General features: G+C 60.5%; 54 protein-coding genes and 1 pseudogene (2 of these 55 running past the window's edge). 20 read left to right on the top strand and 35 right to left on the bottom strand.

The window, feature by feature from the left end:
• The 5 genes from BMZ36_RS01745 to BMZ36_RS01725 form a co-directional block, all read right to left on the bottom strand.
• Positions 1-40, bottom strand: partial view of a nuclear transport factor 2 family protein gene (locus BMZ36_RS01745; protein WP_091190354.1) — the 5' end (the start) only. The gene continues 404 nt to the left of window position 1, outside the view; the window shows 40 of its 444 coding nt (coding positions 1-40); the start codon lies at positions 38-40; its stop codon lies beyond the left edge, outside the window.
• A 616-nt stretch (positions 41-656) separates the two neighbouring features.
• The gene (locus tag BMZ36_RS01740; RefSeq protein ID WP_091190800.1) at positions 657-1,409 is read right to left on the bottom strand and encodes an amino acid ABC transporter ATP-binding protein; all 753 of its coding nucleotides are present in this window, start codon (positions 1,407-1,409) and stop codon (positions 657-659) included.
• Between the two features lie 7 nt (positions 1,410-1,416).
• Positions 1,417-2,067: an amino acid ABC transporter permease gene (locus BMZ36_RS01735; RefSeq protein WP_091190350.1), complete on the bottom strand. Its 651-nt coding sequence runs from the start codon at positions 2,065-2,067 to the stop codon at positions 1,417-1,419.
• 83 nt (positions 2,068-2,150) lie between these two features.
• Positions 2,151-2,966, bottom strand: a complete 816-nt coding sequence (locus BMZ36_RS01730) for an amino acid ABC transporter substrate-binding protein (protein WP_091190346.1) — start codon at positions 2,964-2,966, stop codon at positions 2,151-2,153.
• Positions 2,967-3,078: 112 nt separating this feature from the next.
• Complete coding sequence (locus BMZ36_RS01725; RefSeq protein WP_091190343.1) at positions 3,079-3,726, bottom strand: hypothetical protein; 648 nt, start codon at positions 3,724-3,726, stop codon at positions 3,079-3,081.
• 213 nt (positions 3,727-3,939) lie between these two features.
• Between BMZ36_RS01725 and tehA the strand changes: the two genes are divergently transcribed.
• A complete protein-coding gene (gene tehA / locus BMZ36_RS01720; protein ID WP_091190340.1) occupies positions 3,940-4,890 on the top strand; it encodes a dicarboxylate transporter/tellurite-resistance protein TehA in 951 nt (316 codons plus the stop codon).
• Positions 4,891-4,961: 71 nt separating this feature from the next.
• Positions 4,962-7,058: a hypothetical protein gene (locus BMZ36_RS01715; RefSeq protein WP_143085947.1), complete on the top strand. Its 2,097-nt coding sequence runs from the start codon at positions 4,962-4,964 to the stop codon at positions 7,056-7,058.
• An 87-nt stretch (positions 7,059-7,145) separates the two neighbouring features.
• Here BMZ36_RS01715 and BMZ36_RS01710 read toward each other — a convergent pair whose 3' ends face one another.
• Positions 7,146-8,006 carry a TIGR02285 family protein gene (locus tag BMZ36_RS01710; RefSeq protein WP_177187735.1) on the bottom strand — a complete coding sequence of 287 codons (861 nt, stop codon included), beginning with the start codon at positions 8,004-8,006 and terminating at the stop codon, positions 7,146-7,148.
• Positions 8,007-8,121: 115 nt separating this feature from the next.
• Complete coding sequence (locus tag BMZ36_RS01705; protein WP_091190327.1) at positions 8,122-8,985, bottom strand: TIGR02285 family protein; 864 nt, start codon at positions 8,983-8,985, stop codon at positions 8,122-8,124.
• A gap of 246 nt (positions 8,986-9,231) precedes the next feature.
• Here BMZ36_RS01705 and bcaP point away from each other — a divergent pair, with 246 nt between their 5' ends.
• Positions 9,232-10,629: a branched-chain amino acid transporter BcaP gene (bcaP, locus tag BMZ36_RS01700; protein WP_091190323.1), complete on the top strand. Its 1,398-nt coding sequence runs from the start codon at positions 9,232-9,234 to the stop codon at positions 10,627-10,629.
• Between the two features lie 90 nt (positions 10,630-10,719).
• On the opposite strand, the gene BMZ36_RS01695 is transcribed toward bcaP, so the two are convergent.
• Entirely contained in the window at positions 10,720-10,908 is a 189-nt protein-coding gene (locus BMZ36_RS01695) for a hypothetical protein (RefSeq protein WP_091190318.1), read from the bottom strand.
• Positions 10,909-11,080: 172 nt separating this feature from the next.
• Here BMZ36_RS01695 and BMZ36_RS01690 point away from each other — a divergent pair, with 172 nt between their 5' ends.
• Positions 11,081-11,611, top strand: coding sequence for an REP-associated tyrosine transposase (locus BMZ36_RS01690; protein ID WP_091190315.1), 531 nt, complete (start codon positions 11,081-11,083; stop codon positions 11,609-11,611).
• Between the two features lie 161 nt (positions 11,612-11,772).
• Here the strand turns inward: BMZ36_RS01690 and BMZ36_RS14470 are convergent, their stop codons facing one another.
• The 6 genes from BMZ36_RS14470 to BMZ36_RS01660 form a co-directional block, all read right to left on the bottom strand.
• Positions 11,773-11,913 (bottom strand): hypothetical protein, encoded by a 141-nt coding sequence (locus BMZ36_RS14470; RefSeq protein ID WP_177187733.1) that lies wholly within the window; start codon positions 11,911-11,913, stop codon positions 11,773-11,775.
• A gap of 138 nt (positions 11,914-12,051) precedes the next feature.
• A complete protein-coding gene (locus tag BMZ36_RS01680; protein WP_143085946.1) occupies positions 12,052-12,762 on the bottom strand; it encodes a hypothetical protein in 711 nt (236 codons plus the stop codon).
• A gap of 178 nt (positions 12,763-12,940) precedes the next feature.
• Positions 12,941-13,540, bottom strand: coding sequence for a Fic/DOC family protein (locus BMZ36_RS01675; protein WP_091190305.1), 600 nt, complete (start codon positions 13,538-13,540; stop codon positions 12,941-12,943).
• Between the two features lies 1 nt (position 13,541).
• On the bottom strand, positions 13,542-13,724 hold the full coding sequence (locus BMZ36_RS01670) for a YhfG family protein (protein ID WP_091190301.1): 183 nt from the start codon (positions 13,722-13,724) through the stop codon (positions 13,542-13,544).
• Between the two features lie 27 nt (positions 13,725-13,751).
• Complete coding sequence (gene metH / locus BMZ36_RS01665) at positions 13,752-17,453, bottom strand: methionine synthase (RefSeq protein WP_091190295.1); 3,702 nt, start codon at positions 17,451-17,453, stop codon at positions 13,752-13,754.
• Positions 17,454-17,793: 340 nt separating this feature from the next.
• A complete protein-coding gene (locus BMZ36_RS01660; protein WP_091190292.1) occupies positions 17,794-18,213 on the bottom strand; it encodes a CoA-binding protein in 420 nt (139 codons plus the stop codon).
• 65 nt (positions 18,214-18,278) lie between these two features.
• On the opposite strand from BMZ36_RS01660, the gene BMZ36_RS01655 reads away from it, so the two are divergent.
• Genes BMZ36_RS01655 through BMZ36_RS01645 form a run of 3 tightly spaced genes read left to right on the top strand, consistent with a single transcriptional unit; the run spans position 18,279 to position 20,288 of the window.
• Entirely contained in the window at positions 18,279-18,872 is a 594-nt protein-coding gene (locus BMZ36_RS01655; RefSeq protein ID WP_091190797.1) for a Maf family protein, read from the top strand.
• 36 nt (positions 18,873-18,908) lie between these two features.
• A complete protein-coding gene (locus BMZ36_RS01650; protein ID WP_091190288.1) occupies positions 18,909-19,334 on the top strand; it encodes a hypothetical protein in 426 nt (141 codons plus the stop codon).
• A gap of 54 nt (positions 19,335-19,388) precedes the next feature.
• Positions 19,389-20,288: an alpha/beta fold hydrolase gene (locus BMZ36_RS01645; protein WP_091190284.1), complete on the top strand. Its 900-nt coding sequence runs from the start codon at positions 19,389-19,391 to the stop codon at positions 20,286-20,288.
• A 184-nt stretch (positions 20,289-20,472) separates the two neighbouring features.
• On the opposite strand, the gene BMZ36_RS01640 is transcribed toward BMZ36_RS01645, so the two are convergent.
• Positions 20,473-21,648 (bottom strand): Lcl C-terminal domain-containing protein, encoded by a 1,176-nt coding sequence (locus BMZ36_RS01640; protein WP_091190280.1) that lies wholly within the window; start codon positions 21,646-21,648, stop codon positions 20,473-20,475.
• Positions 21,649-21,883: 235 nt separating this feature from the next.
• On the bottom strand, positions 21,884-22,699 hold the full coding sequence (prmC, locus tag BMZ36_RS01635; protein ID WP_218142603.1) for a peptide chain release factor N(5)-glutamine methyltransferase: 816 nt from the start codon (positions 22,697-22,699) through the stop codon (positions 21,884-21,886).
• Positions 22,700-22,772: 73 nt separating this feature from the next.
• Between prmC and corA the strand changes: the two genes are divergently transcribed.
• A complete protein-coding gene (gene corA / locus BMZ36_RS01630; protein ID WP_373277395.1) occupies positions 22,773-24,236 on the top strand; it encodes a magnesium/cobalt transporter CorA in 1,464 nt (487 codons plus the stop codon).
• A 17-nt stretch (positions 24,237-24,253) separates the two neighbouring features.
• Here corA and BMZ36_RS01625 read toward each other — a convergent pair whose 3' ends face one another.
• Both BMZ36_RS01625 and BMZ36_RS01620 read right to left on the bottom strand, forming a co-directional pair.
• A complete protein-coding gene (locus BMZ36_RS01625) occupies positions 24,254-25,009 on the bottom strand; it encodes a substrate-binding periplasmic protein (protein WP_143085945.1) in 756 nt (251 codons plus the stop codon).
• Positions 25,010-26,326 carry a deoxyguanosinetriphosphate triphosphohydrolase gene (locus BMZ36_RS01620; RefSeq protein WP_091190270.1) on the bottom strand — a complete coding sequence of 439 codons (1,317 nt, stop codon included), beginning with the start codon at positions 26,324-26,326 and terminating at the stop codon, positions 25,010-25,012.
• 140 nt (positions 26,327-26,466) lie between these two features.
• Between BMZ36_RS01620 and BMZ36_RS01615 the strand changes: the two genes are divergently transcribed.
• The 4 genes from BMZ36_RS01615 to lnt all read left to right on the top strand — a co-directional run bounded on the left by BMZ36_RS01615 (position 26,467) and on the right by lnt (position 30,541).
• The gene (locus tag BMZ36_RS01615) at positions 26,467-27,444 is read left to right on the top strand and encodes a PhoH family protein (protein WP_091190266.1); all 978 of its coding nucleotides are present in this window, start codon (positions 26,467-26,469) and stop codon (positions 27,442-27,444) included.
• Entirely contained in the window at positions 27,441-27,914 is a 474-nt protein-coding gene (gene ybeY, locus BMZ36_RS01610; protein ID WP_091190262.1) for an rRNA maturation RNase YbeY, read from the top strand. The genes BMZ36_RS01615 and ybeY overlap by 4 nt, the downstream gene beginning before the upstream one ends.
• 8 nt (positions 27,915-27,922) lie before the next feature.
• Complete coding sequence (locus BMZ36_RS01605; protein WP_091190257.1) at positions 27,923-28,780, top strand: CorC family transporter; 858 nt, start codon at positions 27,923-27,925, stop codon at positions 28,778-28,780.
• Positions 28,781-29,077: 297 nt separating this feature from the next.
• The gene (gene lnt, locus BMZ36_RS01600) at positions 29,078-30,541 is read left to right on the top strand and encodes an apolipoprotein N-acyltransferase (RefSeq protein ID WP_177187730.1); all 1,464 of its coding nucleotides are present in this window, start codon (positions 29,078-29,080) and stop codon (positions 30,539-30,541) included.
• A gap of 5 nt (positions 30,542-30,546) precedes the next feature.
• Here the strand turns inward: lnt and BMZ36_RS01595 are convergent, their stop codons facing one another.
• Genes BMZ36_RS01595 through BMZ36_RS01585 form a run of 3 tightly spaced genes read right to left on the bottom strand, consistent with a single transcriptional unit; the run spans position 30,547 to position 31,882 of the window.
• Entirely contained in the window at positions 30,547-30,951 is a 405-nt protein-coding gene (locus BMZ36_RS01595) for a DUF3106 domain-containing protein (protein WP_091190249.1), read from the bottom strand.
• Complete coding sequence (locus BMZ36_RS01590; protein ID WP_091190246.1) at positions 30,936-31,292, bottom strand: DUF3619 family protein; 357 nt, start codon at positions 31,290-31,292, stop codon at positions 30,936-30,938. Before BMZ36_RS01590 ends, BMZ36_RS01595 begins: the two co-directional genes overlap by 16 nt.
• A complete protein-coding gene (locus tag BMZ36_RS01585; protein ID WP_245747742.1) occupies positions 31,289-31,882 on the bottom strand; it encodes an RNA polymerase sigma factor in 594 nt (197 codons plus the stop codon). Before BMZ36_RS01585 ends, BMZ36_RS01590 begins: the two co-directional genes overlap by 4 nt.
• Positions 31,883-32,245: 363 nt before the next feature.
• Between BMZ36_RS01585 and ilvB the strand changes: the two genes are divergently transcribed.
• The 7 genes and pseudogenes from ilvB to BMZ36_RS01550 all read left to right on the top strand — a co-directional run bounded on the left by ilvB (position 32,246) and on the right by BMZ36_RS01550 (position 41,434).
• Complete coding sequence (gene ilvB / locus BMZ36_RS01580) at positions 32,246-34,009, top strand: biosynthetic-type acetolactate synthase large subunit (protein WP_091190242.1); 1,764 nt, start codon at positions 32,246-32,248, stop codon at positions 34,007-34,009.
• A gap of 16 nt (positions 34,010-34,025) precedes the next feature.
• Positions 34,026-34,517, top strand: coding sequence for an acetolactate synthase small subunit (gene ilvN, locus BMZ36_RS01575; RefSeq protein ID WP_091190238.1), 492 nt, complete (start codon positions 34,026-34,028; stop codon positions 34,515-34,517).
• A 74-nt stretch (positions 34,518-34,591) separates the two neighbouring features.
• The gene (gene ilvC / locus BMZ36_RS01570) at positions 34,592-35,608 is read left to right on the top strand and encodes a ketol-acid reductoisomerase (protein WP_091190234.1); all 1,017 of its coding nucleotides are present in this window, start codon (positions 34,592-34,594) and stop codon (positions 35,606-35,608) included.
• A gap of 96 nt (positions 35,609-35,704) precedes the next feature.
• Positions 35,705-36,346, top strand: a pseudogene (locus BMZ36_RS01565) (phosphatidylserine decarboxylase); the annotation flags it as partial.
• Positions 36,347-36,390: 44 nt separating this feature from the next.
• On the top strand, positions 36,391-37,155 hold the full coding sequence (gene pssA, locus BMZ36_RS01560) for a CDP-diacylglycerol--serine O-phosphatidyltransferase (protein WP_091190227.1): 765 nt from the start codon (positions 36,391-36,393) through the stop codon (positions 37,153-37,155).
• A gap of 128 nt (positions 37,156-37,283) precedes the next feature.
• Entirely contained in the window at positions 37,284-39,068 is a 1,785-nt protein-coding gene (locus BMZ36_RS01555; protein WP_091190223.1) for a 2-isopropylmalate synthase, read from the top strand.
• Positions 39,069-39,196: 128 nt separating this feature from the next.
• Positions 39,197-41,434 (top strand): CHASE domain-containing protein, encoded by a 2,238-nt coding sequence (locus BMZ36_RS01550; protein ID WP_177187729.1) that lies wholly within the window; start codon positions 39,197-39,199, stop codon positions 41,432-41,434.
• A 7-nt stretch (positions 41,435-41,441) separates the two neighbouring features.
• Here BMZ36_RS01550 and cysK read toward each other — a convergent pair whose 3' ends face one another.
• On the bottom strand, positions 41,442-42,374 hold the full coding sequence (cysK, locus tag BMZ36_RS01545) for a cysteine synthase A (RefSeq protein WP_091190216.1): 933 nt from the start codon (positions 42,372-42,374) through the stop codon (positions 41,442-41,444).
• An 89-nt stretch (positions 42,375-42,463) separates the two neighbouring features.
• Here cysK and BMZ36_RS01540 point away from each other — a divergent pair, with 89 nt between their 5' ends.
• Complete coding sequence (locus tag BMZ36_RS01540; RefSeq protein WP_091190213.1) at positions 42,464-43,693, top strand: multifunctional CCA addition/repair protein; 1,230 nt, start codon at positions 42,464-42,466, stop codon at positions 43,691-43,693.
• A gap of 145 nt (positions 43,694-43,838) precedes the next feature.
• Here BMZ36_RS01540 and BMZ36_RS01535 read toward each other — a convergent pair whose 3' ends face one another.
• The 13 genes from BMZ36_RS01535 to mraY all read right to left on the bottom strand — a co-directional run.
• Entirely contained in the window at positions 43,839-45,452 is a 1,614-nt protein-coding gene (locus tag BMZ36_RS01535) for a methyl-accepting chemotaxis protein (protein WP_177187728.1), read from the bottom strand.
• Between the two features lie 135 nt (positions 45,453-45,587).
• Positions 45,588-46,310, bottom strand: coding sequence for a 16S rRNA (uracil(1498)-N(3))-methyltransferase (locus BMZ36_RS01530; RefSeq protein ID WP_091190205.1), 723 nt, complete (start codon positions 46,308-46,310; stop codon positions 45,588-45,590).
• Positions 46,310-46,495: a hypothetical protein gene (locus BMZ36_RS01525; protein WP_091190201.1), complete on the bottom strand. Its 186-nt coding sequence runs from the start codon at positions 46,493-46,495 to the stop codon at positions 46,310-46,312. The genes BMZ36_RS01530 and BMZ36_RS01525 overlap by 1 nt, the downstream gene beginning before the upstream one ends.
• Positions 46,495-47,409 (bottom strand): UDP-3-O-acyl-N-acetylglucosamine deacetylase, encoded by a 915-nt coding sequence (gene lpxC / locus BMZ36_RS01520; protein WP_091190197.1) that lies wholly within the window; start codon positions 47,407-47,409, stop codon positions 46,495-46,497. Before lpxC ends, BMZ36_RS01525 begins: the two co-directional genes overlap by 1 nt.
• Positions 47,410-47,705: 296 nt before the next feature.
• The gene (gene ftsZ, locus BMZ36_RS01515; RefSeq protein ID WP_091190194.1) at positions 47,706-48,884 is read right to left on the bottom strand and encodes a cell division protein FtsZ; all 1,179 of its coding nucleotides are present in this window, start codon (positions 48,882-48,884) and stop codon (positions 47,706-47,708) included.
• A 51-nt stretch (positions 48,885-48,935) separates the two neighbouring features.
• Complete coding sequence (gene ftsA, locus BMZ36_RS01510) at positions 48,936-50,168, bottom strand: cell division protein FtsA (protein WP_091190189.1); 1,233 nt, start codon at positions 50,166-50,168, stop codon at positions 48,936-48,938.
• Between the two features lie 76 nt (positions 50,169-50,244).
• On the bottom strand, positions 50,245-50,973 hold the full coding sequence (locus BMZ36_RS01505) for a cell division protein FtsQ/DivIB (RefSeq protein WP_245747741.1): 729 nt from the start codon (positions 50,971-50,973) through the stop codon (positions 50,245-50,247).
• 167 nt (positions 50,974-51,140) lie between these two features.
• Positions 51,141-52,061, bottom strand: coding sequence for a D-alanine--D-alanine ligase (locus tag BMZ36_RS01500; protein WP_091190182.1), 921 nt, complete (start codon positions 52,059-52,061; stop codon positions 51,141-51,143).
• Positions 52,058-53,443, bottom strand: coding sequence for a UDP-N-acetylmuramate--L-alanine ligase (gene murC / locus BMZ36_RS01495; protein ID WP_091190178.1), 1,386 nt, complete (start codon positions 53,441-53,443; stop codon positions 52,058-52,060). Before murC ends, BMZ36_RS01500 begins: the two co-directional genes overlap by 4 nt.
• Positions 53,440-54,510, bottom strand: coding sequence for an undecaprenyldiphospho-muramoylpentapeptide beta-N-acetylglucosaminyltransferase (gene murG / locus BMZ36_RS01490; protein WP_091190171.1), 1,071 nt, complete (start codon positions 54,508-54,510; stop codon positions 53,440-53,442). Before murG ends, murC begins: the two co-directional genes overlap by 4 nt.
• Positions 54,507-55,694 (bottom strand): putative lipid II flippase FtsW, encoded by a 1,188-nt coding sequence (gene ftsW / locus BMZ36_RS01485; protein WP_091190167.1) that lies wholly within the window; start codon positions 55,692-55,694, stop codon positions 54,507-54,509. Before ftsW ends, murG begins: the two co-directional genes overlap by 4 nt.
• Complete coding sequence (gene murD / locus BMZ36_RS01480; RefSeq protein ID WP_091190163.1) at positions 55,691-57,097, bottom strand: UDP-N-acetylmuramoyl-L-alanine--D-glutamate ligase; 1,407 nt, start codon at positions 57,095-57,097, stop codon at positions 55,691-55,693. Before murD ends, ftsW begins: the two co-directional genes overlap by 4 nt.
• A 9-nt stretch (positions 57,098-57,106) precedes the next feature.
• Positions 57,107-57,159, bottom strand: partial view of a phospho-N-acetylmuramoyl-pentapeptide-transferase gene (gene mraY / locus BMZ36_RS01475; RefSeq protein WP_444542563.1) — the 3' end only. Its footprint extends 1,027 nt past the window's final position; only the last 53 of its 1,080 coding nucleotides appear in the window; its start codon lies beyond the right edge, outside the window — the gene reads right to left on this strand; its stop codon occupies positions 57,107-57,109.

The following is a 57,159-nucleotide window of genomic DNA, read 5'->3' as shown; positions in this document are numbered from 1 at the left end:
GCGAGCACAGCGAGACCAGAAAAACGAGTTTCTTCAGCATGGCATTTCCTTTTCATTCGATGGAGAGAGGGGCCGTACCTGTTTGGAGCGCGGACATGGACAACATACTGCGCCTGCGCCCTCCGGGCGCACGGGCGCATGACTACATTCCTTGCGGATTCAGAGAGGAAAATTGTGGCCGATCCCATATTGAGAGGGATCCGGGTTTTTGCTAAAGGGCGTGGAGTGCATACAGCAAAGCCCCGCAAATGCGTAATGCCGTTCACTTAAGGATTTTCATGCGCCTGCGGCGCAGGGTTTACAACCGGTTCCGCCCGGCAGACGGGAAAGGGATTTGTCTCGCCAAATCCCCTTCACCCCTGGGCGAGCCCGCTCCGGCGCCCCTGCGGGGCTCCCTGCGATGCTCGCAAAGTGCTGCATGCAGCGCTGATCAAGAAAAATGCCGCTCACTTGGCGTAAGTGAACGGCATTACCGCAAATGCGAGGCTTTGGCGGTTTGGAAGTGTGCCGGTTAGAACCTGTTCACGATCAGTCGTGAGAAGCCGTCAGCGGGGTGAAGAGCAGCGCAAAAACCGGAGTGTACAAGGAGTACATGAGGATTTTGAGCAGCGCATGAGCTCCGATCACGGCTTCGCAGCAAGATCGTGAACAAGTTCTTAGAGCATGTTTTCCAGGAAGGCCCGTGTCCGCGGATGCTCGGGGGCGGCGAAGAATTCCTGCGCCGGGCGTTCCTCAACAATGTTGCCGCCATCCATGAAGATGACGCGGCTGGCGACTTCGCGGGCGAAGGCCATTTCGTGCGTCACGACCACCATGGTCATGTGCTCCTCGGCCAGTTCGCGCATGGTGCGCAGCACTTCGCCGGTCAGCTCGGGGTCGAGCGCCGAGGTCGGTTCGTCGAACAGCAGGATGTCCGGCGCCATGGCAAGCGCGCGGGCGATGGCAACACGCTGCTTTTGCCCGCCGGACAGGCGCGAGGGGAAAACATCGCGCTTGTCGAACAACCCCACCTTCTTCAGCAGCGCTTCGGCAGTGGGAACGATCTCGTCACGGCTCATGCCCTTGACCGTCATCGGCGCTTCGATGATGTTCTGCAGTACGGTCAGGTGCGGGAACAGGTTGAAGTGCTGGAAAACCATGCCCATCTTGCCGCAGATGCGGCGGATGTCGGCATCGGGCGCATAGTGGCAATGGCCGCCGGCGTCGGTCGAAACCAGGGTTTCGCCTTCGATCTCGATGGTGCCACGGTGGATGGTTTCGAGGTGGATCAGGCAACGCAGGAAAGTGCTCTTTCCGGAACCGGACGGGCCGATCACGGCGATGACCTCGCCCTTGTTCACGTCGAGCGAAACGCCCTTGAGCACTTCGACCGGGCCGAAATGTTTGTGCAGATCGACTGCACGGATCATCGCTTGTTCAGTCATAGACGGCGTATTTCTTTTCCAGCCGCTGGAAGCCGTAGGTCAGCACCAGCGTCATGATCAGGTAGAAAGCGGCGGCCACGACGAAGGGCGTGGTCGAAAAATCGCGCTGGACGATGCCGCGCGCGGCGCGCAAGAGATCGTTCATCGCCAGCACGTAGATCAGCGACGTATCCTTGACCAGCGTGATCGTTTCGTTGCTCATCGGCGGCAGGATACGCTTGATCACCTGCGGCAGCACGATGCGGCGCATGGTCTGCGGATAGGTGAAGCCCAGTACGCGCGCGCCCTCGTACTGACCGCGGTCGATCGAGAGGATGCCGGCGCGAAAGATTTCAGCAAAATAGGCGGCATAGTTCAGTACGAACGCCATGATCGCCGCCGGAAAATCGGGCAGGCGGATACCGATCACGGGAACGAACGGCAGCGCGAAGTAGATGAACAGCATCTGCAGCATCAGCGGCGTGCCGCGCATCAGCCAGATGTAGCCGTTGACCAGCCCGCTGACGAAGCCGAAACGGGAGATGCGCAAAAGCGCCAGCGCCAGCCCGAGCGGGATGGACAGCACCAGCGTGATCGCAAAAACCTGCAGCGTAACTCCGGTCCCCTCCAGCAGGGGGGGCAGGATGTCGAGCACGTAATTCATGGGGAGCCCGGAAGACAAGAGTCCGGCAAGGCAGACGGGACTGCCTTGCCGGACGGGTATGTTGATCGAATGGAGGGAAAAACTTACTTCTTGACGATGTCCTTGCCGAACCACTTGGTGGAGATGGTCGCGGTCGTGCCGTCGGCCTTCATCGCATCCAGCGTCTTGTTCAGCTTGTTCATCAATTCGGCATCTTCCTTGCGAGTGCCGACACCATATTCTTCAGTGCCAAAGTTTTCGGCCAGGATGCGGTACTCGCCCGGCTTCTTGCCGGTGTAGTAGCGGCCGACGATTTCATCGACAACCAGCGCATCGAGGCGGCCGGCGGAAAGATCCATCAGCGCGGTCACGTTGTCGCCGAATTTCTTGATTTCCTTGATCGACTTGGCTGCAGCGGCATCCTTCTTGATCGCGTCAACGGCACTGCTGCCGTCCTGCACGCCCACAATCTTGCCCTTCAGCCCGGCTTTGTCCTTGATCGCGGATTTTTCAGTCACGACGATGATCTGGTGGTTTTCCAGATACGGCTTGGAGAAGAGGATGTTGGCCTTGCGCTCTTCGGTAATGGTCAGGCCGTTCCACAGTGCATCGATGCGGTTGCCCTTGAGTTCGGATTCCTTGGCGCTCCAGTCGATCGGCTTGAATTTCACTTCCAGGCCAAGACGCTTGCCGGCCTCCTTGGCCAGATCGATATCGAAGCCCACCAGTTGACCTTTCTCGTCGCGGAAGCCCATCGGCGGAAAGTTGTCGTCCAGGCCAATGGTGATGGTCTTGGCGGCGGCCGGGGCAGAAGCAGGAGCGGAAGCCTTGGCTGCCGGCGGAGCTTCCTTCTTGCCGCAACCGGAAATGAAAGAAGCGGCAATCATGCCTGCGATCAGAAACGAAACGGGAGTCTTCATGATTTTCCAGTCAAGAAAGTAAGGGGAACTGACGCAACTGCCCGCCCAAAAGACGCAGGCTCCAGCATTCTGCCAGAGCCTGGTGTGGAGGTCACATTAGGAATATCGCGACCTATGTGTATTTTTGTTGCACCTTGGCCGCCTTGCTATCGGCATCAGCGCTCTTTGCCAGGCTGACCGTGTCACCCTGCGGGATGCCTTCCTTTTCCCAGCGGTCGAATTCGGCCATGATGGTATCGTAGGTCTGCTGGCTGATTTCCGGCAGCTCGCCGCCCAGCACTTCCTTCGCCTGACTGAAGCCCAGTTCCACTGCATCGCGAATTTTCTGCAATTGGGCCGGGTCGTCATTCATCTGGAACTTGGCAAAGCTCAAAATCCGCTCCGCCACCTTGCGCACGCCCCACTCGCCATCCTCGCTGATCGCGGCCTTGGCATCGTCGATGGTTTTCTGGTCGACCGTGAGCTTCTGCTCGCCGCTCGCCACCTTGGCCATCGTCAAGCCTTGCTGCTCGATCAGGGGACGAATGAGATCCAGCATCTCCTGTACCTTGCGGTCCGAATCCTCAAGCATGGTCGCCAGGCTTTCCGGCATCGCGCGCGGCTTGCTGTAGGTCAGTCCCTCGGTTTTTTGTCCGCCGATGGACACCTTTTCCTGCGCGGTTTGTTGCTGCTTGCCCTCGGGCTTTGCAGATTGGCTGCGCGCCGGAGTTTGCGCCGTAACGGGGGTGCTTTGGCTGGCACTAGAGACATTCATGGACATGATGATCTCCTTTTCAATGGATAGCCAAATTCATGTTTTTATTTCAGCATAAGCTTTTGAACTTGCGGGAAAAACATGCACTTTCAGGCGCTGGATGGCCATGCGTTGCGGAGTTTCTGCCTTGCCGTTTCGGCAACATTCCCATCGGCAGTTTCGCGCCGGTTTTTTGTGCTGTAATTGCGCACTTCTCCCAGCGCAAACAAGAAAAAGACCATGACTCGCGCACCGCTTCCCGCCTCCTTCTTCGGCATGGTCCTTGGCCTTTCCGGTTTGGGTCAGGCTTGGCGCATCGCCGCCAGGCTCTGGGGCATGCCGGCCATGGTCGGCGAAGTCGTGCTATTGGGCGCGGTGCTGGTCTGGGCTGCACTGTTGCTCGGTTATCTGTTGCAAGCCGTTCGCCATCCCGCCGTTGCACGCAATGAATTCCGGCATCCGGTACAGGGCGGCACGCCTGCGTTGCTGGGCGTTTCCACCCTGCTGATCGTGCTGGCGGTGTTGCCATATTCGCGCGCGGCGGCCTGGGCGCTGGCTGCCGCGGGTATTGGCTGGCATCTGGCGTTTTCGCTCTGGCATACCGGCGCGCTCTGGCAAGGAGGGCGCGATGCACTGGATACGGCACCGACACTGTACTTGCCCACGGTCGCCGGCAATTTCACCAGCGCCGCGGCGCTCGGTGGCCTGGGGCATCCCGACTGGGGCTGGCTGTTTCTCGGTGCCGGCATGTTTTCCTGGTTGGCGCTGGAATCCCTGATCATCCAGCGCCTGTGGCAACCCAAGGCCATGCCGGCACCGCAACGCCCGTTGCTCGGCATCCAGTTCGCCCCGCCGGTGGTTTGCGCCATGGCCTGGCTGATGCTGGCGCCGGGCAGCGCTGACCACTGGCTGTTGATGTTGTGGGGATACGGATTGTTCCAGCTATTGCTCGGCATACGTCTGGGCGCATGGCTGGGCGAGCAACCGTTCGCCCCCTCCTACTGGGCCTATACCTTCGGCATTGCCTCGGCTACAGTCTGTTCCCTGAAGCTGGCACTGGCCGGCGTGCCGGTTGCGCAGGTACTGGCGATCCCGGTTTTTATCGGCGCGAACGGCTTCATCGGCTATCTGGCGCTGCGTACGGCGCACCTGTTTTTCACGCGCCGGTTATTGCCGAAAACTGCAGTTTGATGGTGCGCCGGGCGCACCGCTCGCCGCAATCGGAGGCAAGGCATGCTTCAAACAACTTTCCGGGATGGGCCATGAACAAACCGGTTTTTCTGATCGCAGCTTTGCTCCTGTCTGTATGGGCCGGATTGAGTCATGCCGGGAAAGAGGATGCCGCCCCCGGCGCATGGCGCATTGAAACCGCGCATGAACGCATGGCGACCAGCGCGCCCGCCATCGAAGCGCAGGAGCGCATCGTGGTCTGGGGCGAAGGCAGAAAAACCTCCCCCGCCCGTGCGGTGCATATCCGGGTCGATGCACCTTATGCGCAGGTGCTGCCGCTGGTCCGGCAGACGCTGGCCCGCTACGGTTCATTCGAGCTGGATGAAACCCCCGGCAATCTGAAATATTTTTCGTCGGATGCCTGGCCCGAGGTATTGCTTTCCTGGCGCCCGGATTTGCGGGCGGCGCTAGCCAGGCGGTTCCAGTTCCCGCATCTGGAACTGGCCGGACAGGAGGGCGCGTTGACTCCGGATGAAGTCGCCGCACGCAAGGCCGCGGCGCTCGCCAGCACGTTTTCCGTGCCGCAGAACCGTGCCGAGCTGAGTGAATTCCATGTGAAGCATGCCGCGTTGTCTGCGGTGCTGGAGCGCGGCGCGGAATCCTCCCGACAAGGCTTGAGCCGGTTGCAAGTCAACGTTTTCGACGCCAGCACATTTTTTGGCATGCCGGTCACGGCGATCAGCATCGCCCGCCACGACACCTATCCCAACCCCGACTACACGCTGGGCCGGATTCTGAAAGAAACGGTCAAGTTCAATGTGCTGGGCGGATCGCATACCTATCCGGTATCCCGATCAAGCCTGGTGCCTGCCGATCTGTTCGAATCCATGCTGGCCGCGCTGGAACCGCTCGGGCCGGACGCCCGGCTCCAGATTGCGGATACCCCGCTGCGCTGGAAGAAAATACCGCCGCCTGCCGAAGAAATAAAACCGCGCTTCATCAAGCCGGATGGCGCTGCGCCCGTACTGACAGCCGAAGCAATTCCCCTGCCCATGCTGGCAAAAACCCACTATGCCCGCGACTTGCTGCCCCTGCCGGATGGAGACGTATTGCTCGCACTGGAAACATACAAGCCGGCCGGGCTGGTGGTGCAATTGTGGCGCCTGCACGAAGCAAACGGCCAATGGCAGACCGCGCTGGTCTGGGAGGGGTGGCGCGGCCTGGCGAAACTCGCGTTGAGCGCCGATGGCCGTTCAGTCTGGTTTACTGCCACGCAGGCAGACAAAGCCCCGCTGCGCTGGCATGTCTACGATGTCCAAGCCCGGAGCCTGGCCTCGCATGCCATCGATGCCGATACCCTGAACGACTCCTACCGGGAAGGCGCATTGCGGCGCGACTGGTCTCTGGATGCCCGCCAGCGGCCGGTGTTCGCCAGATCGGACTATGGCGGCAAAGGGCTATTGGGGCGGCACCTGTTTCAGGTCTGGCGCCCGGTATCGGAGCCGCCGCAAACCGGGGAAGCATGGGAGTTCAAACCGGCGCTTTCCAGTCCGCGCCAGGCCATGATGGAAAGCCTGATCCAGCTCGTTTCCTGGCGAGGGTCGAACCATATCTGGACCGAAGATCCGTACGGGCTGGCCGAGCTCGATTCCGGAACGGGCCGGGTATTGCGCGCCATCCCCCTGCCGCGCCGCTTCCTTGGAGAGAGTACTACCGGCATTGCCAACTGGGTACCCAAGCCGCTGACTTCCCCGCAACGGGGGTGGATCGCCGTAGGCTTCGTGCTGACTCCGGAGCTGAGTTCAAGCGCCGCCCGCCCCTGCCGCGAACGCAGTGTCGGCATGCATGTCGTCAATTTACGCCGTGGCGATGTCCCGTTTTCTGCGCTGCTGGGTTGTGCAAGCTCGCTGCGTGCCGCAGCTCACTCGGCCAATGGCCGCTATCTGGCGCTGGGAGCCAAGCACCCGCCGCCGGATCTCACGCCGCTGGCTGCGCTGTGGGATATGGATCGGGCAACGTCCGTGACACTTGCCGCGCCCGGCAATGCCGAGCTGTCTCGCATGGCCTTCTCCTGGAATGGCGCATCGCTTTGGGCGCTGTCCAGAAGAGCGCTCCTGCGCTGGCGCTTGCCGCCCTCCCTGCGCGATGGTGCGCAAGCGGGCAGCTTTCCGGAGCAATCGTATTACTGATGCGGAGAAGGTGTGCGCATTGACGCCCACGGCAGTGGGAACGGCCGTACGCGGCAGAACATGTTCAAGAAACCGGTTTCGCCATGCCTACTTGCCGTGCCCCTTGCGCAACTGAAGGTAATACCCGCGCAAATCGGGCGGCAGCCATTCCAGATAGGCTTTTTCGAAGACCTTCGCGACCTGGCCGCTGCGGACCAGCTTGTTGATGTGCGCGATGGCGGCCTCGCCCTGCGGGCTGCGCGAACAGCCGACACGGGAATAAACCAGTTGAGTCGCCCCCTCAATCGGTACGAACCAGTATTCATTGATACTCAGGTTCATCCGCTGGGCAGTCCAATAGAGCTCCACCGCATAACCGAAGGTGGCATCGGCCTGGCCGCGCGGGCCAAGTTGCATCAGGCCGCTGGCAAAAATATCGGCCGAAGAATAGGGAATGACGGTGCCCGCTTCCTTCCCCGGCTGCAGCGCTGCATCGATGACCGGGCCATAGCTGCGCTTGGCGGCAACCGCCACCTTGAATCTCTGCGAGCGAATGAATTCAGACAAACGCAATTCGCCGTTCTTGTTGAGGAAGGGGGCAAAGTCGGCTTTGCGATCTGCCCGCGTGACCAAGCCGACGGGCAGCAATTCGGCCACCGGCTCGGAAAACAAAACGTACGGTTCGCGCTCCGGGGTTTTCAATAACGAGCTGTTGCAGACCTTTCCCAGATCGCGCATATCCTCGAACAGGCGAACGATGTTCGAAGTGGCGAGCTTGTGGTTGAACTCGGACATCTCGCGCATCAGATAGGCATCGCGCACGTCGCCATAGCCGCGGCCTTTGTGCGGGCCGCTCAGGATAAAGGCTGGGGGATAGTCGAAGCGATACCAGAGCAAATCTCGCTGAGACTCTTCTGCAAAAACAGCACTCGTGATCAGTGCAAGCAACAACCAGATTGCGCGCCGCATCGCCATTGCTCCGGGGGAGGATTTTTCAAGCATAGCAAGTATTCAAGGCATGCAAGCGGCGGCAGGCGAACGGCCATGAGCAACTGTCACCGCGGGCAGGAAGACAGCGCTTTAGCTACTTGCCATGCCCGCTCCTGCGCTGTTGCAGGTAGTAGCCGCGCAAATCGGGCGGCAGCCATTCGAGGTAGGCTTTCTCGAAAACCTTTGCAACCTGGCCGCTGCGAACCAGTTTGTTGATGTGCGCAATGGCTGCCTCGCCCTGCGGGCTGCGTGAACAGCCGACATAGGAATAGATGAGCTGGGTAGCGCCTTCGACAGGAATGAACCAGTATTCGGCCACATCCAGATTCAGGCGCCTGGCGGTCCAGTTGAGCTCGATGGGATATCCCAGCGTGGCATCGGCCAAACCGCGCTGATCCAGTTGCATCAGTCCGCTCGCAAAAACATCGCCTTTGTAATAGGGGCGCACCACCCCGGTTTCCTTTCCGGGTTTCAGAGCCGAATCGATCGTCGAGCCGTAGCTGCGATTGGCCGCAATCGCCACCTTGAATTTCTGCGAGCGAATGAATTCCGGCAGACGCAATTCACCGCGCTTGTTCAGGAAAGGCGCAAATTCGGCCTTGCGGCTTGCCCGGGCGACCACCCCGACAGGCAGCAACTCCGCAACCGGCTCCGAAAACAAGACAAACGATTCGCGCTCCGGGGTTTTCAATAAGGCACTGTTGCAGATATTTTCGCGGACACGCATTTCTTCGAACAGCCGCGCGATATTCGAGGTGACGAGCTTGTGCTGGTATTCAGTCAGCTCTCGCATCAGGAAGGCATCGCGCACTTCGGCATAGCCCTGGCCTTTGTGCGGACCGCTCAGGATAACGGCGGGCGGATAGTCGAAACGATACCAGAGCAGTTCCGGCTGCGATTCCGCGGCAAAAACCGCACTCGTGAGCATGCCAAGCAAAAGCCAGAGAGCATGTCGCATCGTCCTTGCTCCGGATGAGGGGAATTTTTTAAGTATAGCAAGGGCGTAACAACCCGGCTTTCCCTACTGAAACAATCACCTTCCCCGCCGATATCGCAGGCTTGAAACACGGATGCCCCCCCTGCATCCGCCCCGATGTCGGGGTTATCCCAACTTAATCCGAATGGGTGGCAGTGGAATAATGCGCGGCTTCTGCCGTTTCAAAGTCATCGACCTTTGGCGGCAACCACCCTACAGAGGACCACCGTGAGCATTTTTCGAACCAAAGATATCGACGCCATGATCGGCGCGCATGCCGCCGGCGAGGGGCTCAAGAAAGTGCTGGGCGCCATGGATCTGGTGCTGCTTGGCATCGGCGCCATCATCGGCACCGGGATTTTTGTCCTGACCGGAACCGGCGCATTGACCGCCGGCCCCTCGCTGGTCCTGTCTTTCCTGCTGGCGGGCCTGGCCTGCGGTTTTGCCGCGCTGTGCTATGCCGAGTTCGCCTCGACCATTCCCGTGTCCGGCTCGATCTACACCTACGCCTACAGCACGCTGGGCGAACTCGTGGCCTGGATCATCGGCTGGGACTTGATTCTGGAATACGGGCTGGCCACTTCGGCGGTATCGGTCGGCTGGTCCGGCTATTGCCAATCGCTGCTGGCCGGTTTTGGCATCAAATTGCCCCAGATACTGACTGCCGCGCCCGGCGCAATCCCCGGCGTAACGACCATCGCCAACCTGCCCGCCGCCCTGATCATGCTGGCGATCACCTTCATCCTCTCGCGCGGCATGCGTGAATCCGCCAAGCTCAACAACGTGATGGTGGCCATCAAACTCTCGGTCGTGATCCTGTTCATCGCCGTCGGGGTCTGGCATGTCAAACCGGAAAACTGGCAACCGTTCATGCCGTTTGGCACTTCCGGCATGATGAATGCCGCCGCCATCGTATTCTTTGCCTTTATCGGCTTCGACGCCGTCACCTCTGCCGCCGAAGAGGTCAAGAACCCCAAGCGCGACCTGCCAATCGGCATCATCGGCTCGCTCGCGGCCTGCACGGTGCTCTACGTCATCGTCTCGCTCATCATGACCGGCATCGTCCCGTTCCAGAAATTTGCCGGTGTGGATCATCCGGTTTCGCTGGCGCTGCAATATGCAGGCCAGAACTGGGTCGCCGGCTTCATCGACCTGGGCGCCATCATCGGCATGACAACCGTGATTCTGGTCATGGCCTACGGCCAGAGCCGCATTCTGTTCGCCATGTCACGCGACGGGCTGCTGCCCAAGAAGCTGTCGAGCATCCACCCGCGCTATGACACTCCGTACTTCACGACCTGGACCGTGGGCGTGGTGTTCTCCACCATCGCCGCCCTGGTGCCGCTCAACGTGCTGGCCGAACTCATCAACATCGGCACGCTGGCCGCCTTCACGCTGATCTCGATTGCCGTGCTGATCCTGCGCAAAACCCGCCCCGACCTGCCGCGCGGCTTCCGCTGCCCCGGCGCGCCGGTGGTTCCGGTGCTGTCCGCAGGGATGTGCCTGTTCCTGATGCTATTCCTGCAGGCATTCACTTGGCTCGCCTTCCTGATCTGGATGGCGGCAGGGCTGCTGGTGTATTTCGGTTACGCCCGACGCAATTCGAACCTGCATCCTGGAAACTGAGTTGTATTTCCTCAACAAAAAAGCCCCGTTGCCATACGGGGCTTTTTTACTGGGCATCGTTGGCAACCGCCTGCTCAGGCGCGGCCCGACTCACTCTTCCGGCAATTTCAGGGTCGAAGCCATGATCCCGCGGATATACGTCGCGGCGGCATGAGACCACGAAATGTACTGGCGGATCGCCAGGCTGTCGGCCACCTCGTCCGGAATGATCTCATCGCCCAATTCATCGTTGAGCACCTTGCGCAGCCAGTAGAGTTCTTCTTCGGTAAATTTGTCCATCGCTTTGCCTTGTTCTGCCTGTTTTAGATGAGAGAAAGCATAGCAGCAGGGTGCACTCGAAGCGAAGTAGTAGGGCGCACTCGAAGCGAAGCGCAGTGCGCCGGAAATAGGGTTCGATGACACAACCAACCAACGCATTGCATCACGCAAAAGCGCCAACTATCCTGCAGCCATGCCCGATTACCGTCGCGCCTGGCATCCGGGCGGAACCTACTTCTTTACGGTCAACCTGTTGCAAAGACAGGGCAACGATCTGCTGACCCGGCATATCGACGTATTGCGCCAAGTCGTGGCGTTCGTCCGCCGGCATCATCCGTTTGCCATTCATGCTTGGGTGGTATTGCCGGAGCATCTGCATTGCGTGATTGAACTGCCACCGGGCGACACAGATTTTGCTTTACGCTGGCGGCTGATCAAGCTGCTGTTTTCCAGGCAAATCCCCAAGACCGAGTGGCGCAGCGGCATCCGTCAAAACCGCCGGGAGCGGGGTATCTGGCAACGCCGTTACTGGGAACACCTGATTCGGGATGACGCCGATTTTGCCGCACACATGGATTATGTCCACATCAATCCCGTCAAACACGGTCTGGTGCATGCCGTGGCAGATTGGCCCTATTCGACCTTTCACGGCCTGGTGGCGCAAGGCGTTTACCCGATGAATTGGGCGGGAGGGGCGGAAGAAAGGCTAACGCTGGACGATTGATCGGAACAGGCGCATCTGCCGCAGGTAATACAAAGAGGCAAACGCCGTTCAGCGGTAGGGCGCACTCGAAGCGCAGTGCAGTGCGCCGTGCAGGATAGTTGGCACCTTTGCATGACGCAATGCATCGGTCGGTTGCAGCGTCAAACAAAACATGCGGCGCACTACGCTACGCTTTGAGTGCGCCCTACAGGATGTGCGTCGTACGTGGTGTCGGCGACATCATCCGGAATGATCTCATCGCCCAATTCGTCGTTGAGCACCTTGCGCAGCCAGTAGAGTTCTTCTTCGGTAAATTTGTCCATCGCTTTGCCTTGTTCCGCCTGTTCAGATCGAGGGAGCATAGCATGCGTGAAGCCAACTATAGGGCACACGCGAAGCCAATAGTAGGGCGCACTCGAAGCGAAGCGCAGTGCGCCGTGCGGGATGTGCGCCGTACGCGGTCACCGGGTGCGTAACCAATCCTTCAACAGTGGGATTGCTCCAATAAGCAGGTAGCATCTGCGTTCGTCATTGGTCATCGAAGCCAAGGTATTCGACGATTCGAGAGATATCTGGTGCAAAATCCCGGTGATGTCTGACCAGATCAGGCCTTGATGAAAAGAAAGTCCGTTCGCCATTGAGGTCGCGAGATTTAAGATTGGCAGTCTGGCATCAGCCGCTTCTGCAAGTTGTTCAAAAGGGTTTAGACCGTTCCCGGGATAGCCACTTCCGTCTTGTTCAAGCAACTTATTTTCCAGATCAACAACAAACTCAAGGGTTAACCCAGTTTTGTGGCGCTGTGCGCTATGGACTGATATCGACAAAGGCAATGTTGGTCCGCCAAGCGACCTGTCATGAAAGGCATCAAGTACTACGAACAGAAGGGTATCAAGGTAATGAAGAGTTTCGCTTCTGCGCTTCATTGTTGGCAGTAGCTCGACAAAAATGTAAAAAACGTAAGCTGCAACAATACTGGCCGACACAGATGAGATGATCGATTTTAAGGCGTTATCTGTCAAAAATGCGATCAACCAATCTGGAAGTGTTTTCAGAACGGGCCAACGGATTTCGGCAATAACCAGAAGGGTGAAGGCTATGGTGGCCACGCCAAACAGGGTTTTTTCCTGCGTACTGGCACGAATGTGCAGCCAAAGTTGAGTCAGTATCTTCATGATGAAGGTATTCTCCAGTACGTTTTTTTTGCCGTACCGCGTACGACGCAATGTAGGGCGTCAATGAGCAACGCGAATTGCGCCGGATGTGTAGTGCCCGCTGTACGAAAACCTCTGGATTTCGGCATCCGACAGAATGACGCCAAAAAACAAAACGGCCGCATCACGCGGCCTTCATTTATTCGGTCAGCGGTTCACCGATACACCGCTCAAACAGCGCCGTCATCGGCCCGTAATCGCAATAGACGCCGGCAATATTCGCGGTTAACCATTCGTCTTGGGTAATCGAATCCCAGCCAATGGCGTAACCACAGTTCACGATCATGTGTTCAAACAAAACCCGCTGCGCCCGGCCATTTCCTTCCCGGAAGGGGTGAATCATGTTGAGATCGGCGTAGGCTTTTGCAGTTTCAGCAACCAGATCAGGGCGGGGCAGGCCCACCCAGTAATTCTGCCGGGACAGGCCGGAGAAAATCTTTTCCGCTTCCGGAACGATGCGGGGGACCGTGCAAAAACGGGTCTGCTGCTTGGAAATGTCAATGGTGCGAATCTTGCCGGCCCAAGCGTACAGTTCGCCGAACAATTTTCGGTGCAGCGCCTGCAGATAGACCAAGTCGTACGGCGGCTCGCGGAATTCGATGCTTTGCGCTTCAAGCGCCGATATTTCCCGCTCGGCCTGTTCCAGCAAATCCGGATCGGTTATGCCCAGCCGGTTGCGCAACGTATCCGAGCCCGGATAACAGTATGAGTCTTGTCCCGCACCGTACTTGTCGCGCACTTCATTCCCCGCGTCGATATTTGCTCAGCAGTTCCTTTTTCTTCGCCTCGACTTCGGCTGGCGTGGAAACAACCGGCACCGAACCTGCAAGCCCTTCCAGACGCAAGCTGGCTTGATAATTAACCAGCCGGTTTTGGGCTACAAACGCGCGTTTGCTTTTGAAAGAAACCACGGCGGCCTCCATGAATCCTGTTGGTTCAGTTTATCGCAATCACGCGTTATACCCCAACGCCGGTGCCAGATCGCGCTCGGCCTGCTCAATGCTCACCCCGCGCCGCTTGGCGTAGTCCTCGACCTGATCGCGGCCCACTTTGCCCACGGCGAAATACTGCGCTTGCGGGTGGCTGAAGTAGAAGCCACTGACCGCTGCAGTCGGCAGCATGGCGTAGCTTTCGGTGATTGCCATGCCGATGCTCGGGGCGTCAAGCAGCTTGAAGAGGTCTCCCTTGGCCACATGGTCCGGGCAGGCCGGGTAGCCGGGGGCGGGGCGGATGCCGGTGTATTTTTCGGCGTGCAGGTCTTCGAGCGTCAGGCCCGTGTCGTCGGCGTGGCCCCACAGCTCGCGGCGCACCTTGGCGTGCATGAGTTCGGTGAAGGCTTCGGCCAGCCGGTCGGCGAGCGCTTTGACCATGATCGCGTGGTAGTCGTCGTGCTCGGCCTCGAAGCGGGCGACGTGCTTGTCGATACCCAGCCCCGCCGTGACGGCAAACGCGCCGAGGTAGTCGGTCTTGCCGCTTTCCTTGGGGGCGACAAAGTCGGCCAGGCACCAGTTGGGTTTGCCGGCGGCTTTCTGGTTTTGCTGGCGCAGGTTGTGCCAGGTCATGAGCGTTTCGCCCGTGGCCGGGTCGTAAAGCTCGATGTCTTCGTTGTTCACGCTGTTGGCGGGGAATAGGCCGACCACGCCGCTGGCGGTGAGCCATTGCTCGTCGATGATCTGCTTGAGCATCTTCTGCGCATCGGCAAAGAGTTTTTTCGCTTCTTCGCCCACGACCTTGTCTTCCAGAATCTTCGGGTACTTGCCGAACAGCTCCCACGCGTTGAAGAACGGGCTCCAGTCGATGTAGGCGGCGATTTCGGCGAGCGGGTAGTTCTCGAACTTGAACACGCCAAGTTGCTTCGGCTTGGGCGGGACGTAGCTTGTCCAGTCGATATGGAAGGCATTGCCGCGCGCGGTGGCGAGCGGCAGCAGCGGCGTGCGTTCCTTGCCGTAGTGGATGGTGCGCACGTTCTCGTACTCGGCCTTGATCTTGGCAACGTAATCGGTACTCAGTTCGTCCGACAGCAGGTTGGAGCACACGCCCACGGCGCGGCTGGCGTCGGCGACGTAGACCACGGTGCCGCTCGGGTAGTTGGGCTCGATCTTGACCGCGGTATGCACCTTGCTGGTGGTCGCGCCGCCGATCATCAGCGGGATGTTGAAGCCCTGGCGCTCCATTTCCTTGGCGACGTGCGTCATTTCTTCAAGCGACGGGGTAATCAGGCCAGACAGGCCGATCAGGTCCGCGCCGATTTCCTTCGCTTTGTCGAGGATGGTCTGCGCCGGCACCATCACGCCCAAGTCGGTGACCTGGTAGTTGTTGCAACGCAGGACCACGCCGACGATATTCTTGCCGATGTCATGCACGTCGCCCTTCACGGTCGCCATGATGATCTTGCCCTTGGCGGGCGCATCCGTGAGGCCAAGGCGCTGTTTTTCTTCGTCGATGAAGGGTTCGAGATAGGCCACGGCCTGCTTCATCACGCGCGCGGATTTCACCACCTGCGGCAGGAACATCTTGCCCGCGCCGAACAGGTCGCCGACCACGTTCATGCCGTCCATCAGCGGGCCTTCGATCACCTGGATCGGGCGCTCGAAGGCCTGGCGGGCTTCTTCGGTGTCTTCGGCGATATGCGAGGTGATGCCCTTCACCAGCGCATGTTCGATGCGCTTGGCGACCGGCAGGCTGCGCCAGGCCTGGTCTTCGCCCTTGGCTTGCGCGGCATCGCCCTTGAAGCGTTCGGCAATTTCGATGAGTTTTTCGGTGGCATCGCCGCCGTCTTTCGGCGCGCGGTTGAGCACCACGTCCTCAATGCGCTCGCGCAGCTCCGGATCGACCTCTTCGTAGACTTCCAGCGCGCCGGCGTTGACGATGCCCATCGTCATGCCCTGCTGGATGGCGTGGTAGAGGAAGACGGCGTGGATCGCTTCGCGCACCTTGTTGTTGCCGCGGAACGAGAACGACACGTTCGACACGCCGCCGGAAATCTTGGCATGCGGCAGGTTCTGCTTGATCCAGCCGGTGGCGCGGATGAAGTCGAGGCCGTAGAGCGCGTGCTCGTCGATGCCGGTCGCGACCGCGAACACGTTCGGGTCGAAGATGATGTCCTCGGGCGGGAAGCCGACCTGATCCACCAGAATGCGGTAGCTCTTCTCGCAGATTTCAATCTTGCGGGCGTAGGTATCGGCTTGGCCGGCTTCATCGAAAGCCATCACGATCACAGCCGCGCCGTAACGGCGCAGGAGTTTGGCCTGGGCGATGAAGTTGTCGACGCCTTCCTTCATCGAGATCGAGTTGACGACGCACTTGCCCTGCACGCACTTGAGGCCTGCTTCGATGACCGACCACTTCGACGAGTCGATCATGATCGGCACCTTGCAGATATCCGGCTCGGCGGCGATCAGGTTGAGGAAGGTCTTCATCGCGGCGTGGGCGTCGAGCATGCCCTCGTCCATGTTGATGTCGATGATCTGCGCGCCGTTTTCGACCTGCTGGCGGGCGACGTCGAGCGCGGTGGCGTAATCGCCGGCCAGGATCAGCTTGGCAAAGGCGCGCGAGCCGGTGACGTTGGTGCGCTCGCCGACGTTCACGAACAGATCGCGGTCGCCGATATTGAACGGCTCCAGCCCGGAAAGGCGGCATTTCTTTTCGATTTGCGGCAGCGGGCGCGGCGCGATGGGGGCGACGGCCTGTGCAATCGCGGCGATGTGCTCGGGCGTGGTGCCGCAGCAGCCGCCGACGATGTTGATCAGGCCCGAAGTCGCCCATTCCTTGACCTGCACAGCCATCTCGGCCGGGGTGAGGTCGTATTCGCCGAAGGCGTTGGGCAGGCCGGCGTTGGCGTGAACCGAAACGTATGACGCGGATACGCGCGCCATTTCCTCGACGTACGGGCGCAGCAGGTCCGGGCCGAGTGCGCAGTTGAGGCCGTAGCTGATGGCGTTGGCGTGAGCGAGGCTGTTGTAGAAGGCTTCGGTGGTCTGGCCGGTCAGCGTGCGACCGGATTGGTCGGTGATCGTGCCGGAGATCATCACCGGCAGTTCAATTTTCTTGTCGTCGAAGTATTTCTGGATCGCGAACACTGCCGCCTTGGCGTTCAACGTATCGAAGATGGTTTCGACGAGCAGGATGTCCGCGCCGCCGGTCACAAGGCCGTCAATCGCTTCGGTATAGCTCTCGACCAGTTGGTCGAAATGCACGGCGCGGTAGCCGGGGTCGTTCACGTCCGGGCTGATCGAGCAGGTGCGGTTCAGCGGGCCGAGTACGCCGGCACAGAAGCGCGGCTTCTCCGGCGTTTTGGCGGTCTGCGCCACGCACAGGTCTTTGACCAGCTTGGCGGCGGCGTGGTTGATTTCCCAGACCAGCGACTGCATGCCGTAGTCTTCCATCGAAATGCTGGTCGCGTTGAAGCTGCAGGTTTCGATGAGGTCCGCGCCCGCGTCGAGGTAAGCCTGATGGATGCCGGCGATGATCTGCGGCTGGGTCAGCACCAGCAAGTCGTTGTTGCCCTTGAGGTCGGAGGGCCAGTCAGCAAACCGGTCCCCACGGTAGTCCGCCTCCGAAAGCTTGTGGCGCTGGATCATCGTTCCCATGCCGCCATCCAGAATCAGGATGCGTTGGGCGAGCAGGGCTTTAAGTTCGGCGGTGCGGTTCATGGGAGCAATCGGGGTTTGTTCGGGAAAACCGCAATTCTAGCATGTTGCCCAAGTATGCCCGTGCGCGGACCGACGGGAATTATAGAGTCGGCCATAAACATATACATCCGTTCGTGGCGAGCGGCAGTTCCCCCCTTTGACAAAGGGGGGCTGGGGGGATTTCGCGGCATGGCCATAACCAGCACTGCTGAAACCCCCTTCAATCCCCCTTTTGCAAAGGGGGAAGCAAGGTGCTCCCGCGCCTCGTTTGTTGCCAACGCCTTTCGGCCTGTGGGCGAATATTCTACTCAGGGCGAATGGGCTGGCATGACGGCCAAAATTCAAACATCACTGTGCCGAATCAATATTTCATCAACCGCCGCCACTCCACCTTCAGACACTTGTCCATCACCACAACCATCCCAGCCGCCCGCGCCCGCTCCGCCGCTGCTTCGTTGACGATGCCAAGCTGAATCCAGATCGCCGGCAGTTTCAGCGCAATCGCTTCATCCACCACCGCATCCACGTCTTCGGCCTTGCGGAATACGTCGACGAGATCAATGGCGTCCGGCACGCTCGAAAGATCGGGCCAGGCTTTCTCGTTCAACACCTCCGTCACACCCGGCCGCACCGGAATGATGCGGTAGCCGGCCTGCTGCATGACCCTGGATACCCCGAAGCTGGGGCGGTCCGGGTGCGGAGAAAGGCCGACCACGGCAATGTTTTTCACCCGCAACAACAAGTCGCGGATTTCGGTATCGGATGGATTCTGGAATGACATGGCAGGCGCTCCGTTCAGATGGAATACAATCGCAGCATATGGCACAACCACCCAAAACCAAACCCATGATTGATTTGTACCTAGCCTCCGGCAGCCCGCGCCGACGCGAACTGCTCGCCCAGATTGGCGTCACCTTTGAAAAAATCAGCGCCCCGGTCGATGAGACACCGTTCGCCGACGAACTGGCGCACGACTACGTTTTGCGCCTCGCCCGCGCCAAGGCCGAAGCCGGCTGGCAAGCCATGCAGGAACAAGGGTTGCCAGCGCGCCCGGTGATCGGCGCCGACACCACCGTCGCGCTCGACGACCACCTGCTGGGCAAGCCCGACGACGACGCCCACGCCGCCGCGATGCTGCGGCTGCTCTCCGGCACCACCCACGAAGTCCTCACCGCCGTGGCGCTGCGCCATGAGAACGGCATCGAAACCGCGCTCTCGATCAGCAAGGTGCGCTTTGCCCCGCTGACCGAAGCCCAGATCGCCGCCTATGTGGCGAGCGGTGAACCGCACGACAAGGCCGGCAGTTACGGCATTCAGGGCTTGGGCGGGCTGTTTGTCGAACATCTGGACGGAAGCTTCACCGGCGTCATGGGCCTGCCGCTGCATGAGACCGCCGTGCTGCTGGCCCGGCAGGGGCTGGGGTTTCTGGCCCAAGGCTAATCCAATTGAGTCCCCGCCTCCCGCAAGGAACCCATCATGGCATTTGCACTCAAAGAAAAACATCTGTCGCCAACAGCGGACTGGGAGCATATACGCGCCTTAAGCGAACAGGTCGATGAAAAGTACCCCCCTTCCTCATGGGTCATTGATCGCGAACACGACCTGATCCTGCTGTGTTTCTCGGTGGGGCGCCAAAGCATTCACAGCGATGAAGAAACCACCGGGCGATATGTCTTTTTCATTAAAGGCCGACCGCTGCGTCTGGAAGCCTATCTTCGCGGCTGGATGGAAGAAAGACACTATCAAATCCTGCCATTTCAACTTCCCTCAGATCTGGATATGGAGCCGGAGCAACTGCTTTACCGGATACGGGATGCCTTTGTTATAGAGGGAACAAGATATTCCAACGAATACAAAGCCATTAAACGCGTAGATGTTGAATTCGACGGCCTTCTGCCATAACCGCGCGAAATTTTTCACGATTGACCTATTCCCCCTGCCTTTCAGGTTAAAGCGATGTTCTCCACTCCCACCTTCGACATCCGGCAAAAATCCCGCACCGAAACCATCCCTATCCGCGGGCTGCGTTACAACATCCGCCACTGGGGGCCGGCCAATGCACCAGTGGTGTTTTTCCTGCACGGCTGGATGGATGCCTCGCCAACCTTCCAGTTTCTGGTCGATGCACTGCAGCAGGACTGGCACGTCATCGCCCCGGACTGGCGCGGCTACGGCGAAAGCGAATGGCTCTCCCGCCCCTACTGGTTTCCGGATTACTACGCCGACCTGGAAACGCTGCTCAACCACTTTTCGCCGCACAAGGCCGCGCGCATCGTGGCGCACAGCATGGGCGCCAATATCGCCAGCAACTACGCCGGGGTGCGGCCGGAACGTGTTTCGCAACTCGTGATGCTGGATTTCCTCGGGCTCAAGCCCCCAACGGAAGACGATTCGCCCACCCTGATCGGGCGCTGGATCGACCACATCCACAAAGGCCCGCGGCCGATCACCTACCGCGACCACGAAGCCTTCGCCCATCGACTGATGGAGATCAACCCGCGCCTGACGGAAGCGCGCGCACATTTCCTCTCCCACGCCATGGCGCGCTACCGCGAGGAAGACGGGCGCATCGAGATGACCTGCGACCCCTGGCACCGGATTGCTGCACCGGCCCTGTATCACGTCGAGGATTCGATGGCGAGCTGGCAGCGCATCACCGCGCCGGTGCTCAAGCCCATTGCCCAGTACGGGCTGGTCAAGCAACGCTTCGGCCACGACCCGGACGAATACCGGCGCCGCCTGGGCAGCTTCCGCAACGCGCAGGTCGTGGACATCCCGGATTCCGGGCATAACGTGCAGCATGACCAGCCGGAGTTGGTTGCTGCGGCAATTGAGGAATTTTTGACAAGGGATTGATTGCCCATGCGTAGCGTGTGAAAACGCCGCAAGGCGTTTGCGCACGGGGATGGCGTTTCAAATAACCCGAAAGGTCAGCCCGCGTGCACACAAAGTGCACACCCTACTTGGCTAATGGGTGCCCCCGATTATTGTTCAAGGCTTGCTCCAGTCAAGGCCACGATTCCGCAGCATGGAAGCAAAATTAGTAATCTGTAATTTTACCGCAAGCAGAAAGAGCAGACTTATCTAGAGTGGATTTCGTTCCTCCTCCGGAGCTCATGTAATAGTTACTACTGTAAAAATAAGTCACAACATCTCGGATTCCATTATTGCAAGTAACAGGCCAATTCCTACAACGCCCTCCGAGACAAGAAGTATCGGTAGGGGAGCCAAGCGTGTATCCATAATCAGGTTCAGTCTGTCTCGTCTCGCGCACCTGCCGCGCACTCTGCTCACGCTCCCGCTTCTGCGCTGCCGGTATTTTCAGGCGCGCCTTTGGCACCAGTTTTTCAGGATCATTGTTTTTATAGCGGTCTACAAATGCCGACAAATCACTGCTGCTTGAAGCATTCTTGAAAGCAGCCCGATATGCCTCACGTTCTTCTTGAGTACGCTTGGCTGCCTCTTGCTTTTGCGCTGTGGGTATTTTTTGACGAGCCTTGGGCACTAATTTTTCAGGGTCATTGGTTTTGTAGCGTTCTACAAATGCCGACAAATCACCGCTGCTTGAAGCATTCTTGAAAGCAACCCGATATGCCTCACGCTCTTCTTGAGCACGCTTGGCTGCCTCTTGCTTCTTTTCAGCCAACGCATTGCCTCTCCTGCCGGATTTTCCCAAGGAGCCAAGATACTGCTCTGCACGCACCAACCGCACTGCCCCGGTGTAACTGCGTTTGTTGTAGACGACCAAGCCACGCTCGGCAAAGATATGCCAGGCGGCACTGGGATCGCTCGGGACGGGCGAGGAAGACCAAGTGCGACTCTCTTTCACATAGGGAAATACGGCCGGGTTGATTGCGGGGTCATAACAACCCGAAGGTACATGACCCGTCGGCTTTGTGCCCGAGCGCAAAGTAGTGAGTTCATCAATATTCGGCAAGCGCCAGTCTTTGCCATCGACCGGATAGCGATATACAGCATCATTCCAGCTGATGTTGATGGGATCGCCGCTGCAGGTATTGCCATTCCAAGCCATGCCTTCGACGCAGCGCTTCCAGAGAAGCTGGGTTTGGGTGTCGTAGACTTCGCTGCCATTATTGCGCAGTTCATAACGGCTATCCGGCGTCCAGCTTGCGCCATTGCATTCGGCTAAGGCATGGGTGAGTGGCAACAAGGCCAGCAGGGCAGTAACGCCCCAGTGTTTAAGGAAAAGCTTCACGGCAGCTCCGGTTGTTTTTTCAGGACAGCCGCCAGTTTACCCCCCCCTTTTGACCAAGCAACAAGAAACCCTACGCACACCATTATTATTTGCGCCGGGCTGTAGACAAGCAGCCATAATCGGGGGGCAGTTGCCAGGCTACCGGGGATGCACCTAACACCCCTTGCCTTTGCTTGCGGGGGTAGTGCTATGTTGGCTATCTGCAGCCGACGCCCACACCATTCCGCCCGAAAAATCACCCTTTTCTGCCACCACTCACCCGATCCAGCCCCGCCAGATCGGTCCAGGTCTGCACTTCCGCAAACCCGGCAGCTTCGAGCAAGGCACGGCTGCCCGGCCCCTGATCCCAGCCGTGTTCAAACAGCAGCCAGCCGCCGGGCGTCAGGTGCACGGGAGCTTGGGCGACGATGCGGCGCAGGTGAGCGAGGCCGTCGGCTTCGTCGGTCAGCGCGTGGCGCGGCTCGAAGCGCAGGTCGCCTTGCTGAAGATGAGGGTCGTGCTGCTCGATGTAGGGCGGGTTGGAGACGATCAGCTCGAAGCTTTCACCTGCGAGCGCGCCGAACCAGTCCGATTCGATGAAGCGCACCGCTGCGCCCAAGCGCGTTGCGTTGCCCTGCGCCATGACCAGTGACGGAGCGGAAATATCGACCGCCGTGACCTGCAAATCAGGCCGTTCGAGCTTCAAAGTCACGGGAATGCAGCCGGAGCCGCAGCCCAGGTCGAGCACTTTCGCCCCCTGCGGCGCGCGCGCCAGTGCGAGCTCGACCAGCAACTCGGTTTCGGGGCGAGGGATCAGCACGGCAGGCGAGACTGCGAACGGCCGGCCGTAGAATTCACGCTCGCCGGTCAGGTAGGCCACCGGCTCGCCGGCGCGGCGGCGCTCGGCCAGCGAGTGAAAAACCGCGGCGTGCTCCGGCAAAACTTCGTCCCGGTCGTGGGCGATCAACCAGGCGCGGTTGTGCCCCGTGGCATGGCAAAAGAGGGCCAGCGCATCGCTGCGATCCAGCCCGGATTGGCGTAAAAGCGCGGCATAGGTGAGGGATTGCGGCAATGCGGAAACTCCAGCTTGGGGCAAGGCCCGGACATGTTAAACTCTCGCCGCGAAACCCGGAAGCGAGTCGGCCATGACCCCCAGCGAAAACCAGCCTCAGGAAAGCATCGAGCTGCATCTGGAAGAGGTGCGCCGATTGTTGGACCGCCAGCGCATCGTGGAAGACATGGTGCACAAGCAGGATATGCCCAAGCATGAACTGGTGGAATCGCTGGTGCACCGCCAGAATCTCGCCGAGCTCCAGCAGAAGCTGGCGCAGCTTCCGCTCAACGAACTCAGCCTGATCGTGCAGGCGCTGCCCAAGGAAGAGCAGCTCGACGCGCTGGAGCTGCTCGACGACGAGCGAGCGGGAGCGATGCTCTGCCAGATCAGCGCCGCCGCGCGGGAAATCCTGCTCACCGAAATGAATCCCACCCAACTGGCCAGCGCACTGGCCACGGTGGATCAGGACCGGCTGGTCGCGATGGCTTCGCGCATGCCCCAGCATGCAATGGACGCAATCTACACGGCGCTCGACGACACACGCCGTCAGGAATTGCAGGACGCGCTCGCCCACCAGCACACGCCGATCACCTCGCTGAAAGCCTTCGTGCTCAACGCCGGGCGGCTGGTGCAACTGCAATCGCTCACCCCGGAAGACCTGCTGCGCCCGGATATCGTCTGGGTGGACATGGTCGATCCGACAGACGAGGAGCGCGAGCTGGTGCAGCGCGCCTTCCGCATGGAACTGCCGGAAGACGAAGAACTCCTCGATCTGGAAGAATCCGCGCGCTGCTATGCCGACGAACACGGGCTGCACATCAGCTCGTTCTTCCTGCACAAGGAAGGCGAAGACAGCGCCAACGTCACGGTATCCTTCGTGCTCAACGCCGGGCGGCTGCTGAGCATCCGCCAAGAAGAACTGACCGTTTTCCGGCTGTTCCGCCTGCGCGCCCGCGTGCAGCCCGGTTTCGTGTCCAATGCCCAGGACATCCTGCTTTCGATCTACGATGCGGCGGTGGAATACGATGCCGACATGCTGGAAGAGGTCTACACCGAGCTCGAATCGATCAGCAAGAGCGTGCTGAACCGAGAAGAAGACATGACCGACCAGTTGATGGCCGAAGCGGTGAACCGCCTGGCGATCTACGAAGACATCAACGGCAAGGTGCGCCTCGACCTGATGGACACCCGCCGCGCGCTCTCCTTCCTGCTGCGCAGCCGCGTGCTCGGCGCAGAACAGGAAGCCAACCTGCGCGAGATCCTGCGAGACCTGGAATCACTGAACAACCACACCGGCTTCCTGTTCGACAAGATCAACTTCCTGATGGACGCGGTGATGGGTCTGATTAATCTGGCCCAGAACAAGATCATCAAGATCTTCTCGATTGCCAGCGTGGTCCTGTTGCCGCCGACGCTCGTCGCGAGCATGTACGGCATGAACTTCAAGAATCTGCCCGAACTGGAATGGCAATACGGTTACGCTTGGGCGATTTTCCTGATGATCGTCTCCGCCATCACGCCGTATGTCATCTTCAAGCGCAAGGGCTGGTTGTAATTTTCAGCAATTGCTAGTCAGCGAGGGCGGGGGCTACTGCTTTTCTTACGGATTGTTGCGTCCAAACGCTGAATCAGGGACTGCTCCACCTTGCGACTACACATGATGTAGCGATTTTCACCTGGCGGCATATCGGCAAATGGCACAATCCTGAATCGGCCTGGATGCATGCCCGCTGCAGCAATCAAGCCCTCGGCCTCATGCGGGGCCATCAATATATAATCCACACGCCCCGCGGCCAGTTTTTTCAGCATCTGCTCGCTTTCGCTGGTCGTCACGTCAAATCGGGGCTTAAGCGCTGTAATCTGTGCATCAACCCAGCGCCCATAGGAATAGCCTTTCTTGATTTCCAGTATCAGATCGGCTCGCTTGAATGTTTCCAGCACAGAAGCCCCGGGCTTGATCCGTTCGTCTTCTGCCCGGATCAAGGCATGAAAGGGTTGATCCTGGTAAAGCGGAAGCGTGTAACGGGCATAACTTTCCCGCGCTGGGGTACGAAATACCCCAGCCAGGCAATCGCACCCATTTCCCTCCTCAATCAAACGCAGTTGGCGCAAAAAAGGTGTATTGATCCAAACCAGCCCGATTCCCGCCTCGCGGAACACGGCATTGATACGATCTGCCGTCATTCCGGCCACACCTTGTGGCACCTGCGTCAGATAGGGGGGGCGCGGGGTATAGTGCATGTCGATACTCAGGCAAGTCTCTGCCAACAGAGGCAAGGGAATTGCCCCCAGCAAAAAACTGCAAAAAACCCCGATTGTTTTGCCCACTTATCGCCCCATCCCTCCCACCTGCTGTGCCAAGTAGGTTGCATAGTTGTCTGTCATGCCACCAATGAAGTCTAGTACACGACGATACGTCTGATAAATCGGCCATTCCTTCTTCGGCGCGTTGTATTCCATGAGGTCGAGGATGCGCTGCATGCGGAACGGCATCTGCTGCGAAACCTTCAACTGGTAGGCGGCGTTGCAGAAGGCGTCGAGCAGGATGTCGAGGCAGGTAAACGCGCCGACTTCCACTTCCACCTTGAGGCGGGCGTTGAAGATGCGTTCGCGTGCGAGCTTCTTGGCTTCCGCGATACCTTCGCGGATGAAGGACGGGCAATCGTTGAGCAGGTCGCCCTGATAGCTGCCTTCGAGCAAACGCGCGTGCTGGCGCACGAAGGCATCGGAAACCTCGCGCACGCAGCGGTCGATGGCCTTGCCGCGCAGCAGCGCCATCTTGCGCCGTTGTGACGGTGCAGCGGCCAACTCCAGCTCCAGCAACTCCGAACCGCCGCAAATCTTCAGCAGCAACGGTTCGACCATTTCATACGGCAGCATGCCAATCTCGATGCCGTCCTCCAGATCGAGAATCGCGTAGCAGATGTCGTCCGAGGCTTCCATAAGATAAGAGAGCGGGTGGCGCGCCCACTTGCCCGGCGCGATTTCCGGCAACCCCAGCTCGTGCGCGGTTTCTTCGAGCAGCAGTTTCTCGCTCTGGAAGCAGTTGAACTTGCCCTTGTCGCTGGCGTGCTCCGAAGTCCACGGATACTTGAGCGTGGTGCCAAGCGTGGCGAAAGTCAGGCGCATGCCGCCTTCGAAGCGGTGGTTTTCCAGTTGCGTCACCACCCGGAAGCCTTGCGCGTTGCCTTCGAAAGTCCGCAGGTCGCGCCGCTCGGCCTCGGTCAGGTTTTGCAGCAAATAGGCATGTTCGTCGCGGCGGAACCAGTCGCGGATCGCATATTCGCCGGCATGACCGAACGGCGGGTTGCCGATATCGTGCGCGAGGCACGCCGCCTGGACAATCGCGCCGATGTCGTAGGGTGTGATGTGTGCCGGCAGCGCGCCCGCCAGCCGCTGCGCCACCAGCAGCCCCAGGCTGCGCCCCACGCAACTGACTTCGATCGAGTGCGTCAGCCGGGTGTGGACGTGGTCGTTCTCGGTCATCGGGTGGACCTGCGTCTTGCGCCCCATGCGCCGGAACGGGCTGGAGAACACGATGCGGTCGTGATCCTTGTGAAAATCGCTGCGTCCGGATTCGGGCGAGGTCTGCTCGTAGCGCGGCGCGCCGAGCCGGTTGGCGCTAAGCAGCCGGTTCCAGTCCATTCGATACTCTCATGCAGATGTCAGGGGATTGCACCATTATGCAGGCAAGGGCCGCGGCAAACCAATCGCTGAATCCCCGCCACACCCGATTACCCAGTAAAATTCCGGCATTCCAGAATATTTGCCCCCGAGGCTCCGCATTGAACACGCAAACAATCAGCTTTACCCCCGTCGACAACAAGCGTCTTTCCAACCTGTGCGGAGCGCTCGACGAAAACCTCAAACAGATCGAAAACGCGCTCGACGTTTCCATCGCGCAGCGCAACGAGCAGTTCCGCATTGCCGGCCCCGGCAAGAAAGTCGAACTCGCGGTCACAGCCCTGCAGCACTTCTACAACCAGGCCGAAACCGAACTGGACCTCGACGTCATCCAGCTTGACCTGATCGAGTTGCTCAACCCGAAAAACGGCGACAACACCGTCCAGGACGGAACGGTGCTGCCGCTCAAAACGCGGCGCAGCGACCTGCGCGGACGCACGCCGCGCCAGACCGGCTACATCAAGGCCATCCAGGAACACGACATCACCTTCGGCATCGGCCCGGCCGGCACCGGCAAGACCTACCTGGCCGTCGCGTGTGCGGTCGATGCACTGGAGCGGGATTTCGTCAAACGCTTGATCCTGGTACGCCCGGCGGTGGAAGCCGGAGAAAAGCTCGGCTTCCTGCCCGGCGATCTGGTGCAGAAGGTCGACCCGTACCTGCGCCCGCTCTACGATGCGCTTTACGACCTCATGGGCTTCGACAAGGTCACGCGCTGCTTTGAAAAAGGCATCATCGAAATCGCCCCGCTCGCCTTCATGCGCGGACGCACGCTGAACCACAGCTTCGTGATTCTCGACGAAGCGCAGAACACCTCGCCCGAACAGATGAAGATGTTCCTCACCCGCATCGGCTTCGGCAGCAAGGCGGTCATCACCGGCGACCCGACCCAGATCGACCTGCCGCGCCACCAGAAATCCGGATTGATCGATGCGCAGGACGTGCTCGCCGACATCCGCGGCATCGCCCTGCACCACTTCACCAGCGAAGACGTGGTGCGCCATCCTCTGGTGCAGAAGATCGTCGACGCCTATGAAAACCGCGACAAGCGCAACGCCGCCAACGGAGGCACGCCATGAAACCCAAGCTGACCCTTTCGCTGCAAAACGCCAGCACCGCCACTAGCCTGCCGACTCGCGCCCAGATCAAGAAATGGGCGGAAGCCGCGCTGCAGCCAGGTCTCAAAAACGCCGAGATCACATTCCGCATCGTCGATACCGAGGAAGGGCAAACGCTCAACCGCGACTATCGCGGCAAGGATTACGCGACCAACGTGCTGACCTTCACCTTCGACGAAGACATGCCGGACATCCCCGGTCTGCCGCTCATGGGCGACATCGTGCTCTGCGCGCCGGTCGTGGAGCGCGAAGCCGCCGAGCAGGGCATCACGCTGGAAGCGCACTACTGCCACCTCGTCGTGCATGGCGTATTGCACCTGCAAGGCTTCGATCATCTCGAAGAAGATGAGGCCGAGGAGATGGAAGCGCTGGAAACGCAAATTGTCATATCCTTGGGGTATGATGATCCGTATCGCACTGAACGGGAGTAACACGACCCATGGACGATCCCTCGTCCCTCAAGCCCTCCTGGCTTGAACGCATTGCCCACCTCCTGCAACGGGAGCCGGAAGACCGCGACGATCTCGTCGAGATGCTCCACGCCGCGTTCGAGCGCAACCTGCTGGATGCCGATGCGCTGACCATGATCGAAGGCGTGATGTCGGTCGGCGAAATGCAGGTGCGCGACGTCATGGTGCCGCGCAGCCAGATGGACGTCATCGACATCTCGCAAACACCGGAACAGTTCATCCCCTTCGTCATCGAAACCGCGCACTCGCGCTTTCCCGTCATCGACGGCAACAAGGACAACGTGCTGGGCATCCTGCTCGCCAAGGACTTGCTGCGCTATTACGCGAAAAAGGAAAGCTTCGACGTGCGCGACATGCTGCGCCCGGCGGTCTACATCCCGGAATCGAAGCACCTCAACGTGCTACTCAAGGATTTCCGCAATAACCGCAACCACATGGCGCTGGTCGTCGACGAATACGGCGGCATTGCCGGCATGGTCACGATCGAGGACGTGGTCGAGCAGATCGTCGGCGATATCGAGGACGAATTCGACTACGACGAGGAAGAAGACAACATCATCCCCGGCCGGCGCGGACACTGGCGCGTCAAGGGCATCACCGCCATCGCCGACCTCAACGAAGCGCTCGGCTGCGCCTTTTCCGACGACGAGTTCGACACCATCGCCGGCCTCGTCACCAGCCGCTTCGGCCACCTGCCCAAGCGCGGCGAAGCCGTGAGCTTTGACGGTTACCGCTTCCTGATCCTGCGCGCCGACAGCCGCCGCATCCACTCGCTGCAGGTCGAACGCCTGCACGCGGAAAGCAGCGAAAGCGCCCCGGCCGCATGATCCAATCGCTCACATTGGCCACAAATCCGCTCGCCCTGAGTCGAATATTCGCCTGCAGATCGAAAGGCGCGGGCAAGAAACGGAGGGCAGGCGCGCCCCGCCTCCCCCTTTGTAAAAGGGGGATTGAGGGGGATTTCAGCAGCGCTGCTTATGCCTGTACCGCAAAATCCCCCCTCCCCCCCTTTGTCAAAGGGGGGAACTTCATCCCGTTGCGCAAGCTACCGTTTCTTGAAAGCCTGTCTAAGGGCTCACCACAAACGGCTTGTGCGCCCAGTTACTCCCAATGAGAAATCCCGCGTGATACCGAAAGCAATTCGCCTGCACGCGCTCCTGGCCCTGTCGGGAGCTGCCACGGTGCTGGCTTTTTCCCCCATGGCGCTGCCGGGCCTTATGTTCGCGGCACTCGCCGTGCTGTTCTGGTCTTTCCGCAACGCGCCAACGCCCGCCTCGGCGGCAGGCTGCGGTTTCAGCTTCGGGCTGGGGTATTTCGCCGCCAACATTCACTGGATCTACATCAGTCTGCACAATTTTGGCGGCATGCCGAACTGGATGGCAGCCGGCTGCGTGCTGGCGCTGGCCGCCGCGATGGCGCTGTATCCCGCGCTGGCCGGCTGGCTGTCGCGCCGCCTGCCCTGCCCGGAGAACCTGCGCCCGCCGTTGCTGTTCCCGGCGATCTACATCCTGGTCGAATGGGTACGCGGCTGGCTTTTCACTGGCTTCCCGTGGGCCGGCACCGGCAGCAGCCAGGTCGGGCCGCTGGCCGGCTGGTTCCCGTTGCTGGGCGTCTACGGGGTCGGCGCGCTCGTCGCGCTGAGCACTGCGCTGACCCTGTGGCGCTGGCGCATGGGCGCGGCGGCGCTGATTCTCGTCTTCCTGACCGGCTTCGGACTGGAACGCATCGACTGGACTCGCCCCGCCGGCAAGCCGGTCAGCGTCAGCCTCGTCCAGGGCGCGGTCCCGCAATCGCTCAAGTGGGATCCGGTACAGTACCGCTCCACGCTGGCGCTCTATCTCGATCTTTCCCGCCAAAGCCGCGGCGAGATCGTGCTGCTTCCGGAAACGGCAATCCCGTCCTTCATGGAAAAGACGCCGCCGGAATACCTGAAAGCACTTGCAGAACCCTTTGCGCAGCAGGGGCGCCACCTGTTGACGGGATTTGCGACCGGCGATGACCGGCGCTATTACAACAGCCTTGTCCTGCTGACCGACCCGGCCCGGCTCTACCACAAGCAGCACCTGGTGCCATTCGGCGAATACGTGCCGCTGCCGTGGCTTTTCGGCTGGATGTACAACTACCTCAACATGCCGCTCTCGGGCTTCACCTCGGGCGGACTGGGCCAGCCGCCGCTCGTCATGGGGAACACCCGACTCGCGGGCAACATCTGCTACGAGGACATCTTCGGCAATGAAGTGCGCAAGAGCGCCGCCAGCGCCACGCTGCTCGCCAACGTCAGCAACATGGCGTGGTTTGAGGGATCGTGGGCCGCAGAGCAGCACTTGCAGATGGCACGCGCGCGCAGCCTGGAAACCGGGCGCTGGATGATCCGCGCCACCAATACCGGTGCCACCGCCATCGTCGATCACCGGGGCAAGGTGCAAGCGCGTCTTGAGGAAAGCAAACGGGGAATTCTGGAAGGTGCGGCGCAGAACCGCGAGGGAACCACGCCTTACATGCTGTGGGGCGATGCGCCGGTCATCGGGCTGCTCGCCGGACTGCTGCTGGGGTTGCTCGTGAAAGGTCGCCGCAGGCGGGCAACCTGATCCGATCAGTGCTCGCCGTGCGGTTTCTGCCCTTGCCCGCGCATCTGCCGCCGCTGCTCGCGGAAACGCTCCACCGCTTTTTGCCGCTCTTCCGGGGGCAATTCGCGGAAGCGCCGGTAGTTCTCGCGCATGCGCTGGCGCTCTTCGGGATTCAGTTGCGACCAGCGCGTCAGGCGGTCACGCACCCGCGCTTGCTGCTCGGGATTCATGTTCGGATAGCGGTCAGCCAGTTCCAGCATGCGCTCGCGCGCATGCGGCGACATCTGCCCCCATTGCGCAGCCAGCGGAGCCAGAACGCCTTTCTGTTGCGCATTCAATCTTGACCACTCCGGCACATCGGCCTGCACGGCCCCTGCCAGCAAGCCAGCCAGCACACCGGCCAACAGCCGGCGAATCAGCGACGTATCCATTGCTCCGCCCGATCGTTCAACAAGAAATCCACCGGCACATCGTCGGCCAGCAGTTCGATTTCCAGGGCACGCTCAACCGCGCGCGTCCGTTGCCACTGCCAAGCCGAACCCGCCATCGCCACCAGTATCGCGAGCAGCAGTCCGATGCAGGCGGCGCGGTGTTCATGCCAGAAAAACACCAGCGTATGTCCAACTTTCGCAGCCGAAACAGGCTCGGTTTTGGCCACGGCCCGGGCCACGGCGACTTCCCGCGCCTTGCGCAGACGCGCAGCGGCCTCGGGAGATACCGGCGCCCGGTCCAGGCGGGACGCCAGTTTGCGTGCAAAATCATGTTCTTTCATAGTTCCACCCCCCGCCCCTTGAGCCAGGCAGACAATGCATGGGTCGCCCTCGAGCAATGCGTCTTGACGCTGCCTTCGGAGCACCCCATGACACGGGCCGTTTCCGCGACGTCAAGCTCCTCCCAATAACGCAGCAGGAACGCCTCGCGTTGACGCGCCGGCAACTTTTCCAGCCCTTCCTCGATCACCTTCAAGGTGCGCGCCTGATTAAGCTCGGCATCCGGTTCCACGGGAGATTCGGCCGTATGCGGCAACCACTCCAGCGGATCGGAAGCCTCGGCCTCGTCATCGTGCGGCTGAAACGCCGAAAGCAGCGTGGTCCACCACGAGCGGACCTTCTGCCGGCGGAAATAATCGCGCTGGGCATTCTGCAGGATGCGCTGGAACAGCATGGGCCATTCGGTCGCAGGCCGATTGGCGTATTTTTCAGCCAGCCGCAGCATCGCATCCTGCACGATATCCAGCGCCGCATCCTCGTCATGCACGGCATAAACCGTCTGACGATAGGCGCGGCGCTCGACCTCGGCCAGAAACAGGGCCAATTCTCCCGGAGTACCCAGAGTCGTTCCTCGCAAAAAAACCGGTTTCAAACAAAGTGTTGCCATGGTAACAAAGGCGCCCGATCCTCTCCACAATACTTGCATTAACGCGGGCAATCAGTTACCGTTGACAGCTCATCCAAGCTTTTTTGCCTGCGTGACCGACTCGGCGCGCTGGCGCCGACTGGCACCGCTACACAAACACATCTGGTCGTCCATTGGGTCACAAGCCCGACGCGGCGGCGGCAAGCCCGGTACATGGACTGCTGATGGGAGTACTCAAATCATCCTGAAAGACGGATCTCGTGACTAGAACGATGCGCCTTGCATCTTTCCATTTCACGCTTGGGTACTCGCCACCGATCAGCAGGACCACTCGCATACCTTTTCAACAACGAGACGGGGATTGAACCGATGGAAATCTCGGGTGCAGAAATCATTACGCGCTGTCTGGCCGAAGAAGGCGTTGAATTCGTCTTCGGCTATCCCGGTGGCGCCGTTCTGGAAATCTACGACGCCATCTTCAAGCAAGACAAATTCAAACACGTGCTGGTACGGCACGAGCAAGCCGCGACCCACGCTGCCGACGCCTATTCGCGTTCCAGCAACAAGGTCGGCGTAGCCCTGCTCACGTCCGGCCCCGGCGCCACCAACGGCATCACCGGCATTGCCACGGCCTATATGGATTCGATTCCGATGGTCGTGATTTCCGGTCAGGTCGGCACGCCGGCCATCGGTCTGGATGCCTTCCAGGAAGTCGACATGGTGGGTTGCTCGCGTCCGGTCGTGAAGCACAACTTCCTGGTGAAGGACGTGCGCGATCTGGCTGTGACCATCAAGAAAGCCTTCCATATCGCCACCACGGGCCGCCCCGGTCCGGTGGTCATCGACGTGCCGAAAGATGTCACAATCAACAAGACCGAATTCAGCTATCCGGCCTCGATCGCGATCCGCAGCTACAACCCGCCGACCAAGGGACATCCGGGCCAGATCAAGAAGGCCGTGCACCTGATCGGTGAAGCCAAGCGTCCGCTGATCTACGTCGGCGGCGGCGCCGTGCAGGGCAATGCCAGCCAGGAAGTCACCGAACTGGTGAAACTGCTGAATGCCCCGTGCAGCAACACGCTGATGGGCCTGGGCATCATCGACGGCACCGATCCAAACTTCCTGGGCATGCTCGGCATGCACGGCACATTCGAAGCCAACCTGGCGATGCAGTACTGCGACGTACTGATCGCCATCGGCGCGCGCTTCGACGACCGCGTGATCTCCGTGCCCAACCATTTCCTGGCGCAGCCGAAGAAGATCATCCATATCGACGTCGATCCGTCCTCGATCGCCAAGCGCGTCAAGGTCGACATCCCGATCGTGGGCGACGTCAAGCACGTGCTGACCGACCTGATCGCCGTACTCAAGGAAACCGGCGCCCGCCCGAACGCGGAAGGGCTGGCCGACTGGTGGAAGCAGGTCGAAGCCTGGCGCAAGCCCGATTGCCTGCATTACGAAAAATCGGCGGAAATCATCAAGCCGCAGTTCGTGCTTGAGAAGCTCTGCAAAGTCACACAGGGCAACGCCATTGTCACTTCCGACGTCGGCCAGCACCAGATGTGGACCGCACAGTACTACAAGTTCCGCCGCCCCAAGCAGTGGATCAACTCCGGCGGCTTGGGAACGATGGGCTTCGGCCTGCCGGCCGCGATCGGCGCGCAATTGGCCAACCCGGACGCACAGGTGGCCTGCATTACCGGCGACGGCTCGATCCAGATGAACATCCAGGAACTTTCCACCGCCAAGCAGTACCACATCCCGGTGAAGATCATCCTGCTGAACAACCGCTATCTGGGCATGGTTCGGCAATGGCAGGAGCTGTTCTACGGCAACCGCTATTCCGAGACCTATCTGGAAGCGCTGCCAAACTTCGAGAAGCTGGCCGAAGCCTACGGACACGTCGGCATGCGCATCGAAAGGCCGGAAGACGTAGAACCCGCCCTGCGCGAAGCATTCACGACGCACAAGGATCGCTGCGTGCTGCTCAACTTCATCACCGATGGCACGGAAAACGTGTTCCCGATGGTGCAGAACGGCAAGGGCCTGAACCAGATGGATCTGCCGGCACACATGCGCAACCTGCAGCAGACACCGTTCGAAAACAACCGTGACTACGGCAATCTTTGCTGAGAAAGGGGAGAAAATCATGCGCCACATTCTGTCCGTTCTCATCGAAAACGAAGCCGGTGCGCTGTCGCGCGTCACCGGGCTGTTTTCCGCCCGCGGTTACAACATCGACTCGCTGACGGTGCAAACCACCGAAGACCTGACCATGAGCCGCATGACCATCGTCACGCACGGCTCGGACGACGTGATCGAACAGATCACCAAGCAGCTCAACAAGCTGGTCGAAGTCGTCAAGGTGATCGACCTAAGCGAATCCGAGCACATCGAGCGGGAACTCATGCTGATCAAGGTCCGCGCCATCGGCAAGGATCGCGAAGAAATGAAGCGGATGACCGACATCTTCCGCGGCCGTATCATCGATGTGACGGAAAAGACGTACACTATCGAGTTGACCGGCCCGGGCGAGAAACTGGATGCCTTCATCAAGGCCATCGATTCAGCCGCCATTCTGGAAACGGTTCGCACCGGTGCCTCGGGCATCGGCCGCGGCGAGCGGATTTTGAAGATTTAACACCGTAGGGTGCGCTTGCGCGCACCATTTAATCCGGGGCGCGCAAGCGCACCCTACCCTGAAAGGAAAATGCAATGAAGGTTTACTACGACAAGGACGCCGATCTCTCCATCATCAAGAGCAAGCAAGTCGCCATCATCGGCTACGGCTCGCAAGGCCATGCCCATGCACAGAATTTGCGCGACTCCGGCGTCAACGTGACCGTCGGCCTGCGCAAGGGCGGCGCCTCCTGGTCCAAGGTTGAAGCGGCCGGCCTCAAGGTTGCCGAAGTCAACGAAGCAGTGAAGAACGCCGATGTCGTGATGATCCTGCTGCCGGACGAGAACATCCCGGAGGTCTACCACAACAACGTTGCCCCGAACATCAAGCAAGGCGCCACGCTCGCCTTCGCCCACGGCTTCAACGTGCATTACAACCAGGTCGTGCCGCGCGCCGATCTGGACGTGATCATGGTCGCCCCGAAAGGCCCGGGCCACACCGTGCGTTCCGAATACCTGAAGGGCGGCGGCGTTCCGTCCCTGATCGCCGTGTACCAGGACAAGTCCGGCAAGGCCAAGGACATCGCGCTTTCCTACGCGGCAGCCAACGGCGGCACCAAGGGCGGCGTGATCGAAACCAACTTCAAGGAAGAAACCGAAACCGACCTGTTCGGCGAACAAGCCGTGCTGTGCGGCGGTGCCGTCGAGCTGGTGAAGATGGGCTTCGAAACCCTGACCGAAGCTGGTTATGCGCCGGAAATGGCCTACTTCGAGTGTCTGCACGAACTGAAGCTGATCGTTGACCTCATGTACGAAGGCGGCATCGCCAACATGAACTACTCGATCTCCAACAACGCCGAATACGGTGAATACGTGACCGGCCCGGAAGTCATCAACGCCCAGTCGCGCGAAGCCATGCGCAATGCCCTGAAGCGCATCCAGACCGGCGAATACGCCAAGATGTTCATCCTGGAAGGCAAGACCAACTACCCGAGCATGACCGCCCGTCGTCGCCTGAACGCCGAACACGCCATTGAAAAGGTCGGTGGCCAACTGCGCGCGATGATGCCGTGGATTGCCAAGAACAAACTGGTCGACCAGTCCAAGAACTAAGCACAAGCCTCTTGGCGCAGTAAAAAAAGAAAAAAGGAATTGGCCCGCAAGGCCAATTCCTTTATCTTTCTCTGTCCGGCCTTTTTCAGGAAAACCATGAGCAAAGTGTATCCCCATCCCCTGATCGCCCGCGAGGGCTGGCCGTTTCTGGGCGGCATCATCCTCGCCGCTTCGCTGGTCGACATCTATGCCGGTTTGAGCTGGTCCGCGCCGCTGTGGATTCTGGCGCTGTTCGTGCTGCAGTTCTTCCGCGATCCGCAACGCGAAATTCCGCAAGACCCCAAGGCGGTGCTGTGCCCGGCAGATGGTCGCATCGTGGTAGTCGGCAAGGCCGTCGATCCCTACCGCAACCGCGAAGCACTGAAAATCAGCGTGTTCATGAACGTGTTCAACGTACACTCGCAGCGCAGCCCGGTCGATGGCGTAGTGGAAAAAGTCGAATACCATGGCGGATCGTTCCTGAATGCGGCGCTGGACAAGGCATCGCTGGAAAACGAACGCAATGCCGTGCTGGCCAAGCTGGCAGACGGAACCGAAATCACCTTCGTGCAGATTGCCGGCCTCGTGGCCCGCCGCATTCTCTGCTACACCAAGGCTGGCGACACGCTCGCTCGCGGCCAGCGTTACGGTTTCATCCGCTTCGGTTCGCGCGTCGACATCTACCTGCCGCTGGATGCCCGGCCCAAGGTCGCGATCGGCGACAAGGTCCGCGCCAGCGAGACAATCCTCGCCGAACTCGGCTAAGATGTTGTTTTGGTCTTAACCACCCCACCAGGAAAACAATGCAACCCAACCGTCCGCTTAATTTGCGCCGACAGAGCATTTACCTTCTTCCCAACCTGTTCACGCTGGCCAACCTGTTTGCCGGCTTCTTCGCCGTGGTTCAGGCGATGAACGGCCACTTCGTCAACGCCGCCATGGCCATTTTTGCAGCCATGATCCTGGATGGCCTCGACGGGCGTGTCGCGCGCATGACCCACACCCAATCGGCTTTCGGCGTCGAGTTCGACAGCCTCTCCGACATGGTTTCGTTCGGCGTGGCACCATCGCTGGTGGCCTACGAATGGGCGCTCAAGGGCTTTGGCAAGGTGGGCTGGATCGTGGCCTTCATTTACTGCGCCGGTGCAGCGCTGCGATTGGCTCGCTTCAACACCAACGTCGGCTCTGTCGACAAGCGCTGGTTCCAGGGGCTGCCCTCTCCCGCTGCGGCCGCGCTGGTTGCCGGCCTGGTCTGGGTGTTCAACGAATACACCAAGGCGCCGGAGCCCATCCCGCAAATCCTGAACTGGGCAGCACTCGCCGCCACGCTGTTCGCGGGACTGACCATGGTTTCCAACGTGCGCTTCTGGAGCTTCAAGGAATTCCACATGCGCCGCACGGTGCCCTTCCTCGCGCTGCTGCTGATCGTGTTTGCCATCAGCCTGCTCGCCTTCGAGCCCGGCATCGTCCTGTTCGGCTTCTTTGTCTGCTACGCGCTTTCCGGCTACGTCTACCTGCTGTATTGCCTGGTCCGCCACCAGAAACCGGCCGTCCCTTCGCAAAATTAGACAAAAAGTCCAAGCAAACACCAAAAGCAGCGGCACTCGCCGCTGTTTTTTTATGCGCAAGAAATTATGTTTGACAAAAAGTCGCTCAAGCTCTTATTCTGGGCTCATGCGGCCAGGAGAAATTGGACATGAAATTGGACATCGAACAGCTGATCGCTGATTTCGGCGGGCCGGGAGTGCTTGCAGAGGGGCTGAACAGGCTCTTCCCTGACGAGCCTGTATCGCGCGCAGCCATTTACAAGTGGCGCGAACGCGGCAGCATCCCCATGAACCAGATCTCCCGGCTCGGGCAACTTGCCGCCAGCCAGGGCCGCACCTTCAACATCCATCGTTATTTCACGGGCGCAGCCCCTGCGCCAGTCATGAGGGAGCCAGCCATGAGCGAGCGTCTGTACATTTTCGATACCACCTTGCGCGATGGCGAGCAGAGCCCCGGCGCCTCCATGACCCGCGAAGAAAAAATCCGCATCGCGCGTCAGCTCGAAAAACTGGGCGTGGACATCATCGAGGCCGGCTTCGCCGCAGCGAGCCCCGGCGATGCCGAATCCATCAGCGCGATTGCCCGTATCGTCACGAACTCGACCATATGCTCGCTGGCCCGCGCAACGGAAAACGACATCCGCATCGCCGGCGAGGCGATTGCGGCTGCGCCCAAAAAGCGCATCCATACCTTCATCGCGACCAGCCCGATCCACATGGAAAAGAAACTGCGCATGCAGCCGGACGAAGTGGTGGAAGCCGCGGTCAAGGCCGTTAAATTTGCACGGGAATTCACCGACGACGTGGAGTTTTCCGCCGAGGATGCCCTGCGCTCCAATCCGGATTTTCTGGTACGCGTCTTCGGCGAGGTCATCAAGGCCGGCGCAACCACCCTGAATGTGCCCGATACCGTGGGTTATGCAGTTCCTCACCTGACCGAGGCGTTTTTCCGCGACCTGATCACCCGCACACCAGGCGCGGATCGTGTCGTCTGGTCGGCGCACTGCCACAACGATCTGGGCATGGCGGTCGCCAACTCGCTCGGCGCGGTTCTCGGCGGTGCGCGGCAGGTCGAATGCACGATCAACGGTTTGGGCGAGCGCGCCGGCAATGCCTCGCTCGAAGAAATCGTCATGGCGGTCAAGACTCGCAAGGACGTGTTCGGCGTGGAAACGCGTATTGAGACTACCCAAATCGTTCCTTCGTCCAAGCTGGTCTCCACGATCACCGGCTACCCGGTTCAGCCGAACAAGGCCATTGTCGGCGCCAACGCCTTTGCCCATGAATCGGGCATCCATCAGGATGGCGTTCTCAAGCACCGCGAAACCTATGAAATCATGAGCGCCGAGTCGGTGGGCTGGAGCACCAACCGCCTGACACTGGGCAAACTCTCGGGCCGCAACGCCTTCAAGACCAAGCTGCAGGAACTCGGCATCACGCTTGAAAGCGAAGAAGCGCTCAATGCTGCCTTTGCCCGCTTCAAGGAACTGGCCGACCGCAAGCGCGAGGTGTTCGACGAAGACCTGCATGCGCTCGTCTCCGACGAAATGATCAGCATCATCAATGAGCATTTCAAGCTGGTATCGCTCAAGGTCACCTCCGAAACCGGCGAAGTGCCCCACGCCTCGATCGTCATCACCGAAGCCGGGCAGGAGCGTCGCGCCGAGGCGGACGGCGACGGCACCGTGGATGCCTCGTTCAAGGCAGTCGAATCGCTGGTCCAGTCGGGGGCGGAGCTGAAGCTCTACTCCGTCAACGCGATCACGCAGGGCACCGACAGCCAGGGCGAAGTCACCGTGCGACTGGAAAAGGCCGGACGCATCGTCAACGGACAAGGGGCGGATACCGACATCATTGTCGCCAGCGTCAAGGCCTATATCTCCGCGCTGAACAAGCTTTATGGAAAAACGGAAAAACTGAATCCGCAGGTATAAGCCCCTCCATGCGCTTACAAAAAACCGGGAAACCTTTCCCGGTTTTTTGTTTTCCCTGGAAGGCCAATTACTGGAAAAACAAGCCAGGATGCTTCATATTGAAGGGTGGTCTTATCAATTGGCGCTCCATGCAGCTATCCCGCACAAAACTTGGCAAACTGTTCCGCAGACTGCGCATCCTGTTGCTCACGCTACTGACCGGACTGGCGATAACCGCCCTGCTCGCTTCGTGGCATGGCAAACATACAAGACAGCAAGCAGAGGCCCGGCTTGAGCAAAACGCCGAAATCACAGCGCTGCAAATTGAAAGCCGTCTGGCGGCCCAAATCGAGGCGCTACGGGGATTGCAAAGTGCATTCATGGCCAGCCCAGACATGGATCGCCATACGTTCCGGGATATCATCGAAAACCAGAATCTGCTCGCAAGGCTGCCCGGATTCGTCGTCATCGCTTTTTCGCGGCAAATCCCTCGGGACAAAATTGACCGCCTTGTCGCAAAGAACCGCGAATCATTCGACCCCGCCTACCGGGATTACAAAATCACCCCCCTGACCGGGCAGGAGTTGCTGCAGCCCGTCGATTTCCTTTATCCGGTCAATGCTTCCACGCGTACCTATCTGGGGCTTGACCTCCTCAGCAGGGAGGGAACCGTTCAGGCCATCGGCCGTGCTCGCGACGAAGGGCGCGGGATCGCCAGCCCGCTTGCCCGTTCGGGCGCAGAGACGTCCACGAGCTTTGCACTGCACTACCCCGTCTACACTGCCGGGCAAAATCCGCAGAACCTCGCAGAACGAAAAGCACGTTACCTGGGTGCCATCTCGGCGTTATACCGTGTCGAACACATGCTGGACCAAGCGCAGTTAAACCGCTTCGACACTCTCAGGCTTTTCGACACGGACCAAACCATGAACGGCACTCCCGCCCGTTCGGAAATACTGATCCATGAAACGAAGAACCCCGACGGCGCTCAGCAAGGCCAAACCGTCTGCAATAACCGGATCATCAACCTTCCCGGACGACAATGGCGGCTGGAAATCTGTGCCGCCCCCTCCCGTTTCATTCCCGCCGGCCAGCATGGCAACTGGCCCGTCTGGGCTGCAGGAATCGGTCTGTCGTTGCTGTACGCTTTTTTCATGGCCTCCCGCAGCCCGATTGGCCGGATTTATGGAAACACGAATCTCGGTACGCCATCGGAGTTGCGCCGCGAGGAAGAGCGGCGACACAAGCTGGAAACGCTGGCCAACGAAACGCCGGACATTTTTGTCGTCCGCGATGCCCAGGGCGGAATCGAATATGCGAATCCGGCGGCACGCAAGGAATTCATGCTCGATGCCGCCGAGCACGGCATGCAGCCACTGCTGACCACCGCCGAACTTGCCGAACTCGCCGAGCCACTGGTGGTGCCATGCCAGCACCTCGCCCCATCCGGTGAAACTCGCCACTTTGAAGCCACGATCGTTCCTATCCGCAGCCCTTTCGGCTGCAACACCGGCTCAGCGCTGCTGGCGCGCGACATCAGTCACCATGTTGAACAAGCTGCCATGCTCGATCTCGCCCGTACCCGGCTCAGCGAAATGCTGGAATTGTCCGGAGACTGGCTCTGGGAGCAGGATACCGAAGCCCGTTTTACCTATCTGTCCGGCGGTCCGTTCAAGCTTCACGACATCAACCCGGTCCATCAAATCACTCGCAGCCGCTGGGAGATGGGGTTGGGCGACCTGAACGAAAAGCAATGGGAATTGCATCGAAAAACCATCGAAGACCGCGAACCCTACAGCGATCTGGTTGTGACACTGAAGGCCAACGGGGAACCGCTTGTCATCCAGTTGTCGGGAAAACCCATTCAGGACAAAGACGGCGTATTTGCAGGCTACCGCGGCGTCGGGCGAGACATCAGCGCCATCCGCCATGCGCAGGATGCCCTGCATGCGGAAAAGCTCAAGCTCATGGCCATGCTGGAATCCCTCTCTGACGGCGTGATCACCACCGACCTGTCCGGGCGAGTGGAATACATGAACCCGGTAGCGCTGTCACTCACCGGCCACGAAATCGAAGAAGCCAGCGGACAAGGCGTTGAAAGCGTTTTCCAGGTCATCGACAACGAAACACGCCTGCCGTTGCCCTCCCTTTCGCGCCAGGCATTGCAAGGCGGAGCAAGACTCCCGCCGCACCGCAACGCCATTCTGCTCAACCGGTTCGGGCTGACTTTCTGCATTCAGGAAGCCGTGACCAGCATCCGCAACGAAAAAGGCGAGATACTCGGCAGCGTCATCGTCTTCCGCGACCTGAGCGACTGGCTCGCACTTTCGGCCAAAATGGAAAAGACGGCCCAAAGGCCGCCTTCCGGTTCACAACCCACCGAATGACAACTCTTCAATCCACCAAGCCTTCAAACAGCTTGGTCGACAGGTAACGCTCGCCGAACGAGGGAATGATCACGGCGATCAGCTTGCCGGCGTTTTCCGGTCGCTTGGCCAGCTCCAGCGCGGCCCAAGTCGCTGCACCGGCAGAAATCCCGGCCAGAATGCCTTCCTTGGTCGCCAGTGCGCGGGCAGTAGCAAACGCATCGTCGGCGTTAACGCGAATCACCTCGTCGTAGATGGCCGTATTGAGCACCGGCGGAACAAAACCGGCGCCGATGCCCTGGATCGGGTGCGGGCCTTTCGGGCCGCCACTGAGTACCGGGCTCGCATCCGGCTCCACGGCCACGGCCTTGAACGAAGGCTTGCGCGCCTTGAGGACTTCCGATACACCGGTAATCGTGCCGCCCGTACCCACGCCGGCAACCAGAATGTCGATCTGGCCATCGGTATCGCGCCACAGCTCTTCGGCCGTCGTTTTGCGGTGAATCTCCGGGTTGGCCGGGTTCTCGAATTGCTGCGGCAGGAAATAATTCGGGTTCGCCGCCACCAGCTCCCTGGCCTTGGCGATCGCACCGCCCATGCCGTCCGGCCCCGGGGTCAGCACCAGCTCCGCGCCGTAACCGCGCAGCAGCGCGCGGCGCTCCCTGGACATGGTTTCCGGCATGGTCAGGATCAGGCGATAGCCGCGCGCAGCTGCCACCATCGCCAGACCAATTCCGGTGTTGCCGGAAGTCGGCTCGACGATCACCGTATCCGGGCCGATCAAGCCGGCCTCTTCGGCGGCATCGATCATCGCCACGGCGATACGGTCCTTCACGCTATGCGAAGGGTTGAAGTATTCCAGTTTGGCCACGACCGTCGCGCCAAGGCCTTCGGTGACGCGATTGAGACGGACCAGCGGCGTGTTGCCGATGAGTTCGGTAACATTGTTGGCGATTTTCATGGCAGCATTCCTTCATTCGAGTGGATGTCGTGATTGTATCGGTTATAAAGACAGCCAGATAAATCACATTTTTTACTAAGGAAAGATCAATGCGAATATATCGCGTCGGCGGCGCGGTGCGCGACAAACTGCTGGGCCTGCCCATACAGGATACGGACTGGGTCGTGGTCGGAGCCAGCGAGGAAGCCATGCTCGCAGCCGGTTACATGCCGGTCGGCAAGGATTTCCCGGTCTTCCTGCATCCGCAGACCCGCGAGGAATACGCATTGGCCCGCACCGAGCGCAAATCCGGCCACGGCTACAAGGGATTTGTAGTGCACGCCAGCCCGGAAGTCACGCTCGAAGAAGACCTGCTGCGCCGCGACCTCACCATCAACGCCATGGCCGAAGACGAAGCCGGCACGCTGATCGACCCCCATGGCGGACGGGCCGACCTTGCCGCCGGCATCCTGCGCCATGTCTCGCCTGCTTTCGCTGAAGACCCGGTGCGCATCCTGCGCCTGGCGCGTTTCGCCGCGCGCTTCGGCTTTGCCGTCGCACCGGAAACGCAGGCACTGATGCGGGCCATGGTGGAGAACGGAGAGGTCGACCATCTGGTGCCGGAGCGCGTATGGCAGGAAATCAGCCGCGGCCTGATGGAAAAGAACCCATCGCGCATGCTCGAAGTGCTGCGCGAATGCAGGGCGCTGGCGCGCATCGCGCCGGAGATCGACGCCCTGTTCGGCGTACCCGAACGCCTGGACTACCACCCGGAAGGCGATGCCGGCCGCCATACCCTGCTGGTGCTGGATGCTGCCGCCGGGCTGGAACTCCCCCTGGCAGGGCGCTTTGCCGCGCTGTGTCATGACTTGGGCAAAGCACTGACGCCAGAAGACATTCTGCCCAGCCATATCGGCCACGACATGCGCGGCAAGGAGCCGCTCAACCTGCTCTGCGAGCGCTGGCGCGTGCCGGTGGACTGCCGCGAACTCGCACAACTCGCCTGCCGCGAACACATCCTGATTCACCGGGCCAAAGAGCTGCGGCCGACTACGGTCGTCGATCTCTTTCAGCGCGCAGATGCCTGGCGGCGCCCGGAGCGTTTTGTGCAACTGCTCGGCGTCTGCCACGCCGACGCCCGCGGCCGGCTTGGCCATGAAATGGCCGATTACCCGCAAGCGGCTTATTTGCTGGAACTACTGGAGAAAGCAAACGAAGTGGACGCAGGCGCGATTGCGCGCGCCTGCGAAGACAAGAGTCGCATCGCGGAATGCGTGCGCGCGGCACGCATCGCTGCGGTTGCTGAATCAAAAACTCGGCAAGCAAAACCTGAAAATTAACCACAGAGGCACAGAGAACACAGAGAAAAACAAATGCTTGCGCATTCATATGGCACCCATCAAAAAATGCATGCGCACCATTGGCAAGTTTGTTGTTTTTGTTTTCTCCCGGCCTCTGAGACTCTGTGGTGAGATGTTGAAGTGACTACAACCGGAAGCGCGCCACGCTCTCGCGTAGGTGCTGCGCGATCTCGTGCAGGTGCCGCGCGCTTTCGCGGTTGCTGTGGATGGCGTTGAACAGGTCGTCCGCCATGTTGGCCACCCGCTCGACCTGCTGCGCCATGTCGTTGCTCGCCGCGCCCTGTTCTCGCAAAGTGCCCGACATCTCGTCCATGAGCCCCGCGACTTCCGCCGCGCCCTGCTCGATGGCACCGATCACCGACCCGATGGCCTGAACACTGGTCACGCCTTGTGCCACTTCCGTGACCGAGGCATTCAGGTGGCCGCTGGCGTCGAGCACTCGCCCCTGGATGGATTCGATGATGCCGTTGATCTGCCCCGTGGCATCGGTCGTCCGCTCCGCAAGCTTGCGCACCTCGTCCGCCACCACGGCGAAACCGCGCCCCTGCTCGCCGGCGCGCGCCGCTTCGATGGCCGCATTGAGCGCCAGCAGGTTGGTCTGCCCGGCAATATCGCGGATCACGGCCAGCACCACGGAGATCTTCTCGCTCGCCGAAGCCAGCTCCTTCATGGCATGGTCCGCACCATGAACCGTCTCCGCAATATGCTGAATACGGGCCACGACATCCCGGACCTCTCCTGCGCCCTGCTTGGCATTACGGGCGCTGGTATCGGTCAACCCCCGCGTGGAGTGCGCATTGTCGGCGATGTGGTTGACGCTGACAGTGAGCTCTTCCACGGCTGCTGCCATGCTGGATGCGGCTTGCTGTTCGGTATGCGCCGTCTCTTCCATTTGCGTGGCCTGCTCGACGCTGTTGCTGGAAATGTCGCCAATCGTCGTTGCCTGCGTTTCGATCCCGCGAATCAACTCGGACAAAGCCCGGCGCATTTCTTCGGCATCGGCAAGCACGCTGCCTGCCGGGGCACCGTCGGTGCCAGCCGGTGTCAAATCGCCTTCGCGAATGCGGCGCATGATGCGCTGGACTTCACTCGGTTCGCCACCCAGCAATTGCAATACCGAGCGGGCAATGACCATTCCGAGGAACCCGAGGACCATCAGCGCCAGCAGCACGATACCGAGCGAGACCAGCGTTTTTTGCCGCAACAACTGGTCGAGATCGTCGATATAGATGCCGGTTCCCACGAACCAGTTGCCGTCGATGGTCTTGAGGTAGGAAAGCTTGGGCACTTCCTCTTTCTGGCCGGGCCGGGCACGCAGGTAGACGGATTCGCCTTCGCCCTTGGCCTTGACCACGTCGACGAATTCCTTGATGAACAGCTTGCCGGTCGAATCCTTGGTATCGATCATGGACTTGCCGCTGTCGTTGGGGCGCGTCGGGTTCCAGACCAATACACCGTTGAGGTCATAGATGAAGAAGTAGTTGTCCTTGTCGAAACGGATGGCATTGAGGTGGCTGGCAATGTTCTTCTTGGTCTGTTCCGCGGTCTGCTTGCCGGCCTTCTGCTGCGCGACTTCGTTTTGCGCCAGCGTCACCACCGAATCGACCAGATCGCGCAAGCGGGTGAGTTTCTCGGCGCGAATTGAAGTGCGCAGGACGTAAAGTTCATAGGCCGCTACAGCCCCCACCACCAGAACCGCAGCCAGCACCAGCAACACCAGACGCGTTCTCAGCTTCATGCTCTGGAAATCCATATTTCTCCCCCCATACAAAACAAAAAGCAGTCCGGTCATTCACTCAACGGGAGCAAATATCCATTTTTATAGTAGTGTCATACTGCCGCACCAATTGCGTCAATAAAAAACAGGTCGCCGTTACCAGTCGCCGTACCGCGATTGCAGTAACCCGGCGATCACGGGTGCCACCGTTTCGGTGCGGAATATCCTGGGACCAAGGATGAGCGGGATGAATCCAGCCTCGACCGCATCGGACTCTTCGCGTCGGGAAAAACCACCCTCGGCGCCGATCAGCACACAGACGCTGCTGGCCTGCGTGGGCAATCGGGAATGATGGATGGCGCCGTCCGGCGACAGCAGCACCCTCAAATCTGCAGCAGGCGCGCTCGCCAGGTAGTCTTCATATTTCAGGATGGGCAGGATTTGCGGGATGCGCGTGCGCCCGCATTGTTCGCAAGCGCTCATCGCCACGGCCTGCCAGTGGGCGATGCGCTTTTCGGCGCGCTCGCCCGAGTAGCGCGACTGGCAGAATTCGGAAATCACCGGCTGGATCGCGGTTACGCCCAGCTCGGCCGATTTCTGCACGGTGTAGTCCATGCGTTCTGCGGCGGAGAGCGCCTGCACGATAGTCAGTTGCAAGGGCGATTCGCGCTCGACCGGATCGTGCGCCCCCACCTCCACCAATACGCTGCGCTTGCCCATCTTCAGCACCGTCGCAGCAAACTCGCCCCCCCGTCCATTGAAAAGGACGAGGGGTTCGCCCGGCTGCATGCGCAGCACCTGGACATGGCGCGCGGCAGTCTCCGGCAACTCCAGTTGCGCGCCCGCATCCAGCGGCAGATCGACATAAAAACGGGGCATCAGTTTTTCCCCCAATGCTCAAAAATGACCCAGAAAAAGGTGGCGACCATGCAGCCGAAGAAGATCTTCGGCGACCAGCGCAGTACGCTTAGCCATCTCGGATCGCGCGTTTTGAGGTAGCGAATCGCTGCAAAGCCGGAGCCCAGCAAAAGCAGTACGAGCAGCAAGCGGTTCAACAGTGGCATCAGATTCCGAGCGGAGGAAGTGCGTGGAACGAAGACGGCACTTCTTCGCGGCTGTTGAAGGAAACGAATTCCCACGCCGACTCGTCGGCGAGCAGCGTGCGCAGCAGCTTGTTGTTGAGCGCATGCCCCGATTTGTAGCCGCTGAAGGATGCGATCAGCGGATGGCCGAGAATGTAGAGGTCGCCGATGGCATCGAGCACCTTGTGGCGCACGAATTCGTCCTCGAAGCGCAGCCCTCCCGGGTTGAGCACACGGTACTCGTCGATCACCACCGCGTTGTCCATGGTGCCGCCGCGCGCCAGTCCGTTGGCCCGCAGGAATTCGACCTCATGGATGAACCCGAAGGTGCGGGCGCGCGAGATCTCGCTGAGGTAGTTCTGTTTGGCGAAATCGATTTCGATGGTGCGCGCTGACTTGCGGAATGCCGGATGCTGGAAATCGATGGTCAGGGTCACCTTGTAGCCGTCATGCGGCTCCAGCCTGACCCACTTGTCGCCCTCCGTGGCTTCGACGGTCTTGAGCACGCGCACGAAGCGTTTGGGCACGGCCTGATCGATAATTCCGGCGGTTTGCAGCAGGTAGATGAAAGGTGCGGCGGAGCCGTCCATGATCGGCATTTCCGGGGCATCGACCTCGACAATGGCGTTGTCGATGCCAAGCCCGGCAAAAGCGGACATCAGGTGCTCAATGGTGCCGACCCGTACGCCGTTGTGAACCAGCGTCGAGGAAAGACGCGTGTCGTTCACTTGCGAAGGTTCAACCCTGAACGGGGCCGATTCGGGCAGATCGACCCGGTGGAAGACGATGCCGCTCTCCTCCGGCGCCGGCTTGAGCACCAGCGTCACTTTCGCGCCGGAGTGCAAGCCCACGCCGGTGGCGCGGATCGTGGATTTCAGGGTGCGTTGCAAGAACATGGCGACTTCTCATCGGTCGGATGCCACGATTCTACCAGCCACGGGCAAGGAGCTGGATTGATCGTGGCAATCCGGACGATAGGCAAGGTCAAAACAATGACCCAAGCAACTAACACTGCATTGATCGGTCAGTAGCCGTCGACGCGGAACCACAACTAACTGGATGCGGGCGCGTCGCGAGCCGGGCTGAGGCGCGAAGTCCGGTAGATGAAGGGCCGGAATGGACTGAATGTCCATGAGGACCCTGAATCTGCCGGCGACAAAGCATCAGCACGGCGCAGCAGCGCCAGCGCCAGTTAGTCGGCCTGGCGCCGCAGGAACGCCGGTATATCCATGTCAATGTTGTTCAACGCCGGCCGAGCCTCGGTACTGCCGGACGCTGCACCGCCGCGACGGTTGTTGCGCCAGATTGCCGGGGCATCGTAATCCTCGGGATTCAGGCCCACGGCGCTGTCGGTGCCGGTCTTCAACTGCTGGCCTTGCAGCACGGTCAGTTGCGGCTTGGCAGCTTCGCGCGAACCCAGACCCGTGGCGATCACGGTGACGCGGATCTGGTCGCCCAGCGCTTCGTCGTACACCACGCCGTACTTGACCACGGCGCCATCGGCGACATGCGCATTGACGATTTCCAGCGCCTGGCGGATCTCGCTCTTGCGCAGCGTAGCCTTGCTGGCGCTGATGTTGAGCAGCACGCCGCGGGCACCCTTGAAATTGATGTTGTCGAGCAGCGGGCAGCTGATCGCCTCTTCGGTGGCACGTACGGCACGGCCTTCGCCGGTCGCAAAGGCCGAGCCCATCATGGCCAGACCCTTTTCTTCCATGACCTTCTTCACGTCGGCAAAGTCGACGTTGATGAAGCCCGGATACTGGATCACTTCGACGATCGAAGCCACGGCGCTGCGCAGCACGTCGTCGGCGGCGCGGAACGCTTCATCCAGCGTCACGTCTTCGCCCAGCACCTGTTCCAGCTTTTCGTTGGAAACCACGATCATGGAATCGACATATTGCGACAATTCGTCGATACCGCCCTGCGCCACTTTCTGGCGCGAACCCTCATCCAGGCCCGGCTTGGTCACCACACCAATGGTGAAGATGCCTTTCTCGCGTGCGACTTGTGCGATGACCGGCGCTGCGCCGGTTCCGGTGCCACCGCCCATGCCGGCGGTGATGAAGAGGAGGTCGGAGCCTTCGATCAGCTCAGCGATACGCTCGCGGTCTTCCTCGGCAGCCTGACGGCCGATATCCGGATCGCAACCCGCGCCAAAACCGCGGGTCAGATTGGAACCCAACTGCACCACGTCGCTGGCTTGCGACAGCTTCAATACCTGTGCGTCGGTATTGGCCGAAATGAACTGCACGCCATGCAACTCATGTTCGATCATGTTGTTGATGGCATTGCAGCCTGCACCGCCCACGCCGATCACCTTGATGTTGACGTGGTGTGCTACATCCTGAACTTCAATGGAAAAGCCCATCTTGTTTCTCCTGTTTGCCCGTGAAAAACGTACTTCTTGTCTACATACAACTTAAAAATTGTTCTGGAACCAGGATTTCATCCTGCCCAGCACACTCCCGACCCCGCCCTGCTTGTTGCGTGCAGCGGGGTTCTTGTTCATCTGTTCGCGCGCCAGCAACAGCAGGCCAACGGCGGTGGAATAGCGCGGATTCTTGACCACTTCGGCCAGCCCACCCACGTAACGCGGCAGCCCCAGGCGCACCGGCTGGTGGAAGATTTCCTCACCCAGTTCGACCATGCCCGGCATCAGCGACGCGCCGCCGGTAATCACCACGCCGCTGGACAGGCGCTCTGCCCAGCCGGAGCGGCGCACTTCCGCCAGCGCCAGGCTGTAGAGTTCCTCGACGCGCGGCTGAATCACTTCCGCCAGCGTGTGGCGGCTCATGGAGCGCGAACCGCGCTCGCCCACGCCCGGCACTTCGATCATCTGCTGCTGGTCGGTCAGGTGACGCAGGGCCACGCCGTATTGCAGCTTGATCGTTTCCGCTTCGGAAGTCGGTGTACGCAGCGCCATGGCGATGTCGTTGGTGATCTGATCGCCCGCAACCGGAATCACGGCGGTATAACGAATCGCTCCACCGGCGAAGATCGCCACGTCGGTCGTTCCGCCTCCGATGTCGATCAGGCATACGCCCAGGTCTTTCTCGTCCTCGGTCAGCACGGCATAGGCCGAAGCCAGCGGCTGCAATACGACCTCGGAAATCTCCAGACCACAGCGGCGCACGCACTTGGTTACGTTCTGCACCGCAGAGACTGCACCCGAGACGATATGCACGCGCACTTCGAGACGCACACCGGACATGCCCAAGGGCTCCTTCACCCCTTCCTGTCCATCGATCACGAACTCCTGCGGAATCACGTGCAGGACTTCATGGTCAGCCGGAATCTGGATCGCACGAGCCGTTTCCAGAACGCGATCCATGTCGGCTTGCGATACTTCGCGATCCTTGATCGCCACCATCCCGTCAGAGTTCGTTCCCTTGATATGGCTACCGGCAATCCCGGCGATCACTTCGTTGATCTTGCAGTCGGCCATCAATTCGGCATCGCCCAGCGCGGTCTGGATCGCCAGCACCGTCTTTTCGATATCCACCACCATGCCGCGCTTGAGCCCGCGCGATGCTGCCGAGCCCAAACCAACCACGTTCAGGCTCCCGTCCTCCTGGATCTCTGCCACCACAGCAACCACTTTCGAGGTGCCGATATCGAGCCCCACGATCAGGTTCTTGGAATCTTTGGTCACAGGCCACCCTTTCTTAACTCAATACTTCAAATAATTGCTGCAATGTCTTTATTTTTATCGACATTACAAGCATGTTTCATGCCGGTTTTTTAACTGCCGGCTTGGTTTTTGCCGTCTTGCCGTCTTGCACCCGGAATCCCGGCAGCTTGACGGAAAATCCGTTCGGATAACGCAAATCCACATAATCGAACGGCTGCTCCACACGGGCCAGCGAATTGGGGTATGCGGTCACAAATCGCTGCAGCCGCTCCGCCCCATTATCCCGCCCGACATCCACTACGATCTTGCCATCCAGTTCGATCCGCCAGGCTCGTCGCCCGGAAAGCCAGACATGCGTCGGTTGCTTGCCCAGCGGTTTCAGCGCATCCCGGAACTGGCGATAGTTCTCGACCATCTGCTTTTCCGTACCATCCGGCCCTTCCAGGACCGGTAGCGCCTCGTTGCTTGCCGCATCGAACTTTTCACCGAAGGAGTTGAGCAACGCCGACGATCCCCAGCGAGCAATCGCCCGGTGTTCTTCCACGTTCACTTCAAGCCGATCCGGCCAGTAACGGCGCACTTCCACGCGTCGTACCCAAGGCAGCTTTTCGAACGCCTGCCGGGTCTTGTCCAGGTCCAGCGTAAAGAAAGTGCCCTTCAATTCGTTCTTCACCACGTACTGCAACTGCTCGCGCGTCACATGGGTCATGTCGCCTTCAACCTGCACCCGCCGCACCGGGAACAGCGGCGAATGGATCGCCAGGAACACCACCGCATAAAACAGCAGCAGCAAGGCCAGTGCGGTCAGCAGGTTGGCCAGCCACATTAACAGTTGCGGCTTATCCCACACGCTTCGCTCCCGCTCGCAGGTGAGGGGCGAGGTGTGAGGCGTGAGGAGCTAAACCGCACGAAGTGCGTTCTTTCCTTTCCAAGCCAGTCACTCGCATCGCATCTCCCGGATAAACCACTGTCTTGCACCTCACTCCTGACCCCTCACGCCTCAACCGGCAAGGTCGTATCGAGGATACGCATCACCAGATCCTCGTAGCTCATGCCGATCTGCCGGGCCGCCATCGGGAACAGGCTGTGGCTGGTCATGCCCGGTGCGGTATTCACTTCCAGCAGGTAAGGCTTGCCGTCCTCGTCCATGAGGAAATCCACACGTGCCCAGCTCGCGCCGCCGATGGCCCAGAAGGCTTTCTTCACGTATTCGGCAACTTCGGCCTCTACCTCGGCAGGCAGTCCGCAAGGGCAACGGTAAACCGTGTCATCGCGGAAATACTTGGCGTCGTAGTCGTAAAACTCGGTTGCCGGTTCGATCTTCACTGCCGGCAGCACTTCGCCGTCGAGCACCGCCGCGGTGTATTCACCGCCACCGATATAGCGCTCGGCAAGCACCACCTTGTCGTACTTGCGTGCTTCTTCAAATGCCGAGAGCAACGCGTCTTGCGACTTGACCTTGATGACGCCCATGCTGGAGCCTTCGTGCGCCGGCTTGACGAAGATCGGCAAGCCGAGCTGCGCGACGACCGCCGCCCAGTCGCTGTTTTCGTCCAGCAGCACGAAGTCCGGCACCGGCAGGCCCATGGCCTTCCAGACCAACTTGGTACGCAGTTTGTCCATGCCGATTGCAGAGGCCATCACACCGCAGCCGGTGTAGGGAATGCCCAGCACCTCCAGCGCGCCCTGCACCGTGCCGTCTTCGCCGTACGGGCCGTGCAGAATCAGGAACGCCCGGTCGAAGCCTTCGTCCTTGAGGGCCGAGAGCGGCTTTTCCGCCGGGTCGAACTTGTGCGCGTCGACGCCTTGCGACTGCAGTGCAGCCAGCACGCCCGCGCCACTCATGAGCGAGACCTCGCGTTCGGAGGAGAACCCGCCCATCAAAACCGCCACTTTCCCGTATCGCTGCTTCACGTCGTCAACTTCCCTGGAACACTGCCAATCGAACCTGCACCCATCGTCAAAACCACATCGCCATCGCGCGCGGCGGCAAGAATTGCCGCCGGCATGTCGGCAATGTTTTCCACAAATACCGGCTCAACCTTGCCGAGCACCCGTACCGCCCGCGTCAGTGCCCGCCCGTCGGCGGCCACGATAGGCGCTTCGCCCGCGGCATATACGTCGGCGAGCAACAGGGCATCCACGCTGGACAGCACCTTCACGAAATCCTCGAAACAGTCCCGCGTGCGGGTATAGCGGTGCGGCTGGAAGGCCAGCAGCAGGCGCCGCCCCGGAAAAGCGCCACGCGCCGCAGCCAGCGTGGCCGCCATTTCCACCGGGTGATGCCCGTAATCGTCGACCAGCGTGAAGCAGCCACCGGCTGGCAACGCCACTTCGCCGTAACGCTGGAAGCGCCGGCCCACACCGGCGAACTCGGCCAGCGCCTTCTGGATGGAGGCATCGTCGGCGCCCACTTCCAGCGCCACAGCAATCGCCGCCAGCGCGTTGAGGACGTTGTGATGGCCGGGGGTATTGAGCGTGATCGCCAGACGCTTGCTTTCGCCGTTTTCCCATACCGCGTCGAACCGCATGCGGCCGGCCTCGGCGCGAATGTTTTCGGCGCGCAACATCGCATCCGGGCTGACCCCGTAGGTCGTCACCGGCGAGGTGATTTCCGGCAGGATGGCGCGCACATGCGGATCGTCGATGCACAACACGGCACGGCCATAGAACGGCAGGCGCTGCAGGAAATCGACGAAGGCACCCTTGAGCTTGCCGAAATCGTGCCCGTAGGTATCCATGTGGTCCTGGTCGATATTGGTCACGACCGAGATCACCGGAGCGAGCAGCAGGAACGAGGCATCCGATTCGTCGGCCTCGGCCACCAGGAAATCGCCGCTGCCCAGCCGCGCATTCGAGCCCGCAGCATGCAGCTTGCCGCCGATCACGAAAGTCGGATCGAAGCCGGCGGCTTCGAGAATGCTCGCGGTCAGGCTCGTGGTCGTGGTCTTGCCGTGCGTTCCGGCAATCGCGATGCCCTGTTTCAGGCGCATCAATTCGGCCAGCATCAGGGCGCGCGGCACGACCGGGATTTTCTTCTCGCGCGCGGCAAGCACTTCGGGGTTATCAGCCTTGACCGCGCTGGAGATCACCACCACATCCGCGCCAGCGATGTATTCGGCAGCGTGGCCGACATGCACTTGCGCTCCGGCAGCGCTCAGGCGCTGCGTGGTCGCATTGCTGCCGAGGTCGGAGCCGCTGACCTCGAAACCGAGGTTGAGCAGCACCTCAGCGATGCCGCTCATGCCGACACCCCCGATTCCGACAAAATGGATGCGCTTTACTTTATGTTTCATTGTTCCGCCAATTCCTCAATGGCCTGGACCACGGCCTGCGTTGCATCCGGCTTGGCCAATCCGCGCGCGATGCCCGCCATTTCCAGGCAACGCTCGCGGTTCATTTCCTGCAGCAGCGCGGCAAAACGTGCGGCGCTGAATTCGCCCTGCGGCAGCAGGATGCCGGCGCCGGCATCGGCCAGATAGCGCGCGTTGCCGGTCTGGTGGTCGTCCACCGCGTGCGGGAACGGGACCAGCACGCTCGCGGCCCCCACGCAGGACAACTCGGCAACGGTCAGCGCGCCGGCGCGGCACAGCACCAGATCTGCATCCGCATAGGCTTTGGCCATGTCCGCGATAAAAGCTGCGCATTCTGCCACAACGCCGGCCTTGGCATAGCCCTCTTTCAGGGCTTCAATGTGCTTCTCGCCTGCCTGGTGGATCACCTGCGGGCGAAGTTCCTGCGGCAACAACGCCAGCGCCTTGGGCACCTCTTCGTTGAACACCTGCGCACCCAAGCTGCCGCCGACCACCAGCAGCCTGAGCGGGCCGCTGCGCCCGGCAAAACGCGCCTGCGGCAGTGCTGCCGTCTTGATCTCGTCGCGCACCGGATTGCCCACGCATCCTTCCTGCATCGGGAATGCAGAGGGGAAGGCGAACAACACGCGGTCGGCGATCTTCGCCAGCGTCCTGTTGGTCAGCCCGGCCACGGAATTCTGTTCGTGGATCGCCAGCGGCAAGCGCAGGAGCTTCATCGCCAGCCCGCCCGGAAAACCGGTGAAACCGCCAAAGCCGATCGCGACATCCGGCCGGTAGCGGAAAATCACGCGCATCGCTCCGATGAGCGCCTTCAGTTGCACCCACGGCTGCGCGAGCTTGGTGAGCATTCCCTTGCCGCGCACACCGCCGATATCGAGCGTTTCCAGCGTTATTCCGGATTGCGGCACGATGCGTGTTTCCATCTTGCCGGCCGCGCCCAGCCAGACCACGTTCCAGCCTTTGGCGCGTACGGCATCGGCCACGGCCAGCGCCGGGAAGATGTGGCCGCCGGTGCCGCCGGCCATGACCAGAAGTGTGCGCGCGCTCATCGGCTGTACCCCTTCAGCAACTGGCGATTTTCATAGTCGATGCGCAACAGCACGCCCACGGCGATCAGGTTGGCGACGATGCCCGAACCGCCGAACGACAACAGCGGCAGGGTCAGCCCCTTGGTCGGCAACAGCCCCATGTTCACGCCAATGTTGATCACCGACTGCACGCCCAGCCAGATGCCGATTCCCTGCGCCACCAGCGCCTGGAAGTGGCGCTCCAGCTTGGCGGCCTGCGCGCCGATCTGGAATGAACGCGCCACGAGGAAGGCAAACATGCCCAGCACGACAATCACGCCGAACATGCCGAGCTCCTCGGCAATGATCGCCATCAGGAAGTCGGTATGCGCTTCCGGCAGGTAAGCGAGTTTTTCCACGCTCGCGCCCAAGCCAACGCCTTGCCATTCGCCGCGACCGAACGCGATCAGCGAATGCGAAAGCTGGTAGCCCTTGCCGTACGGGTCTTGCCAGGGGTCGAGGAAGCCGAGCACGCGCGCGCGGCGGTAAGGTGAGCTCGCGACCAAGCCGACAAAAGCCACGCCGAGGAACACGATCAGCCCGACATACAGGCGCCAGTTGAAGCCGCCAAGGAACAACAAGCCCATGGCGATACAGGTGATCACGGCAAAAGCTCCGAAATCCGGCTCCAGCAGCAACAGACCGCCGACCACGGCCATGACGATACCCATCGGCAGCAGCACCTTGGTCACGCTTTCCATGAAATCCGCAGCCATGCTGCCCGCCTTGCGCACCGTGTAGTCGGCGGCATACAGCACGGCGAACAGCTTCATGAGTTCGGAAGGCTGCAGGTTGATCACGGCCAACGACAGCCAGCGCCGGCTGCCATTCACTTCGCGACCGATGCCGGGGATCAGCACCAGCATCAGCAGCAGCACACCGCCGATGAAAAGCTGCGGCGCATATTTGCGCCAGACATGGGTCGGCACGCTGAACGCCACGCCGGCCGCCACGCCGCCCACCGCCAGGAAAATCGCCTGCCGGATCAGGTAATACGCCGAGCGGAAACCGGTATCCTTGCCGACTTCGGCCATGGCAATCGAGGCCGAATAGACCATCACCAGACCCAGCGAAACGAGCAGCAGCACATCCCACAGCAGCGCCTTGTCATAGGCGCCCATGGAGGGACGGACTCGTTTCATGGCCTGGTAGAGCATCTGCCTCATGGCTTCAGCGACCTCACGCTATCGATGAATACTTCTGCCCGGTGGGCGTAATTGCGGAACATGTCCCAGCTTGCGCAAGCCGGTGAAAGCAGCACCACATCGCCCGGCTCGGCAAAATTCGCGGCCATCATCACGGCCATTTCCAGCGTCGGCACCTGCAGCACCGGCAGGAAATTTTCTTCCTCGTCGCCTTCGGGCAAGAAAGCGGATGTGGCTTCATTAAGCGTTTCTGCGATCTGCGGCGCATCGCGGCCGATCAGCAGCACGGCGCGGCAAATGCGCTCGCAAGCAGTCTTGAGCGGGGCGAAATCCTGCCCCTTGCCGTCGCCGCCCGCGATCAGGACCACGGGGCGGGTCATGCCCCTCAGCGCAGCCTCGGTCGCGCCGACGTTGGTGCCTTTCGAGTCGTCGTAGTAGCGCACGCCGTTCACTTCGGCGACAAACTCGACGCGGTGCGGCAGGCCCTTGAATGCCTTGAGCGCAGCCACGAGCGGCGGCAACGGCAGGTCAATCGCGCGGCACAGCGCCAGCGCGGCCAGTGCGTTCGCCGCGTTGTGCAGGCCGGCCAGCGGCAGTTCGCCGGCCTTCATGATTTTCAAATTGCCCGCATTCAGGCTGAAATCGCCGCCCTCGGCCACCAGCCCGTACTCGGTTTCGCTGCGCGGCGCATCGGTGCCGAACCAGGCGACATTGCGCTCCGGCAAGGCCATGCCGCGGCACCAGGCATCCTCGCGATTGAGCACCTGCACGCCATTGCCGGCGAAGATGCGCGCCTTGGCGGCGGCGTATTTCTCCATGCTGCCGTCATAGCGGTCGAGGTGGTCCTCGGTCACGTTGAGCACGGCGGCGGAATCCGGCGAGAGGCTGGTCGTGGTTTCGAGCTGGAAGCTCGACAATTCCAGGACCCAGACATCCGGCCATTCGCCCTTGTCTTGCCAGTTGGACAGGGCATCGAGAACAGGTAATCCAATATTGCCGGCAACTTCGGTCTTCAGCCCGGCCGTAGCGCACATCGCGCCGACCATGCTGGTGACAGTGGATTTGCCGTTGGCACCCGTGATGGCGACAACCTTGCTGCCCTTGCCCACAATCGCTTGTGCAAACAGCTCCACATCGCCTACCGCCGGAACGCCGCGCGCGATAGCGGCGGCGATTTCCGGAGTTGCCAGCGCCACTCCCGGGCTGACGACAAGCAAGTCGGCGTCGGCGAAGGTCGCCGCGCCGAAAGCGCCCAGCCGCAGTTCGGTCTGCGGCAGCGCTTCCCTGATGGCATCGAGGTTCGGCGGCGTGGCGCGGCTGTCGGCGACGGTGACGCGCGCACCCTGCCGCGCCAACCACTTGGCGGCGGAAAAGCCGGTATCGCCCAGCCCGACAACGATGCAGTGTTTGCCCTTGAGTTCCATTTTCTTTTCTTACCGCAGTTTCAGCGTGGCCAAACCGGCCAGCACCAGCAGCATGGTGATGA

Source organism: Formivibrio citricus (assembly GCF_900115065.1).
Classification (GTDB): Bacteria; Pseudomonadota; Gammaproteobacteria; order Burkholderiales; family Chitinibacteraceae; genus Formivibrio; species Formivibrio citricus.
The sequence above is the reverse complement of the archived record's forward strand: the minus strand, read 5'-3'. Positions and strand labels throughout refer to the sequence as shown.

Coding starts and splice junctions, on each gene's coding strand:
- BMZ36_RS01680 (WP_143085946.1), bottom strand. CDS start 12,762: ATGAAGATACTGACTCAACTTTGGCTGCACATTCGTGCCAGTACGCAG.
- cysK (WP_091190216.1), bottom strand. CDS start 42,374: ATGAAAATCGCCAACAATGTTACCGAACTCATCGGCAACACGCCGCTG.
- BMZ36_RS01550 (WP_177187729.1), top strand. CDS start 39,197: ATGCAGCTATCCCGCACAAAACTTGGCAAACTGTTCCGCAGACTGCGC.
- tehA (WP_091190340.1), top strand. CDS start 3,940: ATGACTCGCGCACCGCTTCCCGCCTCCTTCTTCGGCATGGTCCTTGGC.
- BMZ36_RS01670 (WP_091190301.1), bottom strand. CDS start 13,724: ATGGAGGCCGCCGTGGTTTCTTTCAAAAGCAAACGCGCGTTTGTAGCC.
- BMZ36_RS01740 (WP_091190800.1), bottom strand. CDS start 1,409: ATGATCCGTGCAGTCGATCTGCACAAACATTTCGGCCCGGTCGAAGTG.
- BMZ36_RS01730 (WP_091190346.1), bottom strand. CDS start 2,966: ATGAAGACTCCCGTTTCGTTTCTGATCGCAGGCATGATTGCCGCTTCT.
- BMZ36_RS01655 (WP_091190797.1), top strand. CDS start 18,279: ATGATTGATTTGTACCTAGCCTCCGGCAGCCCGCGCCGACGCGAACTG.
- lpxC (WP_091190197.1), bottom strand. CDS start 47,409: ATGTTCTTGCAACGCACCCTGAAATCCACGATCCGCGCCACCGGCGTG.
- BMZ36_RS01660 (WP_091190292.1), bottom strand. CDS start 18,213: ATGTCATTCCAGAATCCATCCGATACCGAAATCCGCGACTTGTTGTTG.
- murC (WP_091190178.1), bottom strand. CDS start 53,443: ATGAAACATAAAGTAAAGCGCATCCATTTTGTCGGAATCGGGGGTGTC.
- BMZ36_RS01710 (WP_177187735.1), bottom strand. CDS start 8,006: ATGCGGCGCGCAATCTGGTTGTTGCTTGCACTGATCACGAGTGCTGTT.
- BMZ36_RS01525 (WP_091190201.1), bottom strand. CDS start 46,495: ATGCCACTGTTGAACCGCTTGCTGCTCGTACTGCTTTTGCTGGGCTCC.
- BMZ36_RS01620 (WP_091190270.1), bottom strand. CDS start 26,326: ATGGACTGGAACCGGCTGCTTAGCGCCAACCGGCTCGGCGCGCCGCGC.
- BMZ36_RS01725 (WP_091190343.1), bottom strand. CDS start 3,726: ATGTCCATGAATGTCTCTAGTGCCAGCCAAAGCACCCCCGTTACGGCG.
- corA (WP_373277395.1), top strand. CDS start 22,773: ATGACCCCCAGCGAAAACCAGCCTCAGGAAAGCATCGAGCTGCATCTG.
- BMZ36_RS01590 (WP_091190246.1), bottom strand. CDS start 31,292: ATGAAAGAACATGATTTTGCACGCAAACTGGCGTCCCGCCTGGACCGG.
- ilvB (WP_091190242.1), top strand. CDS start 32,246: ATGGAAATCTCGGGTGCAGAAATCATTACGCGCTGTCTGGCCGAAGAA.
- BMZ36_RS01695 (WP_091190318.1), bottom strand. CDS start 10,908: ATGGACAAATTTACCGAAGAAGAACTCTACTGGCTGCGCAAGGTGCTC.
- BMZ36_RS01505 (WP_245747741.1), bottom strand. CDS start 50,973: ATGTGGCTGGCCAACCTGCTGACCGCACTGGCCTTGCTGCTGCTGTTT.
- metH (WP_091190295.1), bottom strand. CDS start 17,453: ATGAACCGCACCGCCGAACTTAAAGCCCTGCTCGCCCAACGCATCCTG.
- BMZ36_RS01645 (WP_091190284.1), top strand. CDS start 19,389: ATGTTCTCCACTCCCACCTTCGACATCCGGCAAAAATCCCGCACCGAA.
- BMZ36_RS01595 (WP_091190249.1), bottom strand. CDS start 30,951: ATGGATACGTCGCTGATTCGCCGGCTGTTGGCCGGTGTGCTGGCTGGC.
- BMZ36_RS01715 (WP_143085947.1), top strand. CDS start 4,962: ATGAACAAACCGGTTTTTCTGATCGCAGCTTTGCTCCTGTCTGTATGG.
- BMZ36_RS01555 (WP_091190223.1), top strand. CDS start 37,284: ATGAAATTGGACATCGAACAGCTGATCGCTGATTTCGGCGGGCCGGGA.
- BMZ36_RS01540 (WP_091190213.1), top strand. CDS start 42,464: ATGCGAATATATCGCGTCGGCGGCGCGGTGCGCGACAAACTGCTGGGC.
- BMZ36_RS14470 (WP_177187733.1), bottom strand. CDS start 11,913: ATGGACAAATTTACCGAAGAAGAACTCTACTGGCTGCGCAAGGTGCTC.
- BMZ36_RS01535 (WP_177187728.1), bottom strand. CDS start 45,452: ATGAAGCTGAGAACGCGTCTGGTGTTGCTGGTGCTGGCTGCGGTTCTG.
- BMZ36_RS01650 (WP_091190288.1), top strand. CDS start 18,909: ATGGCATTTGCACTCAAAGAAAAACATCTGTCGCCAACAGCGGACTGG.
- ilvC (WP_091190234.1), top strand. CDS start 34,592: ATGAAGGTTTACTACGACAAGGACGCCGATCTCTCCATCATCAAGAGC.
- ftsZ (WP_091190194.1), bottom strand. CDS start 48,884: ATGGGCTTTTCCATTGAAGTTCAGGATGTAGCACACCACGTCAACATC.
- BMZ36_RS01530 (WP_091190205.1), bottom strand. CDS start 46,310: ATGCCCCGTTTTTATGTCGATCTGCCGCTGGATGCGGGCGCGCAACTG.
- ilvN (WP_091190238.1), top strand. CDS start 34,026: ATGCGCCACATTCTGTCCGTTCTCATCGAAAACGAAGCCGGTGCGCTG.
- BMZ36_RS01605 (WP_091190257.1), top strand. CDS start 27,923: ATGGACGATCCCTCGTCCCTCAAGCCCTCCTGGCTTGAACGCATTGCC.
- BMZ36_RS01705 (WP_091190327.1), bottom strand. CDS start 8,985: ATGCGACATGCTCTCTGGCTTTTGCTTGGCATGCTCACGAGTGCGGTT.
- pssA (WP_091190227.1), top strand. CDS start 36,391: ATGCAACCCAACCGTCCGCTTAATTTGCGCCGACAGAGCATTTACCTT.
- murD (WP_091190163.1), bottom strand. CDS start 57,097: ATGGAACTCAAGGGCAAACACTGCATCGTTGTCGGGCTGGGCGATACC.
- murG (WP_091190171.1), bottom strand. CDS start 54,510: ATGAGCGCGCGCACACTTCTGGTCATGGCCGGCGGCACCGGCGGCCAC.
- ftsW (WP_091190167.1), bottom strand. CDS start 55,694: ATGAGGCAGATGCTCTACCAGGCCATGAAACGAGTCCGTCCCTCCATG.
- ybeY (WP_091190262.1), top strand. CDS start 27,441: ATGAAACCCAAGCTGACCCTTTCGCTGCAAAACGCCAGCACCGCCACT.
- BMZ36_RS01690 (WP_091190315.1), top strand. CDS start 11,081: ATGCCCGATTACCGTCGCGCCTGGCATCCGGGCGGAACCTACTTCTTT.
- BMZ36_RS01735 (WP_091190350.1), bottom strand. CDS start 2,067: ATGAATTACGTGCTCGACATCCTGCCCCCCCTGCTGGAGGGGACCGGA.